The sequence below is a fragment of the Streptomyces macrolidinus genome, assembly GCF_023887685.1.
GTDB lineage: Bacteria > Actinomycetota > Actinomycetes > Streptomycetales > Streptomycetaceae > Streptomyces > Streptomyces macrolidinus.
On sequence record NZ_JAMWMR010000003.1, the window covers coordinates 284,957 to 342,627 of the forward strand.

Annotated in this window: 47 protein-coding genes, 1 pseudogene and 2 riboswitches (2 of these 50 running past the window's edge); of the genes and pseudogenes, 34 read left to right on the forward strand and 14 right to left on the reverse strand. The window is 71.1% G+C overall.

Going from position 1 to position 57,671, the window contains the following annotated elements; all coding sequences use genetic code 11:
* Positions 1–233, reverse strand: the start of a protein-coding gene (locus NGF19_RS05350; protein WP_252422521.1) for an NB-ARC domain-containing protein. It extends 2,197 nt beyond the left edge of the window; 233 of the gene's 2,430 nt are visible here — the first part of the coding sequence; it begins with the start codon at positions 231–233; its stop codon lies beyond the left edge, outside the window.
* Positions 234–472: 239 nt separating this feature from the next.
* Between NGF19_RS05350 and NGF19_RS05355 the strand changes: the two genes are divergently transcribed.
* Positions 473–1,030 (forward strand): glycoside hydrolase family 25 protein, encoded by a 558-nt coding sequence (locus tag NGF19_RS05355; protein ID WP_252422523.1) that lies wholly within the window; start codon positions 473–475, stop codon positions 1,028–1,030.
* Positions 1,031–1,041: 11 nt separating this feature from the next.
* Here the strand turns inward: NGF19_RS05355 and NGF19_RS05360 are convergent, their stop codons facing one another.
* Positions 1,042–2,739, reverse strand: a complete 1,698-nt coding sequence (locus NGF19_RS05360) for a hypothetical protein (protein WP_308288451.1) — start codon at positions 2,737–2,739, stop codon at positions 1,042–1,044.
* 235 nt (positions 2,740–2,974) lie between these two features.
* On the opposite strand from NGF19_RS05360, the gene NGF19_RS05365 reads away from it, so the two are divergent.
* Positions 2,975–5,494 carry a tetratricopeptide repeat protein gene (locus tag NGF19_RS05365; protein WP_252422527.1) on the forward strand — a complete coding sequence of 840 codons (2,520 nt, stop codon included), beginning with the start codon at positions 2,975–2,977 and terminating at the stop codon, positions 5,492–5,494.
* Here NGF19_RS05365 and NGF19_RS05370 read toward each other — a convergent pair.
* Positions 5,471–7,264, reverse strand: a complete 1,794-nt coding sequence (locus tag NGF19_RS05370; RefSeq protein WP_252422529.1) for a hypothetical protein — start codon at positions 7,262–7,264, stop codon at positions 5,471–5,473. The two genes, NGF19_RS05365 and NGF19_RS05370, sit on opposite strands and share 24 nt — an antisense overlap.
* 250 nt (positions 7,265–7,514) lie before the next feature.
* On the opposite strand from NGF19_RS05370, the gene NGF19_RS05375 reads away from it, so the two are divergent.
* Positions 7,515–9,530 carry an ATP-binding protein gene (locus NGF19_RS05375; protein WP_252422531.1) on the forward strand — a complete coding sequence of 672 codons (2,016 nt, stop codon included), beginning with the start codon at positions 7,515–7,517 and terminating at the stop codon, positions 9,528–9,530.
* Positions 9,531–9,558: 28 nt separating this feature from the next.
* Here NGF19_RS05375 and NGF19_RS05380 read toward each other — a convergent pair whose 3' ends face one another.
* Positions 9,559–11,193, reverse strand: a complete 1,635-nt coding sequence (locus tag NGF19_RS05380) for a CDP-glycerol glycerophosphotransferase family protein (RefSeq protein WP_252422532.1) — start codon at positions 11,191–11,193, stop codon at positions 9,559–9,561.
* A 291-nt stretch (positions 11,194–11,484) separates the two neighbouring features.
* Between NGF19_RS05380 and NGF19_RS05385 the strand changes: the two genes are divergently transcribed.
* Entirely contained in the window at positions 11,485–11,946 is a 462-nt protein-coding gene (locus NGF19_RS05385) for a hypothetical protein (protein WP_252422534.1), read from the forward strand.
* Positions 11,947–12,030: 84 nt separating this feature from the next.
* Here NGF19_RS05385 and NGF19_RS05390 read toward each other — a convergent pair whose 3' ends face one another.
* The 5 genes from NGF19_RS05390 to gcvT form a co-directional block, all read right to left on the reverse strand.
* Positions 12,031–12,264, reverse strand: coding sequence for a hypothetical protein (locus NGF19_RS05390; protein WP_252422535.1), 234 nt, complete (start codon positions 12,262–12,264; stop codon positions 12,031–12,033).
* Positions 12,265–12,636: 372 nt separating this feature from the next.
* Positions 12,637–14,004 (reverse strand): L-serine ammonia-lyase, encoded by a 1,368-nt coding sequence (locus tag NGF19_RS05395; RefSeq protein ID WP_252422536.1) that lies wholly within the window; start codon positions 14,002–14,004, stop codon positions 12,637–12,639.
* A gap of 110 nt (positions 14,005–14,114) precedes the next feature.
* Positions 14,115–15,377: a serine hydroxymethyltransferase gene (gene glyA / locus NGF19_RS05400; protein ID WP_252422537.1), complete on the reverse strand. Its 1,263-nt coding sequence runs from the start codon at positions 15,375–15,377 to the stop codon at positions 14,115–14,117.
* A gap of 15 nt (positions 15,378–15,392) precedes the next feature.
* Entirely contained in the window at positions 15,393–15,770 is a 378-nt protein-coding gene (gene gcvH, locus NGF19_RS05405; RefSeq protein WP_252422538.1) for a glycine cleavage system protein GcvH, read from the reverse strand.
* Positions 15,771–15,879: 109 nt separating this feature from the next.
* Positions 15,880–16,998, reverse strand: coding sequence for a glycine cleavage system aminomethyltransferase GcvT (gene gcvT / locus NGF19_RS05410; RefSeq protein WP_252422539.1), 1,119 nt, complete (start codon positions 16,996–16,998; stop codon positions 15,880–15,882).
* A gap of 68 nt (positions 16,999–17,066) precedes the next feature.
* A riboswitch (glycine riboswitch) is annotated at positions 17,067–17,204 on the reverse strand.
* Positions 17,205–17,305, reverse strand: a riboswitch (glycine riboswitch).
* 184 nt (positions 17,306–17,489) lie between these two features.
* Here gcvT and NGF19_RS05415 point away from each other — a divergent pair.
* The 9 genes from NGF19_RS05415 to NGF19_RS05455 all read left to right on the forward strand — a co-directional run bounded on the left by NGF19_RS05415 (position 17,490) and on the right by NGF19_RS05455 (position 28,027).
* On the forward strand, positions 17,490–18,257 hold the full coding sequence (locus NGF19_RS05415; protein ID WP_252422654.1) for an AAA family ATPase: 768 nt from the start codon (positions 17,490–17,492) through the stop codon (positions 18,255–18,257).
* Between the two features lie 42 nt (positions 18,258–18,299).
* A complete protein-coding gene (locus NGF19_RS05420) occupies positions 18,300–19,091 on the forward strand; it encodes an enhanced serine sensitivity protein SseB (RefSeq protein WP_252422540.1) in 792 nt (263 codons plus the stop codon).
* Positions 19,092–19,518: 427 nt separating this feature from the next.
* Entirely contained in the window at positions 19,519–20,319 is an 801-nt protein-coding gene (locus tag NGF19_RS05425) for an enhanced serine sensitivity protein SseB C-terminal domain-containing protein (RefSeq protein ID WP_252422541.1), read from the forward strand.
* A 357-nt stretch (positions 20,320–20,676) separates the two neighbouring features.
* Complete coding sequence (locus NGF19_RS05430; protein WP_252422542.1) at positions 20,677–21,684, forward strand: ABC transporter permease; 1,008 nt, start codon at positions 20,677–20,679, stop codon at positions 21,682–21,684.
* A gap of 70 nt (positions 21,685–21,754) precedes the next feature.
* Positions 21,755–23,545 (forward strand): ABC transporter substrate-binding protein, encoded by a 1,791-nt coding sequence (locus tag NGF19_RS05435; RefSeq protein ID WP_252422544.1) that lies wholly within the window; start codon positions 21,755–21,757, stop codon positions 23,543–23,545.
* Positions 23,546–23,655: 110 nt separating this feature from the next.
* Positions 23,656–24,654: an ABC transporter permease gene (locus NGF19_RS05440; protein ID WP_252422546.1), complete on the forward strand. Its 999-nt coding sequence runs from the start codon at positions 23,656–23,658 to the stop codon at positions 24,652–24,654.
* Complete coding sequence (locus NGF19_RS05445) at positions 24,651–25,748, forward strand: ABC transporter ATP-binding protein (protein WP_252422547.1); 1,098 nt, start codon at positions 24,651–24,653, stop codon at positions 25,746–25,748. The genes NGF19_RS05440 and NGF19_RS05445 overlap by 4 nt, the downstream gene beginning before the upstream one ends.
* 11 nt (positions 25,749–25,759) lie before the next feature.
* Positions 25,760–27,163: an ABC transporter ATP-binding protein gene (locus NGF19_RS05450; RefSeq protein WP_252422548.1), complete on the forward strand. Its 1,404-nt coding sequence runs from the start codon at positions 25,760–25,762 to the stop codon at positions 27,161–27,163.
* A gap of 177 nt (positions 27,164–27,340) precedes the next feature.
* Positions 27,341–28,027: a trimeric intracellular cation channel family protein gene (locus tag NGF19_RS05455; protein WP_252422549.1), complete on the forward strand. Its 687-nt coding sequence runs from the start codon at positions 27,341–27,343 to the stop codon at positions 28,025–28,027.
* Between the two features lie 268 nt (positions 28,028–28,295).
* Here the strand turns inward: NGF19_RS05455 and NGF19_RS05460 are convergent.
* Positions 28,296–29,168 (reverse strand): annotated as a pseudogene (locus tag NGF19_RS05460) (alpha/beta hydrolase); the annotation flags it as partial.
* 192 nt (positions 29,169–29,360) lie between these two features.
* Here NGF19_RS05460 and NGF19_RS05465 point away from each other — a divergent pair.
* Positions 29,361–30,218: a thioesterase family protein gene (locus NGF19_RS05465; RefSeq protein ID WP_252422550.1), complete on the forward strand. Its 858-nt coding sequence runs from the start codon at positions 29,361–29,363 to the stop codon at positions 30,216–30,218.
* A gap of 80 nt (positions 30,219–30,298) precedes the next feature.
* Here NGF19_RS05465 and NGF19_RS05470 read toward each other — a convergent pair whose 3' ends face one another.
* Positions 30,299–30,925 (reverse strand): TetR family transcriptional regulator, encoded by a 627-nt coding sequence (locus tag NGF19_RS05470; RefSeq protein ID WP_252422551.1) that lies wholly within the window; start codon positions 30,923–30,925, stop codon positions 30,299–30,301.
* 135 nt (positions 30,926–31,060) lie between these two features.
* Between NGF19_RS05470 and NGF19_RS05475 the strand changes: the two genes are divergently transcribed.
* The 5 genes from NGF19_RS05475 to NGF19_RS05500 all read left to right on the forward strand — a co-directional run bounded on the left by NGF19_RS05475 (position 31,061) and on the right by NGF19_RS05500 (position 36,696).
* Positions 31,061–31,228 carry a hypothetical protein gene (locus NGF19_RS05475; RefSeq protein WP_252422552.1) on the forward strand — a complete coding sequence of 56 codons (168 nt, stop codon included), beginning with the start codon at positions 31,061–31,063 and terminating at the stop codon, positions 31,226–31,228.
* A 160-nt stretch (positions 31,229–31,388) separates the two neighbouring features.
* On the forward strand, positions 31,389–31,676 hold the full coding sequence (locus NGF19_RS05480; RefSeq protein WP_372505579.1) for a DUF4190 domain-containing protein: 288 nt from the start codon (positions 31,389–31,391) through the stop codon (positions 31,674–31,676).
* A gap of 60 nt (positions 31,677–31,736) precedes the next feature.
* A complete protein-coding gene (locus NGF19_RS05485) occupies positions 31,737–32,900 on the forward strand; it encodes a cysteine desulfurase family protein (RefSeq protein ID WP_252422553.1) in 1,164 nt (387 codons plus the stop codon).
* Positions 32,901–32,955: 55 nt separating this feature from the next.
* Positions 32,956–34,083, forward strand: coding sequence for a tRNA 2-thiouridine(34) synthase MnmA (mnmA, locus tag NGF19_RS05490; protein WP_252422554.1), 1,128 nt, complete (start codon positions 32,956–32,958; stop codon positions 34,081–34,083).
* A gap of 1,215 nt (positions 34,084–35,298) precedes the next feature.
* Positions 35,299–36,696, forward strand: coding sequence for a globin domain-containing protein (locus tag NGF19_RS05500; RefSeq protein WP_252422555.1), 1,398 nt, complete (start codon positions 35,299–35,301; stop codon positions 36,694–36,696).
* A gap of 40 nt (positions 36,697–36,736) precedes the next feature.
* Here NGF19_RS05500 and NGF19_RS05505 read toward each other — a convergent pair whose 3' ends face one another.
* Positions 36,737–37,072 carry a DUF427 domain-containing protein gene (locus NGF19_RS05505; protein ID WP_252422557.1) on the reverse strand — a complete coding sequence of 112 codons (336 nt, stop codon included), beginning with the start codon at positions 37,070–37,072 and terminating at the stop codon, positions 36,737–36,739.
* Between the two features lie 51 nt (positions 37,073–37,123).
* Between NGF19_RS05505 and NGF19_RS05510 the strand changes: the two genes are divergently transcribed.
* The 14 genes from NGF19_RS05510 to NGF19_RS05575 all read left to right on the forward strand — a co-directional run bounded on the left by NGF19_RS05510 (position 37,124) and on the right by NGF19_RS05575 (position 55,213).
* Positions 37,124–37,663: an LOG family protein gene (locus NGF19_RS05510; RefSeq protein WP_252422559.1), complete on the forward strand. Its 540-nt coding sequence runs from the start codon at positions 37,124–37,126 to the stop codon at positions 37,661–37,663.
* Between the two features lie 15 nt (positions 37,664–37,678).
* A complete protein-coding gene (locus NGF19_RS05515; protein ID WP_252422561.1) occupies positions 37,679–38,377 on the forward strand; it encodes an SDR family oxidoreductase in 699 nt (232 codons plus the stop codon).
* A gap of 50 nt (positions 38,378–38,427) precedes the next feature.
* Positions 38,428–39,435, forward strand: a complete 1,008-nt coding sequence (locus NGF19_RS05520) for a methionine synthase (RefSeq protein ID WP_252422563.1) — start codon at positions 38,428–38,430, stop codon at positions 39,433–39,435.
* Positions 39,436–39,450: 15 nt separating this feature from the next.
* On the forward strand, positions 39,451–41,646 hold the full coding sequence (gene ligA / locus NGF19_RS05525; protein WP_252422565.1) for an NAD-dependent DNA ligase LigA: 2,196 nt from the start codon (positions 39,451–39,453) through the stop codon (positions 41,644–41,646).
* A 227-nt stretch (positions 41,647–41,873) separates the two neighbouring features.
* Entirely contained in the window at positions 41,874–44,186 is a 2,313-nt protein-coding gene (locus NGF19_RS05530; RefSeq protein ID WP_252422567.1) for a putative bifunctional diguanylate cyclase/phosphodiesterase, read from the forward strand.
* 158 nt (positions 44,187–44,344) lie between these two features.
* A complete protein-coding gene (gene gatC, locus NGF19_RS05535) occupies positions 44,345–44,641 on the forward strand; it encodes an Asp-tRNA(Asn)/Glu-tRNA(Gln) amidotransferase subunit GatC (protein WP_070023066.1) in 297 nt (98 codons plus the stop codon).
* 6 nt (positions 44,642–44,647) lie between these two features.
* A complete protein-coding gene (gene gatA / locus NGF19_RS05540; protein ID WP_252422569.1) occupies positions 44,648–46,150 on the forward strand; it encodes an Asp-tRNA(Asn)/Glu-tRNA(Gln) amidotransferase subunit GatA in 1,503 nt (500 codons plus the stop codon).
* The gene (locus NGF19_RS05545) at positions 46,147–46,389 is read left to right on the forward strand and encodes a hypothetical protein (RefSeq protein WP_252422571.1); all 243 of its coding nucleotides are present in this window, start codon (positions 46,147–46,149) and stop codon (positions 46,387–46,389) included. The genes gatA and NGF19_RS05545 overlap by 4 nt, the downstream gene beginning before the upstream one ends.
* Before the next feature lie 15 nt (positions 46,390–46,404).
* The gene (gene gatB / locus NGF19_RS05550) at positions 46,405–47,919 is read left to right on the forward strand and encodes an Asp-tRNA(Asn)/Glu-tRNA(Gln) amidotransferase subunit GatB (protein WP_252422573.1); all 1,515 of its coding nucleotides are present in this window, start codon (positions 46,405–46,407) and stop codon (positions 47,917–47,919) included.
* A 357-nt stretch (positions 47,920–48,276) separates the two neighbouring features.
* Complete coding sequence (locus NGF19_RS05555; RefSeq protein WP_252422575.1) at positions 48,277–50,517, forward strand: MMPL family transporter; 2,241 nt, start codon at positions 48,277–48,279, stop codon at positions 50,515–50,517.
* A complete protein-coding gene (locus tag NGF19_RS05560) occupies positions 50,495–51,061 on the forward strand; it encodes a GNAT family N-acetyltransferase (RefSeq protein WP_252422577.1) in 567 nt (188 codons plus the stop codon). Before NGF19_RS05555 ends, NGF19_RS05560 begins: the two co-directional genes overlap by 23 nt.
* Before the next feature lie 58 nt (positions 51,062–51,119).
* Positions 51,120–51,692 carry a hypothetical protein gene (locus NGF19_RS05565; protein WP_252422579.1) on the forward strand — a complete coding sequence of 191 codons (573 nt, stop codon included), beginning with the start codon at positions 51,120–51,122 and terminating at the stop codon, positions 51,690–51,692.
* Between the two features lie 166 nt (positions 51,693–51,858).
* Complete coding sequence (locus tag NGF19_RS05570) at positions 51,859–54,894, forward strand: helix-turn-helix transcriptional regulator (RefSeq protein WP_252422581.1); 3,036 nt, start codon at positions 51,859–51,861, stop codon at positions 54,892–54,894.
* Between the two features lie 64 nt (positions 54,895–54,958).
* Entirely contained in the window at positions 54,959–55,213 is a 255-nt protein-coding gene (locus tag NGF19_RS05575; RefSeq protein ID WP_252422583.1) for a DUF6191 domain-containing protein, read from the forward strand.
* Positions 55,214–55,221: 8 nt separating this feature from the next.
* Here NGF19_RS05575 and NGF19_RS05580 read toward each other — a convergent pair whose 3' ends face one another.
* Together NGF19_RS05580 and NGF19_RS05585 are read right to left on the reverse strand one after the other, a co-directional pair.
* Positions 55,222–56,379 (reverse strand): PQQ-dependent sugar dehydrogenase, encoded by a 1,158-nt coding sequence (locus NGF19_RS05580; protein WP_252422585.1) that lies wholly within the window; start codon positions 56,377–56,379, stop codon positions 55,222–55,224.
* 118 nt (positions 56,380–56,497) lie between these two features.
* Entirely contained in the window at positions 56,498–57,496 is a 999-nt protein-coding gene (locus tag NGF19_RS05585) for an aldo/keto reductase (RefSeq protein ID WP_252422586.1), read from the reverse strand.
* Between the two features lie 170 nt (positions 57,497–57,666).
* Between NGF19_RS05585 and NGF19_RS05590 the strand changes: the two genes are divergently transcribed.
* Positions 57,667–57,671, forward strand: partial view of a 2-hydroxyacid dehydrogenase gene (locus tag NGF19_RS05590; RefSeq protein ID WP_252422587.1) — the 5' portion only. It continues 937 nt past the right edge of the window; only the first 5 of its 942 coding nucleotides appear in the window; its start codon is at positions 57,667–57,669; its stop codon lies off the right edge, out of view.

The window sequence follows — 57,671 nt, forward strand, 5'->3', positions numbered from 1 at the left end:
TCCATCAGCCGTCGCGCGGCAGCCGTCTGCTCGGGCTCGGTGCCGGGCAGGGTGGGAGGGTGCCCGTCGGTCGCGCACCCAGCGCCCGCTTCCCCGTCCTCGCTTCGCGTTCGGCTCAGCAGTCCGTAGAGCCGCTCGGAGGTACGACGGCCCATCTCGCCGCCCGCTCCGGACATGGCGCTCGAAGCGACCGTACCGACAGCCGAGATGACCATGCTCAGCAACGGTTCCACCGTGTACTCCCCCAACTCGCCGCTCCCCGAAGCGTATCGGCGCGAGCGGAACGGCGGGAAGGAACGGCGGGAAGGAACAGCCGGTCACCGGGGCGGCGTGAAGTCGTCCTCGGTTCTCAGTTCGACGGCTGATGGAGGCTGCCGTTCGCCCGCACGGGGTATCACCCGGAGAAGGCGTTCACGCGCCGACCCCCACCCTCGACCCCCTACCCCCCACGAGTACTTCAGGGAGCACCGCCATGCTGCGAGGCATCGACGTCAGCGCGTACCAGTCGTCGGCCTACGACACGGACGGCCTCTCCTTCGTCTTCGTCAAGGCGACGGAGGGGAGTTCGTATGTGAATCCCAAACTCACCGCCCAGGTGAAGACCGCCCGGGACGCCGGCTGTGTGGTCGGCTTCTACCACTTCCTGTGGCCCGGCAACCTCACCGCCCAGGCCGAGCACTTCGTCTCCAAGGCCCCTGAGAAGGCAGGGGACTTGTTGGCAGTGGACTGGGAGACCACGGGCGACGGCACGCACGCGAGCAACGCGGAGAAGGACAGCTTCATCCGCGCGGTGAAGAAGCTCCGGCCGAGCTACCGGGTGATCCTCTACACCAACCGCAACTACTGGCTCACCGTCGACACCACCTCGTACGCCGGTGACGGCCTGTGGATCGCCGACTACGTCACCGCGGGCAAGCCCCGCATCAAGGCGAAGTGGAAGTTCCACCAGTACACCTCCGACCCGCTGGACAAGGACGTCGCCAACTTCTCCACCAAGGCGGCGCTACGGGAGTGGGCCACGGGTGGCTGAACGGGCCCCGGTCACAGGGCCAGGCGTTCGACGGCGACGCGGTGTGTCGTCGCGCCCGTGCGCACCGTGAGCGCCTCGGCCGGTGGCCTCCCGCTCGCCAGCCAGGCGTGGAGCGCGGAGGCGTAGACGGCGGGATCGCACAGGTCGGGCCGTCCGTCCGGGCCGGGCGCGGCGGACAACCGCAGCAGGCCCGCCTTGTGGGTGCGCACGACACAGCGGTCCGGCCCGTCGACGTACGCCACGAGCCCGCAGTACGGGTACCGCGTGAGCGCCTCGGACGTCCAGGCGGCGGGCGGACCGAGGCGCGGGTCGTCCCCGTCCGCGTGCCGTACGACGACGTCCGCGATCCGCAGTCGGCCGGTCTCCCGTGTCTCCTCGTCGATCGCGGTGTGGACGGAGTCCACCTGGTACGCGGGGCTCGGCGACGGGTCGGGTTCGTCGCCGGTCACGGTGTGCCGGACGACCTCGATGGTCGGCGGATCCGTGCCGAGGACCCCGGTGAGGACGCGGATCGGCGCGGTGGGGCGCGCGGGCTGGAAGGGCGGCAGCGGCAACGGGTCGAGCAGCGCCGGGTGTTCCTCGGGTTCGGCGATGTCCATGAGGCCGTAGAACAGGCGGCGCAGCAGGACGGCCGACTCGCCGGGGGTCGAACTGGTCTGCTCCGCCAGGTCCTTGTACCGGCCGGGCTCGTGGGAGGTGATCGCCCGCTCGATCTGGTCGCGCAGACCGCCCCCTCGGGACAGGTGGGGCGCCGTACGGCCGAGGGCGGCGACGGGGGAGAGCGGGTCGAGGTTCTCCTGCGGGAACGCCCCGAGGAGGACCGGGACGCCGATGGACGCAGCGTAGTAGGTGACACTGGAGTGGTCACCCAGGACGCAGTCGGCGGCGATGAGGGCCTGCCGCCACCCTTCGAGCGGGTGGATCGCGTCGAGCCCGGCTCGGCGGGCGTGGTCCAGCCAGGCGCGTACCTGGCCGGGGCCATGGCCGTACCAGATGTTCGGGTGCAGGACGGCGACGGTGCGGTACTCGTCGGCGGGCAGGTCGGCGGCCAGTCGGGACAGCAGCCAGGGCAGCAGATCATCCGCCTCTGCCGCGTCGCCCCCGAAGAGGGAACGCGACGACCAGGTCGAGCTGACGACGATCAGCCGCCGGCCCGGCGCCACCCCCAGGGCCCGGCGGAAGCGGTCACGCTCGGGGAGAGCGGCGAGGATGCGGTCGTAGCAGGGGTCTCCGGCGAGCACCGCGGTGGGCGCGGCCTCCGGACAGGCGGCACGGAGCCTGTCCAACTGCTCGGGATGGGAGAGCACGGTGGCACTGGCGAGAGGCCGCCCGCCCTCCAGAAGCCAGTCCGGCGCCATCCCGAAGACCGGGGCCTGGTGTCTGGTGTCCGGTGTCCGGTGTCCGGTGTCCGGTGTCCGGTGTCCGGTGTCCGGTGTCGCCAACCGTTTATTGTAGCCAACCCCGTGCGACAATACGGCCAATTTGCCTTGTATTGACCCGAGTTCACCACCGTAGCTGGCCGACACCACCAGATCGAAGGCCGTGTCCTTCGCCTGCTCCCAGGGCAGCACCGGCAGCCCCGCCCGCGCCAGCAACTCCGGTACCCCGGCGAGGAACGGGGACGACCCCGTGCAGGTGGCGAAGAGCTGTAGCCGCATGTCGCCGTCGAACAGCGGGAGTACGTCCAGGAGTCGGGTCGCGGACGTCACGTTGTGCACGACGAACAACACTCGCCGACACCCCGCACGCGTGACCCACCGCCCAGCATCCGCCCCCACCGGCACCCGCAACCGCACACCCTCACCCGCCACCGCTACGCCGTTCCCTGCCTGACTTGACCGACCGTCATCTCATCCCGCTGACCGCCCAGATGCTACCGAGCCCCCTGCCCGGACAGCCGATACGGTGGGGCGAGCCGGACGAGCCGGAGTTCAAGGGGGTTGCGTGGAAGCGGAGTTGATGCGGCTGGCCGCGTCCGTTGCGACGACGGTGGTGGGAGCGTTCGCGACCGACGCCTATACCGCGCTCAAGGACCGGTTGGGTGCTCTGCTCAGGCGGGGCGGGCAGGAACCCGAGGAGTCCGTCCTGCGCGAACTCGACGAACTCGACGGTGATGTGAGCCTGGCGCGTGCCCGGGGCGACGACGTGCGAGCGAGGGACCTCGCGGCCGACGCCGAGAGGCTCGTACGGGACCGAGTGCGCCGACTCCTGACCGAACAGCCGTACTTGGCCGACGATCTGCGGGATCTGCTCACCGGGACGGGTAACACCGTCACCAACGGCACCATGGCGGTGGGCCGCCAGGTGTATGTGTCGAACACCTACCACCACTATCACGGTGAGGAACCGGCGGTCCCGCGGCAGCCGGTTCCGGCCTCCGCGCTGCCGGTGCCGCTGCCGTACCTCACGCCGGGTCCGGTCCCTCACTATCAGAACAACGAGGCGCTGCTGCTGCGGATGGACACCGTCCGGGAGCGCTGCCGCGCCGCCAACGCGCCCACCAGGATGTATCTTCACGGTCTGCCCGGCATGGGAACGTCCGCCACCGTGCGCGAGTGGCTGCACAGACACCGGGACGAGCTGGCGGGCCGCCCTCACCTCACCGCCTCCCTCGGCAGGGACACCTGGGGCAACCTGCCGGAACCGGCAGCCGTCCTGGAACGCTGGTTCGGGGAACTGGGCGTCCCGGTACAGGACGTTCCCGCCGACCCGGGCGCCCGGTCGGCGTACTTCCGTCGCCTGGCCGCCCGGACCCCCGTCGTCCTGCTGCTCGAGGACGTCGTCCTCGCCTCCCAGATCGAACCGCTGCTCCCGAACACTGCGGACAGCGTCGCCCTCATCACCAGCACCTCCCGCCTGCCCAGCCTCGTACGCACCCTGAACGCCGAACCCTTCGAGATGGGCCCCCTCGGTGTGGAGCACAGCCGCAGGCTGCTGGTCGATGTCGGCAGGATCGGCGGCGACGAGGCCCGGTACGAGAAGGAACTGGACCTGATCACCGACGCGTGCGGGGGACACCCCCTCGCGCTGTGCATCGCCGGGGCCCAGCTCGCGGTCGGGCCCGCCGGCCGGGTGCGGGAGCTGGCCGTCGAACTGTCCGATCACCGCACCAGGTTGGGAGCACTCGACATGGAAGAAGAACTGTCCTCGGCCCTGGACCCCGGCTACCGCGCTCTGGCCCCCGACGCCGCCGCCCTGTATCGCTGCATCGGCCTCCACCCCGCCGAGGAGTTCGAGGTGGATCTCGTACGGGCCATGCTCCCCGACCTGGACGCCGCGGCCCGGAGCAGGGCTCTCCAGCAGCTCACCACCGCGAACCTGATCGAACCCGTCCCTGACGGAGACGGCGGCTACCGGGTGCGGCACCGGCTGATCCACGATCACGCCCTCGCCTGCGCGCGTGCCGATGAGCCGGTGCCGGTCCAAGAGGCGATCCAGGACCGGATCATCGGGCATCGTCTGGAGTTCGCCGAACGCACGGAGGCGGCCCTCTCCTCCCGCCACCGGCACGATCCCGCGGGGGTGTACCCGGCCTACGGGCCGACCGGCACCGTCGACGCACCGGCGCTGATCGCGAGTCTGGAGCGGCGCCGGGAGAGCCTGGAGAACGTGGTGCGCCTGGCCCATGAGACCGGCAGGCATCAGCAGACCTGGCGGCTGGCCCAGGGGCTGCACACGTTCTGCCTCAAGTGCGGCCTGCACAGTACGTGGATCACGACGCACGAACTGGCGGTCAGGTCGGCCGAGGAGTGCCGCGACCGGATGGCCCTCGCGCGGATGTACTTCGAGCTGGGCTTCGCTCACCTGGACCGGTGGAGCACCCTTCAGGGAGACCCGGAGGCCGCCCGTGGGTACTTCGAGCGCGCGCTGGAACTCGTACGGCCGAAGGACGGCAACGCGACCGAGGCGCAGCGGCGTACGGAGTCCAGCGTGCTGGAGGCCCTCGGTCTGGTGGAACGCAAGGCGGGAGACCCGGCCGGAGCCCTGCGGCACTACGCTCAGGGGCTGGCAGCCCTGGAGGGCATCGACCACCCGCGCGGGCGGGCCCTGTTCGCACTCCACCGGGGGACGGCCTGCACGGACCTGCGCCGCCATGACGAGGCGAAGCGTGAACTGCTCTCCGCCCGCGATCAGTTCGCGGCCCTGCCGGTGCCGGATGCGTACAACCAGGCCCGCGCCCTGACCCGTTACGCGGAGGATCGCCGGGCCGCGGGGCTGCCGGACGAGGCGGTGCGGGCGCTCGATGACGCGATCGAGATCATGGCCGAGAGCGGTCCGCCCTATCAGCGCGCCTCGATCCATCTGCTCCGGGGCGATCTGCTGGGCGAGTCGGGGGAGCGGCACGCGGCGCGGCGGGACTGGACCGCGGCGCGCGACCTGTTCCTCGAAGCGAACAGCCTTCGCGCGCGGGAGGCGGACCAGCGGCTCGTGGACAGCGCGTCAGCAGGGGGCGATGTCGAGTAGGCCGGTCTCGGCGTCCGGTCCGATCGTCACCTGAAGCCGTACGGGTCCAGGGCGGTCGGCCGTGGGCGGCGCGTGGTCGTGGACCACCGATGCCGCGATGGCGGCCGACGCCCACGGGGGACGCTTGCCGTGCCAGTGGGCGCGCAGCCGTACGCCGCCGCGCAGCAACGCCAGGCAGCCGCCCTCCGGTTCTTCCCTGGCGAGCAGGCCGCATCCCGGGTAGCGGGCGGCGATGTCTGCCCAGTTCGCCGTGGACTCCTCGCGGGGCGGTCGGCCGAGCGGCATCAGCAGGACGTCCGCCGAGCGGGGCCATCGGGCGTCCGGGTCGTCGATGTCGGCCACCAGATGGGTGCCGGCCAGATGTCCTTCCACGGTACGGCGCTGCACGGGTGCGGCGTACCGGCGCACGGTGATCCGACCGTCGTCCGAGGCGGCTGACACGTATACAGGCCGCAGGACGGGGGACGCGCTGGTGACCGGTACGGCGGAGGGGAGCGGGACCAGCCGTGGGCGGGCGGGGGTTGCGGGCTCGGGCAGTTCGAGCCATGCGTAGAACAGGCGCCGCAGCAGCGTTGCCGATTCCCCCGGTCGTGAGGTCACGGTCGCGCGCAGGGCGTGAAGTTCGGTGCTGTGCCGCTGCGCCGCGGTCGCCGCTTCGAGCTGCGGCAGGAGAGGGCGGCGAAGGGACAAGCGGGGCAGCAGCGCGCCCAGTCGCGCCATGGGCGAGCCAGGGGCGACCTTCGCGTCGCGGAAGGACCCCAGCACCGTGGGAATCCCCAAGGCGACTCCGTACATCGTCAAGGAGCCGTGATCGCCCAGGACGCTGTCCGCTGCCAGCAGCGCGGACTTCCAGGTCTCCGTGTCCGGTATCGGGAGGAGCAGTCCGTGTTCCGTGAGCGGTGCCAGCCAGTTCTGCAGTTGCCAAGCGCCGTGGCCGTACCAGGAGTTCGGGTGAATCGCCGCCAGGATGCGATATTCGTCCGCCGGCAGTTCCGCGAGAGCGCGTCGAAGAGCGTCCGTATCGTTCTCGTTCGAGGAGATGATCGATCCGCGCCCCCAAGTGGAGGAGACCACAAGGAGCTTCTGGTCCGGGCGGACGCCCAGAGCGCGTCGGTATTCCGCACGGAACGGAGCGCTCATCCGCAGTTGATCGAAGCAGGGATCCCCTGCCACCACGCTCACCGGGAGTGCTTCGGGGCAACCGAGGGCCAGCCGCTCGCGCTGCTCGTCATGAGAGAGGACGATCGCCGAGGGGACGAGCCGCCCCTCATGCATCAACCACTCAGAAGTCAGGCCGAAGGCTCCCGGCTCCCGGCTCCCGGCTCCCGGCTCCCGGCTCCCGGCTCCCGGCTCCCGGCTCCCGGCTCCCGGCTCCCGGCTCCCGGCTCCCGGCTCCCGGCTCAATCGCTTATTGTATCCCGCCCCATGCGGCGCACCGATCAGCGGTGCTTGCAGATCGTGCAGGTCACCACCGCGGTTGGTGGCGATCGCCAGATCGAACTTGCGCGCCGTCGCTTCCCGCCAGGGTATGTGCACCATTCCCCGGGAAGTGAAGAACTCGAGCGTTCCCCCGTCCAAGGCCGAGGACTCCGTGCAGGTGAAGACGGTCTGGATACGCCGGTCGCCCTCGAACACCGCGAGCAGGTCGAGCAGTCGAGTCGCGGAGGTGATGTTGTGGACCACGCCGAGAACCGTCCGCTCCGCCGCCACGCTCACCCAGCGCTCACTGTCCGCCGCCATCGGCAACGGCAGCCGCCCTTCACCGCGCACGCCTCGCTCCTTGCTGTACCCCGCCGTCACCTCGCCAGACGATAGCGCGCCGGTCGTGTGCGCCGACGAACACGTGTCCATCGACTGCCGGAGCCCGGAGAGGCAGCCACAGATCCAGACGTCGAGCGCCAACTGCGCGGCTAGAGTGGATCGTTGTGTGATCCATGAGTTCGGCGAGGCACGGGAGGCCTTGTCCGCTCTAGCCGTTCGGACTGCTGGAACTGCGATGGGAAAGGCTGAACCGGGATACATGAGGGTGGAACTTCCGCCGGAACCGGCGTACTTCGTGGATCGCCACGAGCAGCGGGACCGCGTGCTGCGGGCCGTGGGGGAGTGGACAGGGCGCTCCAGGCCCCTGATCGTGACCTTGAGCGGGCCGCAGGGCATGGGGAAGACGGAACTGGCTCGCTTGCTCGCCCGCGTTCTGCGTGACCGTTTCCCCGACGGGGTCCTGTGCGTGGACCTCGACGACTTCCGGCTGGGCGGCGGGATGGACCCAGGTGACGTCCTCGCGCAGTTGCTCGAATCCCTCGACGTGGAACCGGACTTCGTCGCCTCGTCCTTCAAGGCGCGATGCACGCAGTACTGGAGCAGGACCTCCGATGCGCGAGTGATCCTGATCGTGGACAACGCCCACTACGCCTCGGAGATCGTCCCGCTGCTTCCGGCGTCGGGGGAGAGCCTGGTGATCATTACCAGCCATGCTCCGCTACGGGAGTTCGAGGACGGAGCCGCCCTGGACGTCGGCCTGCCTCCGCTGGAGGAGTGGGCGGCCACCGAACTCCTGGAACTGATCGTCCGGGACCCCCGGCTGGCGGCTGATCCCGACTCCGTACGGGCGTTGGTGCGGCTGTGCGAAGGCATGCCAGCGGCCCTCCATGTCGCGGGCGGTTGGGTACGCGCGCATCGGCTGCGTCCGCTGTCCCGCCTCGTCCGGCAACTGCGGGACGACTGGGAGGAGAACGGGATCGCCGGCGTGGAGGGGTTCTGGGACACGGTGTACGAGGGCCTGTCCCCGACCGCGGCCCTGCTCTACCGCCTGCTGCCCCACCACCCTGGCGCGACGTTCACCACGGAATCCGCGACCGCCCTGTTGGGGCTCGGTTCCGAGCCGTGCGAAGACGCTCTTGAGGAGCTGGACCGGGCCGGGTTACTGGATCTCAGCGAGATGCTGGAATCGGGAGACGGCCGGATGCGGCTGCCCGGCCCCTTGCGTGCCCATGCCGTGCGCCGGTCACGCCGGGACGCGCAGGAGGGCGTGGTGGAGGAGAGCCTGACCAGGCTGCTGCGCTGGCTGGTCAGGCAGTTCCAGCGGGCGGACAGGTTCGCCGCCGGTCGCCGGCTGCTCGTCGCCGATGTGTTCGGTGCCGTCGACGGGGCACCGGATGTTCCCCTGGAGGACCCCGAGAAGGCGACGGACGAGGCGGCGAAGGCCGAACGCTGCGACCGCGCGTCCAGTTGGCTGTACGAAGAACGTCATGTGCTCTTCGCGTCCGTACGGCTGGCCCATGAGCGGGGGATGGACGCCGAAGCCGTGGCGCTGTCGGAGCCGGTGTGGACCTATGCGTTGGACCACCCCCGTCAGTCCGATGTGATCGGCGCGCTGAGTCTCGCCGTCGACTCCGCGGTCCGTCATGGCGCCCGGCCCGAGTGGCTGGTGCGTACGCGATGCCAACTCGCGCGGCATCTCTGGGAGACGGGTCGATGCGACGAGGCACGGCAGCAGTTGGACGAAGCCAGGGGCGCGCTGGCGCTGCTGGGGGACGGCGAACGGGACAGGAAGCTCGCCGCATCGCTGGTCGAGTTCTGCGGCATGCTCGACGGCGCCCGTGGTGAATGGGACGCCGCCGCAGCCGAGTTCACGCGCTCGCGCGAGATGCACCGTGCGCTTCCCAACCCCTATGGCGTCATGCTCCTGACCTACCGATTGGGCGAGGCGCGGGCGAGACTCGGCGACCTGGAGACGGCCTACGAGCTGCTTGCCGGGGCACATGACGAGGCCGTGGCCCAGCATCGCGAGAGGATGACGCGTCGCACGGGCTTCGCGCTCGCCTCCGTGCTGTGCCGCCTCGGCCGTACGACGGAGGCGCGAGCGCTGTACGAACGGTCGCTGAGTGCCGCCCGCCGACGACGGTCCGGTTTCGACGAGGCTCGTGTCCTCGACGCGATGGCCGAGCTGGCTCAGTCCGAGGAGCGGAGCGCCGAAGCCGCGGAACATCGCACGGCCGCCCGTGACATCCGCCGACGAAACGGCTTGGACGACTAGGAGCGGTCGCAACGGGCCCTGGGGCCGGTCAGAAGGGCTCTGCGGCTTCGTCGAGCGTGGCCGGGCGGAGGGTGACGCCGAACGTGCGTCGGCCGATGACGCAGTTCAGACGGGTCGGTGCGGCCGGTGTCGTGGAGCGGGCCGGCAGCCAGGCGTGGACGGCCGCGGCCACGGCGGCCGGGTCCGTGCGTACGATCCGGCCGCCCTCGCTCCGGGGCTCGGCCTGGACGGCGTAGGTGTCCGTACCCCCGCGCGTCCTGAACAGGACCAGGCCCGAGGGCAGGATCGCCGCCGCGGAACGGCACCCTGGATACTCCGACAGCGCATGCCGGAGCCATGCCTCCGCGGTCCACGACAGGGCAGGCTCACCGGCTGGTGCCGGGAGCGGGCGCCGGTACAAGAGCCCCGCCGAGCGGGCGAGTCGCTCGCTCGCGGAGCCGTGTTCCACCGCCAGATGATGCCCTGGCGTACCGATGCCCGCGGGACGCCGGACGACGCGGATACGGTGCTCGGCCACGTCGGTGTCCACGTCGAACGCCGTGGGGACGCGGCCGGCGGGGCGGGGTGTGGGCAGCAGGCGCGGCGGGCTGCCGAGAGCCGGAGGGGTGAGGCCGAGGAGGGCGTACAGCTCGGAGCGCAGCAGGTTCAGGGCCCTGCCCTGCTGGGCGAAGGCCGTCCGCGCCACCTCGCGTCCGGTTCCCGGGCGGTAGGCGTCGAGCGCCTCTTCCACCAGGTCGGCGGAGCCCAACCGGGGTATCCGGCGCAAGAGCGCGTCCATGGGACTGCCCGGGATCAGCTCGCCCCCGCCTTGGTAGGCGCTGACCACGGGACGGTCCTCGGCGGCGCAGTAGTACAGAGCGGTGGAACCGTGGTCGGTCACCAGCGCGTCGGCCGCGATCAGCAGGGATGCCCACTCCTCATGGGGGCTTGCGAGGAGCATGCCCGCTTCGAGCGCGGGCGCGAGTCTCTCCGTCAACTCGTAGGTGCCGAGGAGGCTTTGCTCATTGGGGTGCACGATCAAGGCCAGTTGGTACTCGTCGTGCGAGAGCCGGGCGGCCAACCGGGCGGGAAGATCAGGGCTTTGCCGAAGAAGGGACTCGGGCCCCCACGTCGACACCAGCGCGAGGAGCTTCCGTGGCCCGGTGCCGAGGGCGGCGCGGTAGCGGTCGCGCAAGGAGCGCGAGACGAGGAGGCGCTCCAGCGTGGGGTCTCCGATGACCTTGGCCGGGGCGGCTGCTCGCTGGTCCACCGCGGCGATGCGGGTCACGTGCTCAGGGTGCGCGACGGCGTGAAGTGCCAGGGGGTCGGCGGCGTCGTCACGGATCAGGAACGCGGGATCGAGCCCGGACGCGGGCTGCGAACCCTCCCCCGGGATCGACTTGTTGTAGCCGGCGCCGTGCGGCAGCAGCACGTGTGTGCCACGCAGCAGACGCAGGTCGCCCTTCGGGCTCGCCGCGAGAACCAGGTCGTACGAGCGGGAGCACGCTTCGCTCCAGGGCACCAGCCTGCCGCCGACGCTCTCGATGGCGGACAGGACGTCGATGCCGAAGTCGGAGCCGGGAACCAGGGTGAACAGCCGGGTGATCCGGTCGTCACCGGAGAGGGCCGGAGCCGCGTCCAGCAGCCGGTACAGAGCCACCGCCGACCGCGCGGCCAGAAGCACCGTCGCCCGTCGCCCGTCGCCCGTCGCCCGTCGCCCGTCGCCCGTCGCCCGTCGCCCGTCGCCCGTCGCCCGTCGCCCGTCGCCCGTCGCCCGTCGCCCCAATTTTCCCTACTTTAGCAGGATTTGAGCGACGGGAAGTGCTGTTTTCGCAGGTCAGGGCTGGTGTGGTGGCGTCGTCCGGCGACATGATCCGATCGTACCGTTCACGATGCTCGAGGCCGCGAGTGATGAGGGAGGTCCAGGTGGGCACGATCGGGGCCATGGGGCTGCGGGGACCGGAGGGACGGACGTATGAGTGAGTGGGGTGTCGCGTTGATTGCCGCGGGGGCGGCGATCGCGGGCAGTGTGGTCACGGGCTGGTTCGGTCGGAGCGCCGGTGTCCGGCAGGCCGAGGCGGCACGCTGTGCCGGTGACCGACAGGCGGACGCGCTGCTGGAATCCGTCCGGATGACCCTCCGGGGTGAGGATCGGCGGCGCGCTCTTGCGCTTCGGCGTCAGATCTACGCGGAGTTCCTCGCCGCGGTGGAGGCCAGGGTTGTGGCCGAGCGTACGAACCGGCGGACGGGCGATGAGGAACTCGCCCTGCGGCGCGCTCACAGCGCGGTCGTTCTCGAAGGGCCGACCGAGGTGGCCGACGCGGCGGGCCGCGTCGTGGACGGCCTGCGGCGTCACCAGTCGGCGGATGATGTGCACCGCGTGAAGCTGGAGTTCATCGCGGTAGCTCAGCAGGAGGTGAACCCACCGGCACGGTGACCGCTCCCTGAAGCTCCCGCCGCGCGTGCCGACGGCGCCCGGTCACTGGTTCGGCCGAGCGCCGTCGACGGGATGGCGGGAACTTCAGGGAGTGGTCACCGCGCAGTTGACGAAGGCCTGGACGGTTCCGACGGTGGTGCCGTGAATGAAGGCGCGTACCGCCCACGCGGTCAGGTCTTCGGAGCCAGGGCCGCCCAGGCTCGTCACCACGGTGATGTTGGCCACCGGGAGTACCTCGTATCCACCGGAGACCGCGGTCTCCCCCGCAGGGCACGTCGCCACCGAAGTGGCGGTCAGGCCGGGCCCGATCTCTTCCACCGGGCCGGCCACCCTGTGCAATCCGAACAGTCCCGGTGCACCCTGAACCCCCCCTGCGAGCCCTGAATCCCCTGCGAGCCCTGAATCCCCTGCGGGCCCTGCGGCCCGGTAGGCCCGGTCGTACCCTGCGGTCCCTGCGGGCCTTGCGGCCCCTGGGGGCCGACCTTGCACTCGTCACCCCTGCCGTGCCCCTTGTGGCCGGTGGTGCAGTGGTCCCCACCCGACGGGCTTGCAGATGCTCATGTCGGCAGTCGGCTGGACATGCTGCGCCGCGGCGACGGCGGGGCTCGCGAGCACGGATCTCAAAGGGAAGGCCCGGTCAGCGCCGCAAGACACGAACGCGCAGGTCAGGGCAGGGAAGGGCCTCTTTCCTCAGCACTCGATGATGTTCACCGCGAGCCCGCCCCGCGCCGTCTCCTTGTACTTCACGGACATGTCCGCGCCGGTCTCCTTCATGGTCTTGATGACCTTGTCGAGGGACACCATGTGCGAACCGTCGCCGCGCATCGCCATGCGGGCCGCCGTGACCGCCTTCACCGCTGCCATGCCGTTGCGTTCGATGCACGGGATCTGGACCAGGCCGCCGACCGGGTCGCAGGTCAGGCCGAGGTTGTGTTCCATGCCGATCTCGGCCGCGTTCTCCACCTGCTCGGGGGTGCCGCCCAGGACCTCCGCGAGTGCGCCCGCCGCCATCGAGCAGGCCGAGCCCACCTCGCCCTGGCAGCCGACCTCCGCGCCGGAGATGGACGCGTTCTCCTTGAAGAGCATGCCGATCGCGCCCGCGGCGAGCAGGAAGCGGACCACGCCGTCCTCGTCCGCGCCGGGCACGAAGTTGATGTAGTAGTGCAGGACCGCCGGGATGATGCCCGCGGCGCCGTTGGTCGGGGCCGTGACCACGCGCCCGCCCGCCGCGTTCTCCTCGTTCACGGCCATCGCGTAGAGCGTGATCCACTCCATCGCGCGGGCCGCCGGATCGCCCTCGGCGCGCAACTGCCGCGCGGTGACGGCCGCCCGGCGGCGCACCTTCAGGCCGCCGGGCAGGATGCCCTCCCGGGACATGCCCCGCGTCACACAGGCCCGCATGACCTGCCAGATCTCCAGCAGCCCGGCCCGGATCTCGTCCTCCGTGCGCCAGGCCAGCTCGTTCTCCAGCATCAGCGAGGAGATCGACAGACCCGTCTCCTTCGTCCGGCGCAGCAGCTCGTCGCCCGTGCGGAAGGGGTACTTCAGGACCGTGTCGTCCAGCTTGATGCGGTCCGCGCCCACCGCCTCCTCGTCGACGACGAAGCCGCCGCCCACCGAGTAGTACGTCTTCGTGAGGACCTCGGCGCCGTCCGCGTCGTAGGCCCACAGCGTCATGCCGTTGGCGTGGTACGGGAGCGCCTTGCGGCGGTGCAGGACCAGGTCCGCGTCGAAGTCGAACGCGATCTCGTGCGTGCCGAGCAGCCGGAGCCGCCCCGTCTCCTTGATCGCCTCGACCTGGCTGTCCGCCCGCTCCACGTCCACCGTCCGCGGCGAGGCGCCCTCCAGGCCGAGCAGTACGGCCTTCGGTGTGCCATGGCCGTGCCCGGTCGCGCCCAGCGAGCCGTACAGCTCGACGCGCAGGGAGGCGACGGAGTCCAGCAGCTCCTCGTTGCGCAGTCGGCGGGCGAACATCCGGGCCGCGCGCATCGGGCCGACCGTGTGGGAGCTGGACGGGCCGATGCCGATCGAGAACAGGTCGAAGACCGAGACGGCCACGGTGACTCCTCAGGACGGGGTGTGCGGGGGCACCGCTCACTACGAAGGTGGTGCGGGGGTGCCGCGCGTACGTACGGACGGGACTTACGTACGCGCGGCGCCCCGGGGAACTACTTGGTCGCGCCCGGGTACAGCGGGTGCTTGTCGGCCAGGGCCTTGACCCGGGCCTTCAGCGCCTCGGCGTCGTACGACGGCTTCAGCGCCTCGGCGATGACGTCCGCGACCTCGGTGAAGTCCTCGGCCGTGAAACCGCGGGTCGCGAGGGCGGGCGTACCGATCCGCAGGCCCGACGTCACCATCGGCGGACGCGGGTCGTTCGGGACCGCGTTGCGGTTGACGGTGATGCCGACCTCGTGGAGACGGTCCTCGGCCTGCTGCCCGTCCAGCTCGGAGTCGCGCAGGTCGACCAGGACGAGATGCACGTCCGTGCCGCCGGAGAGGACGTTCACCCCGGCCTCGCGGGCGTCCGGTGCCGTCAGCCGCTCGGCGAGGATCTTCGCGCCTTCGAGGGTACGCCGCTGGCGCTCCTTGAACGCCTCCGAGGCGGCGACCTTGAAGGACACCGCCTTGGCCGCGATCACATGCTCCAGGGGGCCGCCCTGGAAGCCCGGGAAGACGGACGAGTTGAGCTTCTTGGCGAAGTCCTTGCGCGCCAGGATGATGCCACCGCGCGGACCGCCCAGCGTCTTGTGGGTGGTGGAGGTCACCACGTCCGCGTACGGCACCGGGTTCGGGTGGAGACCGGCCGCGACCAGGCCCGCGAAGTGCGCCATGTCGACCCACAGGGCGGCCTCGACCTCGTCCGCGATCCGGCGGAACGCGGCGAAGTCGAGCTGCCGCGGGTACGCCGACCAGCCCGCGATGATCACCTTCGGGCGGTGCTCCTTGGCCAGGCGCTCGACCTCGGCCATGTCGACCAGACCGGCCTCGTCCACGTGGTACGCGACCACGTTGAACTGCTTGCCGGAGAAGTTGAGCCGCATCCCGTGCGTCAGATGGCCGCCGTGCGCCAGGTCCAGGCCGAGGATCGTGTCGCCGGGCTTGGCCAGGGCGAACAGCGCGGCCTGGTTGGCGGAGGCGCCCGAGTGGGGCTGCACATTGGCGTACTCGGCGCCGAACAGCTCCTTGACCCGGTCGATCGCGATCTGCTCGGTGACGTCGACGTGCTCACAGCCGCCGTAGTAGCGGCGGCCCGGGTAGCCCTCGGCGTACTTGTTGGTGAGGACCGAGCCCTGGGCCTCCATGACCGCGACCGGAGCGAAGTTCTCCGAGGCGATCATCTCGAGGGTGGACTGCTGACGGCTCAGCTCGGCGTCGATGGCGGCGGCGACGTCCGGGTCGAGCTCGTGCAGGGGCGTGTTCAGAGACGACATAGGTCCTGCGACTCCTCAGCCGGCGATGTGGGCGTCGTACTCGTCGGCGGAGAGCAGATCGGCCGGCTCCTCGGCGACACGGACCTTGAACAGCCAACCGCCCTCGAACGGGGCGGAGTTCACCAGGGCCGGGTCGTCCACCACGTCCTGGTTGATCTCGGTGACCTCGCCGGTGACCGGGCAGTACAGGTCGCTGACCGACTTGGTCGACTCCAGTTCGCCGCAGGTCTCGCCCGCGGTGACCGTGTCACCGACCTCCGGGAGCTGCACGAAGACGACATCGCCGAGCGCGTTGGCCGCGTGCTCCGTGATGCCGACCGTCGAGACGCCGTCCACGGCGGCCGACAGCCACTCGTGCTCCTTGCTGTAACGAAGCTGCTGGGGGTTGCTCATAGCCTGAATTCTCCTGTACGCGGGGGAGTGCTGGTGAACGGGGACCACAGGTGGCGCCGGGTGAGGGGGCAGGCCCTGCGCCCGCCCGCCTGTCCGACCGAAGGCGTCGCTACTTCTGACGCCGGTAGAACGGCAGCGCCACGACCTCGTACGGCTCGTCGTTGCCGCGGATGTCCACGCCGACCCCCGGCGTGCCCGGCGCCGCGTGCGCGGCGTCGACGTAGGCCATCGCGATCGGCTTGCCCAGCGTGGGGGAGGGGGCGCCGGAGGTGACCTCGCCGACCGCCTCGCCACCGGCGACGACCGCGTACCCGGCCCGCGGCACGCGCCGGCCCTGCGCGACCAGACCGACCAGGACGCGCGGCGGGTTCTGCTCCGCCCGGGACGCGGCCTCGCGCAGCGCCTCCCGGCCCACGAAGTCGCCCTCCTTGGCGAACTTCACGACCCGGCCGAGCCCGGCGTCGAACGGCGTCAGCGACGTGGTCAGCTCATGCCCGTACAGCGGCATGCCCGCCTCCAGACGCAGCGTGTCCCGGCAGGACAGCCCGCAGGGGACGAGGCCCGCGGACGCGCCCGCCTCGGTCAGCGCCTGCCACAGCTTCTCGGCGTCGGACGGCGCCACGAACAGCTCGAAGCCGTCCTCGCCGGTGTACCCGGTGCGCGCGATGAGTGCGGGGACGCCCGCGACCGTGCCCGGCAGACCCGCGTAGTACTTCAGACCGTCCAGGTCGGCGTCCGTGAGGGACGTGAGGATGCCGGAGGACTCGGGGCCCTGGATCGCGAGCAGCGCGTACGCGTCCCGGTCGTCGCGCACCTCGGCGTCGAACCCGGCGGACCGCTCCACCAGCGCGTCCAGCACCACCTGGGCGTTGGAGGCGTTGGCGACGACCATGTACTCCTGCTCCCGCAGCCGGTACACGATCAGGTCGTCGAGGATGCCGCCGTCCTCCCGGCAGATCATCGTGTAGCGGGCCCGGCCGATCCCCACCGAGGAGAGGTCGCCGACCAGGGCGTAGTCGAGAAGGCGCCCCGCCTGGGGGCCGGTCACGGTGATCTCGCCCATGTGGGAGAGGTCGAAGAGGCCCGCCTTGGTACGGACGGCGACGTGCTCGTCGCGCTCGGAGCCGTACCGCAGCGGCATGTCCCAGCCTGCGAAGTCGGTCATGGTCGCGCCGAGCGAACGATGCAGGGCATCGAGCGCGGTACGGCGCAGCGGGCTACTGCTCATCGGTGCTGCTCCCAGGGATGTGGGCCCCCGCGCGAGCGCATGCCGTGCGTGGGGGAGGGCGAGGTCGTTCCTCCCCATCTGTCATCGGGACCTGAGAGGTTCGCCATGACGGTCGTGCGTCACGCGGCGTCCCGGAGGACGTCGCGTACGTCATGGCTTGCACCTTGGGTGGAGCCCCTGGCCGGCGGCTCGCTTTTCAGATGTGCCTCGCCCGCGCGGTATCGGGGCCTGAGAGATTCAAGGGAGGGACTTGCTCCTTCGGCGTCCGGACGCGGATGCGTACCCGGAACTCTCCCGCGCGGATTCAAGCGGCCGGTATGCAGTTGGCGCGCACATCATCGCACGCGCCGCACGATCATGGCAGGGCCGCATCTGTAACCGGGTCGTGGCCGTACGTGCACGAAATCGCGAGGCATCGTGCATTACCTTCTCTTTACGCTCGGCGGGGACGTTCCTGACCCCAGGGGAGGACGATCACGGTGAAGACCGTCATGTCGTACGCGACGACCACGGGTGTCACGGCGCCCGCGCAGCCAGGAGCCGCCCGCGATGCCCGCGATGCCCACGAGCCGCTGCGGGCGGCCCCGGTCCGGGACCTGCGCGCGCGGGCGGGCCGCAGCCCGCGCGGGCTGACCTTCGCCGCCCGCGACGTCGTCGTGGTCACCGGACTGCCCGGCAGCGGCAAGTCCACGCTCATGCGGCGCGCCGTACGACCGGACGCGCGCGTCGACTCCCAGGACACCCGCGACCGTTGGGACGCGCGCCTGGCCCGCTTCCTGCCGTACGCGCTCTACCGCCCGCTCGTCCGCCTCGCCCACTACGCCGGGCTGCGCCGCGCGTTACGCACCGGCGCCGCGGTCGTCGTGCACGACTGCGGGACCCAGGCCTGGGTGCGCGGCTGGCTGGCCCGCGAGGCCCGCCGCCGGGGCGGCACGCTCCGGCTGCTCCTGCTCGACGTCACCCCGGACACGGCCCTGGCGGGCCAGCACGCGCGCGGACGCGGCGTCTCCCGGTACGCGTTCCTGCGCCACCGCCGCGCCAACCGCCGTCTGCTGCACGCCGTCGAGCGCGGCGACCTCCCGCGCGACTGCGGTTCGGCGGTCCTGCTCGACCGGGCGGCGGCGGACGTCCTGCGCCGCATCGACTTCGCTCCTGATGCTTCGGACGCTCCAGGCACTGCAGGCACTGCAGGCACTACAGCGACCCCTGATGTTTCCGATGCTCCCGACGACGGTGGGGCGCCGGGCCGCAGCGGTTAGCCTCTTTCACCGGAAACAGTGGTTTACGGCAGGCGGTAGCAGATGGACTTCCCGGCGGACCTTCCCGCGGACTTCCCGGCACAGGCGCACCCCCATCCGCACGGCGGATGGCCGGGCAACGAGGTGGAGGAGGTGCTCTCCGCCTCCCTCGGCGTCCCCTCGGCCGGTGGCCGGATCGTGGAGGTCCTCGGCCGCGGCTTCGTCTGGGTGCCCCTGCCGAACGGCGGCGGACCCGACAGTGGCCCCCTCGACCTGCCCACGCTGGAGATCGAGGGCCAGGCCTACGTCCCCGTCTTCAGCTCCGAGGAGCAGTTCCGCCAAGTCGTCGGCAGCCACGTTTCGTTCACTGTCGCGCCCGCCGTCGAGTTCGCCCGCGGACTGCCCCCGCAGGTGGGGATCGTGCTCAACCCCGACGGCGTGATCGGGGTGCCGCTGCCGCCCGAGGCGGTGGCCGAGTTGTGCCGCTCCGGGCAGGGCCCGCTGGACGGGCCCGTGACCGGCGGCCGGGTCCGCCTCTTCGAACCCGACTGGCAGGACGACCCGGTGGACTTCCTCGCCGCCGCCTCGGCCGAGTTCGCCGCGACCGGCGTGGTACGCACCGCGCGCCGCTGCCTGGCCGCGATCGAGACCGACGACCCCGTGATGTTCATCGGCGTCGAACTCACCTCCGCCGAGGCCGAGACGCACAGCCTCCCGCTGGACGCGCTCGGCCGCGCGCTGGGCAAGGTGCCCGTGCCGATGGCCGTGAACGTGGTCTTCCTCGACGTGGCCCAGGACCCGGTGGGGGAGTGGCTGCGCGAGCGGGTGCGGCCGTTCTACCAGCACGGCTACTGACGTCCGCCCGCACCCGGCGCGAGCCGGGGCGCGTGGTTGACGCGTGTCAAGTCACTGTCAGACAACGGCCGTAACCTGGTTACATGGGCCGGGGGGAGACGTACGTCCCCGACGAGGCTAGGGTCTTTCGTTTGGGTCAGGCCGGATCAGGGAGCGGGGTCTGGTGCCGTGCATCGCAAGGCGGAGGAGGGCGGCAGGGCGGAGTCCTGCCAACCGACGACAACGCGGCGAGGTGCGGTGCCAGGGCCCGCGAGCCCGGCCTGACCCAAACGAGAGGCCCTAGGGCCCACGGCGGCACCGCGATGGGGCGCATCGCCTCCCGGCAAGGGAGAATGGCCCGGTCGGGGCGGTTCGGCCACAGTCCGTGCGCCTCGCGCCGGAGAGATGTGCCGGGGTTGTCAGGTTCGTCATGAAGAGGTGGTAGCGGGTGAGCGCGTCGGGCACGGCCGCGGCCGGTCAGGTCGAGCACATGCTGCGCCAGGTGACACCCGGGCGCTACGACGCCTACGAGGCGCTCCTTCGCGCGCTCGCGACCCCGTCGTCCGGCCAGATCTGGATGCTGCTCTGGCACGGCCAGGCGGGCTCGCCCGACGCCCAGTACGGCACGATGGAGGTCGGCGGCCACTCCTACGCGCCCTGTGTCACCTCCGCCCAGGAACTCTCCGCCAGCGGCTGGAACCGCTCGTACGAGGTCGTCGATGGCCTCGACGTGGCGCGCACGCTCTACCCCGACCACTACGGCCTGTGGCTGAACCCGCATGCGCCGGGCGGCGGCGTCGGCATCCCCTGGCTGGATCTGCGCCGTATCGCCACGGGCCTGGAGCGCCAGCCCGCCGGACCCCTGCGGCTCACCGAACCGGCCATCGAGATCCCGCAGTTCTACGCCCTCCTCACGCAGAACGCGCACCGGACGCACGCCGTGCGCTCGCTGCGCCGCGCCTGGGTGCAGCCCACGCTCGGCACCCCGTATCTCGCCATCGGCCTGGACGTGTACGACGCGTCGCCGCCCGCCGTCGACTCGGTGCGCGCGATGATGCAGCAGTCCATCGGCGCCGCCCCCGAGGGGCTGCCCGTCTCGACGGTCGTCATGTCCGACGCGTACGACCCGATCGCGATGTGGCTGCGCGCCCACGCCCGCCCCTTCTACGACCGCGAGGCCCACGCCGCCCCGACACCGGCCCCGGCGGCGGGCGGCTACGGCTATCCGCCGGTACGCGGCGCGTACTGACCTGCCGACCGCAGCTCACTGACTGTCTCCCGCTGACGCGGCGCCAACTCCCCTTCTGTGAAGGCGGATCACCCATCCGCCTTCTGCGCGCGTAGATAGCGCCCAAAGGTCCATGACTCGCCGGGTGTGCCCCAATTGGCGTGCGTCCGACCCGCGTTACCCCGTGTCCGGATAACGGAACCCCTCAACCTGCATCACGTTTAGGCATCCATTCACGGTCAAGCCTGGCCGTTCGTCGCCACCCCGTTGAAGACTCCCCCTTCATAGGGGCTCGCCCCTGTGTACGACGGATCGATTCATGCCGCTACGAGCGGCAAGTGCGTGCCGGTCACCGCCGGTTGAGAGGGGCCCTGCCAGATGACGGCACCATTGCACGAACCGGCTGCGGAAGCGGCCCCTAGTGCTGCCGAGGAAGCGGCCGAAGCCGGTACCGCGGCGAAGGCCGTCCAGGGACGTTCCCTGGGACGGATCGCCTGGGAGCGCCTCAAGCGGGACAAGCTCGCCCTCACCGGTGGCGTGCTCGTGCTCGTCCTCATCCTGGTCGCGCTGCTCGCGCCGGTGATCACGAGCCTCGTCGGGCAGGACCCGGACGCCTACCACGAGAACCTGATCGACCCGCTGTTCGGTACGCCCAAGGGCTCGATGGGCGGCATCAGCGGTGAGCACCTGCTGGGCGTCGAGCCGGTCAACGGCCGCGACATCTTCGCCCGCATCGTCTACGGCGCGCAGATCTCCCTGCTCGTGGGCTTCCTGTCCGCCGTGGTCGCCATCGTCCTGGGCACGATCCTCGGCATCCTCGCCGGCTTCTTCGGCGGCTGGGTGGACGCGGTCATCAGCCGCGTCATGGACGGCCTGCTCGCCTTCCCCCAGCTGCTGTTCATCATCGCGCTGGTCACCGTCATGCCGAACCAACTGCTCGGCCTGCAGGGCACGGGCGTACGCGTCTTCGTGATGATCCTGGTCATCGGCTTCTTCGGCTGGCCCTACATCGGGCGCGTGGTGCGCGGCCAGACGCTCTCGCTGCGGGAACGCGAGTACGTCGAGGCCGCCCGCTCGCTCGGCGCCGGGCGGTTCTACATCCTCTTCAAGGAACTGCTGCCCAACCTCGTGGCGCCCATCATCGTGTACACGACGATGATGATCCCCACCAACATCCTCACCGAGGCCGCGCTCAGCTTCCTGGGCGTGGGCGTCAAGCCGCCGACGTCCTCCTGGGGACAGATGCTTTCGACCGCGATGGATTACTACGAGGCGGACCCCATGTACATGGTGGTCCCGGGCGTAGCGATCTTCGTCACCGTGCTTGCCTTCAACCTCTTCGGTGATGGCGTGCGCGACGCGCTGGACCCCAAGGGCTCCCGCTGAACTGCTGTATTTCCAGCGACCCGTGGCACATGTGCACGGGGTCTCTCATCAATCCGGAGGATCCGAGATCGTGACTACCCAACGCACCTCAGGGCGGCGTAAGCAGGCTGCGGCCGCTGCCGCAGTGGTCGCCGCGCTGCTGACCACCGCGGCGTGCGGCGGAGGCGACGACAGCGACGGCGGCGGTTCGAAGAGCGGCGCGGCCGGCTTCGACGCAGCCAACAACAAGGTCGCCCAGGCCTCGCTGGCCAAGAAGGGCGGCGAGCTGAAGTTCGCGACGGCGCAGGACGCCGACTCGTGGGACACCACGCGTGGTTACTACGGCATGGCGTGGAACTTCATGCGCTACTACAGCCGTCAGCTCGTGACCTACAAGACGGTGCCGGGCCAGGAGGGCGCCACCCTCCAGCCCGACCTCGCCACCGACATGGGCAAGGTCTCGGCCGACAAGAAGACGTACACGTTCACCCTGCGTGACGGGATCACCTGGGAGGACGGCAAGCCGATCACCTCCAAGGACGTCAAGTACGGCATCGAGCGCCAGTGGGCCCAGGACGTCCTCTCCGGCGGTCCGGTCTACCTCCGGGACGTGCTCGACCCCAAGGGCAAGTACAAGGGCCCGTACAAGGACTCCGACAAGGAGCACCTGGGCCTCGACGCGATCGAGACGCCCGACGACAAGACGGTCGTCTTCCACCTGCCCGAGGCCAACTCGGACTTCCTGCAGATGATCGGGCTCCCCTCGGCGTCCCCGGTCCGCCAGGACATGGACACCAAGTCGAAGTACGGCCTGCACCCGTTCTCCTCGGGTCCGTACAAGTTCCAGACGTACGAGCCGGGCAAGTCGCTCGTCCTGGTCCGGAACAACAACTGGAAGGTGTCCTCGGACCCCGTCCGCAAGGCGTACCCGGACAAGATCAGCGTCAAGTACTTCACCAACGCCAACGACATGGACCAGCGCCTGATCGCGGGCGACTACGACCTGGACCTCAACCAGACCGGTCTGTCGCCGCAGGGCCGCACCGTGGCCCTCAAGCAGCACAAGGCCAACCTGGACAACCCGGTCTCCGGCTACATCCGCTACGCGGTCTTCCCGCAGAGCGTGAAGCCGTTCGACAACATCCACTGCCGTAAGGCCGCCATCTACGGCGCGGACCACGTGTCCCTCCAGACCGCGCGCGGTGGCCCGGTCGCCGGTGGTGACATCGGAACCAACATGCTGCCGCCGTCCGTTCCGGGCTCCGAGGGCCAGAAGTACGACCCGTACAAGCTCGCCACCGAGAACAAGAACGGCAACGTCGCCAAGGCCAAGGAAGAGCTGAAGGCCTGCGGCAAGCCGGACGGGTTCGAGACCACCATCGCGGTCCGTAACAACAAGCCGGTCGAGGTGGCCACCGCCCAGTCGCTCCAGGCGTCGCTGAAGAAGGTCGGCATCAAGGCCCAGATCGACCAGTACGACGGCTCGCAGACCCCCGGCACCATCGGCAGCCCCTCCAACGTGAAGAAGAAGGGCTACGGCATCATCATCATGGGCTGGGGCCCGGACTTCCCGTCCGTCCAGGGCTACGGTCTGCCGCTGTGGAACAGCAAGTACATCCTCGACAGCGGTAACAACAACTACGCTCTGATCAAGGACAAGTCGATCGACAAGCTGTTCGACGACTACACCAAGGCCACGAGCGAGGCGCAGCAGGCCGAGGTCGCCCAGCAGATCAACCACAAGGTCACGGAGGGCGGTTACTACCTGCCCTTCGTCTTCGAACGCTTCGTTCAGTGGCGCTCGAGTCGGCTGGCGAACGTGTACTCGACCAACGCGTACAACGCTATGTACGACTTCGTCAACCTGGGTCTGAAGAAGTAACCCCGGCACACCCGCCGTACGGCACGAAAGGCAGGTGAAGGCCGGCGCGGCGTGACCGCGGACCGCCGGAAGATCTCCGGCGGTCCGCGGTCCGCAGCGGGCCGTAAGCTGTGCTCGCTTATCTCATCAGGCGGCTGTTCGCCGCCGCAGTGATGCTCGTGGTCATCATCCTGGTGGTCTTCGGCATCTTCTTCCTCATCCCCAAGTGGGCGGGCGTCGACATCGCCACGAGCTTCGTGGGCAAGCAGGCCGACCCGGCCTCCGTCGAGGCGGTGCGACAGAAGCTCGGCCTGGCCGACCCGGTCTACTCCCAGGCCTGGGAGTTCTTCAAGGGCATCTTCGTCGGCCGCACCTACTCGGGCGGTGGCGATGTCACGCACTGCGCCGCGCCGTGCTTCGGCTACTCCTTCCGCAGCGAGCAGGCCGTCTGGCCGGTGCTGACCGACCGCTTCCCGGTGACCCTGGGTCTCGCGCTCGGCGCGGCCGTCCTGTGGCTGGTCTTCGGTGTCGCGGCGGGTGTGCTCTCCGCCCTCAAGCGGGGCAGCCTGTGGGACCGCGGTGCGATGCTCGTCGCCCTCAGCGGTGTCTCGCTCCCCATCTACTTCACCGGCATGCTCGCGCTGACGGTCGTCAGCTTCAAACTGGACTTGCTCGACGGCCAGTTCGTGCCGATCAGCCACAGCTTCAGCGGCTGGCTCGGCGGCATGATCCTGCCCTGGATCACCCTGGCCTTCCTCTACGCGGCGATGTACGCGCGGATCACCCGCGCCACCATGATGGAGATCCTCGGCGAGGACTACATCCGCACCGCCCGCGCCAAGGGCCTGCGCGAGCAGGTCGTCATCCGCAAGCACGCCATGCGCTCCACGATGACGCCCATCCTCACGATGCTCGGCATGGACCTCGGTGCGCTGATCGGTGGCGCGATCCTGACCGAGACCACCTTCAACCTGCCCGGCCTGGGCCAGAAGGTGCTCGACGCCATCAAGAACCAGGATCTCCCCTTCATCCTGGGTGTCACCCTGATCACGTCCCTCGCCGTGCTCATCGCCAACCTCGTGGTGGACATCCTGTACGCCGTGATCGACCCCCGAGTGAGGCTCGCATGACCGAACCCAGCAAGAGCGAGGCCGCCATGGGCGAGCCCACCGCCGCCTCGCCCGCTTCCACCAGCTTCCTCGAAGTACGCGACCTGAAGGTGCACTTCCCGACCGACGACGGCCTGGTCAAGTCCGTCGACGGGCTCAGCTTCCAGCTCGAGAAGGGCAAGACCCTCGGCATCGTGGGCGAGTCGGGCTCCGGCAAGTCGGTCACCTCGCTCGGCATCATGGGTCTGCACACCGCCGGTCAGTACGGCAAGCGCAAGGCGCGGATCTCGGGCGAGATCTGGCTGAAGGGCACGGAGCTGCTCTCGGCCGACCCCGAGCAGGTCCGCAAGATGCGTGGCCGCGAGATGGCGATGATCTTCCAGGATCCGCTGTCCGCGCTGCACCCGTACTACACGATCGGCGCCCAGATCGTGGAGGCGTACCGCATCCACCACGACGTCGACAAGAAGACCGCGCGCAAGCGGGCGGTCGAGATGCTCGACCGGGTGGGCATCCCGCAGCCGGACAAGCGGGTGGACAGCTACCCGCACGAGTTCTCCGGCGGCATGCGCCAGCGCGCGATGATCGCGATGTCGCTCGTCAACAACCCCGAACTGCTGATCGCGGACGAGCCGACCACCGCCCTCGACGTCACCGTCCAGGCGCAGATCCTCGACCTGATCCGGGATCTGCAGAAGGAGTTCGGCTCCGCGGTCATCGTCATCACCCACGACCTGGGCGTCGTTGCCGAACTGGCCGACGACATCCTGGTGATGTACGGCGGACGCTGTGTGGAGCGGGGTCCGGCCGAGAAGGTGTTCTACGAGCCCCGCCACCCCTACACCTGGGGTCTGCTCGGCTCGATGCCGCGGCTGGACCGCGACCAGCAGGAACGGCTGATCCCGGTCAAGGGGTCGCCGCCCTCGCTGATCAACATCCCGTCCGGCTGCGCCTTCAACCCGCGCTGCCCGTACGCCGACATCCCCAAGGACAACATCACCCGGACGGTCCGCCCCGAGCTGACCGAGGTCGGCGGCCGGCACTGGGCCGCCTGCCACATGTCGCAGGAGGAGCGGCAGCGGATCTGGGCCGAAGAGATTGCGCCGAAGCTGTGAGCGAGGACAACGTGACCATTCCCGCGCAGAGCGACGGTGCCACCGGCACCGGAGACACCGCCCCGGGCGAGGTCCTGCTGAAGGTGACCGGCCTCCAGAAGCACTTCCCGATCAAGAAGGGGATGCTGCAGCGGCAGGTCGGCGCGGTGCGCGCCGTCGACGGCATCGACTTCGAGGTCAGGGCCGGTGAGACCCTCGGCGTCGTCGGTGAGTCCGGCTGCGGCAAGTCGACCATGGGCCGGCTGATCACCCGGCTGCTCGAACCGACCGCCGGCACGGTGGAGTTCGAGGGCAAGGACATCACGCACCTCGGTGTCGGCGGCATGCGTCCGCTGCGCCGCGATGTGCAGATGATCTTCCAGGACCCGTACTCGTCGCTGAACCCGCGCCACACCATCGGCACGATCATCGGCGCCCCCTTCCGGCTCCAGGGCGTCACGCCCGAGGGCGGGATCAAGAAGGAGGTCCAGCGGCTGCTGTCGGTCGTGGGCCTCAACCCCGAGCACTACAACCGCTATCCGCACGAGTTCTCCGGCGGCCAGCGTCAGCGCATCGGCATCGCCCGCGCGCTCGCGCTCAAGCCGAAGCTGGTCGTGGCCGACGAGCCGGTCTCCGCGCTCGACGTGTCGATCCAGGCGCAGGTCGTCAACCTCCTGGACGACCTCCAGGACGAGCTGGGCCTGACGTACGTGATCATCGCGCACGACCTCTCGGTCGTCCGGCACGTCTCGGACCGGATCGCGGTGATGTACCTCGGCAAGATCATGGAGCTGGCCGACCGCGACGCCCTGTACAAGACGCCGATGCACCCGTACACCAAGGCGTTGATGTCGGCGGTGCCGATCCCGGACCCGAAGCGGAAGAACGCCAAGAGCGAGCGCATCCTGCTCAAGGGCGACGTCCCCTCGCCGATCGCCCCGCCGAGCGGCTGCCGCTTCCACACCCGGTGCTGGAAGGCGACGGAGATCTGCCGGACGACCGAGCCGCAGCTCAAGGAGCTGAAGCCGGGCCAGCGGGTCGCCTGTCACCACCCGGAGAACTTCGAGGACCAGGCGCCGCAGGACACGGTGCTGCTGTCGGCCGCGAAGGAAGCGGCCGAGCTCGTGGCGGACGAGGTCCTGGCGCAGTCGGCGGAGACGTCGGCGGCGGTCGCGGCCCAGGTCGAGGCGGAGGCGGAGGCGTCGGCGGAAGCCGCGCCCGAGGCGGACGCCACGGGCGAGAAGCCTGCCGCGTCCGAGGCGAAGCCTGCCGCGGCCGAGAAGTCCGAGAAGTCCGAGGGGTCTGCGAAGTCTGCGAAGTCCGAGAAGAAGTCGGCCGCGTCGGAGGAGACCACCGAGTCGTCCGAGACTGCTGAGTCCTCCGAGTCCTCCGAGGCCTCTGAGCCTTCCGGCTCGACCGACTCTTCCGAGTCCTGAACCGGCGTTCCGACTCCCGAAAGAGGCCGTCGCTGACCGCGGCGGCCTCCTTCGTTTGCTCCCCACGGGAATCCCCACTGGTATCCCTACGGGAATCCCCACTGTGTAATCCCGGGCATTCGATCACCTCGCCTTGCTTTGCAAGGTGCACACCCTGTGGTAGGTGAGAATGTAAGGGTGCTCCAGCAATTGTTCAGTCCCTCCGTCCAGCACACGCTCGACATCGTCGGCATCTTCGTCTTCGCGATATCCGGCGCGCTGCTGGCCGTGCGCAAGAACTTCGACGTCTTCGGCATAGCCGTGCTCGCCGAAGTCACCGCGCTGGGCGGCGGACTGTTCCGCGATCTGGTCATCGGCGCCACCCCGGCCGCCTTCGCGGACCTCGGCTACTTCCTGGCCCCGCTGCTCGCCACCGTCCTGGTCTTCTTCCTCCACCCCGAGGTGGAGCGCACCCAGGGCGCCGTCAACGCCTTCGACGCCGCCGGTCTCGGTCTGTTCTGCGTCACCGGTACGACCAAGGCGTACGACTACGGGCTGGGCCTCACCGCGTCCGCCGTCCTGGGCATGGCGACCGCCGTCGGTGGCGGTGTGCTGCGCGACATACTCGCCAACGAGGTGCCCTCGCTGCTGCGCTGGGACCGCGACCTGTACGCGGTGCCCGCGATCGTCGGCGCCGCGATGGTCGCGCTCTGCATCCGCTACGAGGTGCTGACCCCGCTCACCTCCGGGCTCGCGGCCGTCACGGCCTTCGTACTGCGCCTGCTCGCGATGCACTACCACTGGCGAGCGCCGCGGGCCTGGAACCGGCGTTCCCGGGTGGCGGAGGAGGACCTGCTGTCGCCCGACCCGTCATCTGCCGGGTGAGCCAGCCGAAGGCCGTGGGGATCTGCGGTCGCCACACGGCCATGGTGTGGCCGCCCGCGCTGCGCGGGATCAGCACCGCGCGCACCACCGTCGGCGGCTTGGCGATCCGCGCCAGCGCCGCGCCCGCCCGGTAGCCGTCGTCGTACGCGCCGGAGGCGTAGAGCGAGATCCGGGGCGGGGTGCGGTAGCCCTTCAGTAGGACGTAGGGGTTGTTCTGCCGCCGCAGCCCGAGGTCGCGCGCGGCGAGTGAACCGGGTTCGCCGATCGGGTCGTTGTAGCCGGACAGGCTGATCGCGGCCCGGTAGCGGTCGGGGTGGGCGACCACGAGCTTCGCCGCGCAGTGCGCCCCCGCCGAGTAGCCCGCGACCGCCCAGCCGTCCGGCGCGGACCGGGCGCGGAAGTTGTCCGTCACCATCCTCGGCACATCGATGCTGAGCCAACTGTCGGCGTTCACGGTGCCCGGGATGTTCGCGCACCCCGTGTCGACCTTGGCGATGAGGTTGGTGCGCGGCGCCACCAGGATGAACGGCGCCACCTGCCCGCTGCGCATCAGCGGCAGCAGCTGCTGATGCACCTTGAGGGACCCGAACCACGCCTTCGCCGAGCCCGGATAGCCCGACAGCAGCTCCACGACCGGGAACTTGGTGGCCCGGTAGGCGGGGTCGTCGTACTGCGGCGGCAGCCAGACGTAGACCTCCGCGTCGACGCCCGAGACCCGGCCGTCGAGCTGGGTGACGCGCACCCCACCCGCCGCGTGCATGCTCGGCCCGTCGGCGCGGGTGAAGGTCTGGCGCACCTTCGGCAGGGCCTGGGTGGGGATCCCACCGGTGCCGTCCTTGCCGAGGTCGGCGGCCTGCTGCACATGGTTGCCCGTGCCCAGCAGATCGGCCCAGTTGTCGTAGAGGTCGTTGGCGTCGTTCACCAGCACGAAGACCAGGGTCACCGCGGTGAGCTGGGCGAACAGCAGCATCAGGACGCGGACGGCATGGCGTACGAGCACCGGGCCGCGCACCCGGGACCACAGCAACAGCGGCAGGACCAGGGCGACGGTCGTGAGGGCGATCGAGGTGAAGAGGAAGGGTGTCCCGGTGAGGCTCATCGGCGTGAGCGCTTCCTGTGCACGGACGGATCGAGCGGTCATCTGCTGAGAGGGGATCCCGGGGCTCTCGGTCGCGGTCGTATACGGACACTTACCGAGACATTGCCGAATGCGCACCCGAGGCACCGGGAATCCGGGTGCGCGGCGGGCCGGAGGATGGGCGGGGCCGGGTGGAGAAGGGGCGCTGTCCGGCCAAAGCTACTGCTTGGTAATTTCCTGTTGTACTGTTCGGGCATGTTCGAAGAGACCGCACAGGCCGCGCGCGCCACGATCGGCGACAGCGAGTTCGACCGCGACACCGCGGTCACCCTCCGCGAACCCGGCGTCTACGGCATCGATCTCTCGGCCGGGTGGACGATCATCAACGCGGTGAACGGCGGCTATCTGCTGGCCGTGCTGGGCCGTGCGCTCGGGGAGGCGCTGCCGCACTCCGACCCGTTCACGATCTCCGCGCACTACCTCACCGCGTCCCAGCCGGGCCCCGCGGTGATCCGTACGGACGTCGTACGCACCGGCCGTACGCTCTCCACCGGCCAGGCGTCCCTCTTCCAGTACGACGAGGAGGGCCGCGAGGTCGAGCGCATCCGCGTGCTCGCCTCCTACGGTGAGCTGGACTCCCTGCCCGACGACGTCCGGACGAGCGCGAAGCCGCCCGTCCTCCCGCCCCTGGAGCAGTGCTTCGGCCCCGGGGACGCGCCGACGCCGATCCCCGGCAGCTCGGCCATCACCGACCGGCTGATGCTCAAGCTCGACCCCGCCACGCTGGGCTGGGTGCTCGGGAAGCCGTCCGGGAAGGGCGAGATGAGGGCCTGGTTCGGGCTCGCCGACGGCCGTGACGCGGACCCGCTCTCGCTGCTGCTCGCGGTGGACGCGCTGCCGCCCACCGCCTTCGAACTCGGGCTGTCCGGCTGGGTGCCCACGGTCGAGCTGACCGTGCATGTGCGCTGCCGTCCGGCGCCGGGCCCGCTGCGGGTGTCGATCACCACGCGCAACCTCGCCCATGGCTTCCTGGAGGAGGACGCCGAGGTCTGGGACAGCGCAGACCGCCTGGTCGCCCAGTCCCGCCAGTTGGCGCGGGCCAGGCTGGCCTGACCGTCACGCACGGATGATCTGTGGGCGGTGTGCTCGGTGAACGAGCGTGCCGCCCACGGGTGTTGGGGCGTCGGTGTCCGTCAGTCGTTCCAGTGGTCGCGGCCGATGTCGATCAGCAGGAGCCGCTGGGTCGTCACCCGGACCACCCGGTCCCGCTCCTCGGGGGAGGACTCCAGGGCCACCAGGAACTGGGAGGCCGTCATCAGCATCTGGTCGACGTAGAGACCGGCCAGCATCAGCAGATCCTCGTCGCTCCACCCCTCGGACTCGGGGTGCTGGGCCAGCGCGACCTTCACCTCCTCGGCGAACCGGGCCAGTTGGCGCCGGATCGCCTCCCGTACGGGCTGGACGCCGCCGTGCCACTCGCGCGCGATGAACCGTACGTGCGCGGGGTACGCCTCCACATGGCCGGCGATCAAGTCGACGGCGCGCGCGCAGCGTTCGGCCCGGTCGCCTTCCGCGGAGGCCGTGGAGCCGATCAGCGGGTGGAGGCTGTCGAGGGCCTCCTTGACCAGTTCGACGCCGAGGTCGGCGATCGAGGGGAAGTGCCGGTAGAAGGCGGTCGGGGCGACGCCGACCGCACGGGTGACCTCCCGCAGACCCAGGCTGCTCAGGCTCTGCTCCTCCAGCAGGACCAAGGCGGCGTCCAGGAACGCCTGCCGGGTCTTCTGCTTCTGGGCCTGCCGGACGCCGAGGGGGTGACTCATGCCTGCAGTTAACAACCGTTCTCCGAAATTGGAAAGCGACGGCATGCGGCGTTAGACTCAGGAGTCAGTGAACAACTGTAACCACAGGCGTTCACCGAACCGTCATGACGGGCATCTCGGAGGGGGATTTCGTCCATGCTGTTCCTTGTCGCCGCACTCCTGCTCCTGGGCACCGTGCTCGGCACCGTGGCCCAGGCGCCACCCACCATCTCCCTCGCGGTCGCGGCGGTCATCGGCGTATGGCTCGTGGCCTTCGCGGTCCGCGAACGCCACGGACGCCGGACCGTTCGATCCGATTCGTGACCACCGGTCCTTCGTGGTCACCGGTCCTTCGTGGCCACGGTCTTTCGTGATCATCGCCCTCGACCACCGGTCCTTCGTGATCATCGACCTTCGTGACCATCGACCTTCGTGACCATTGATCTGTCGTACGCCCCACGCATCGTCGGGAGTTGACCACGTCATGCATCTCACCCTCACACCTGCCAAGGACACCGCCGCGCCGATCCGCCGGACGAAGGCGGCCGATGCCGACGGTATGGCCGTCGCTTCCTTCGTGCTGGGGCTGCTCGGGCTGCTCGTCATGAACCTCTTCCTGGGGCCCTTCGCCATCGTCCTGGCCGCCGTCGCGCTGTGGCGCGGTACCACGCGTCGGGGGCGGGCCCTGCTGGGGCTGGGGCTGGGCGTCGCGGATCTGGTCGTCCTGGTGACCCTCATGCAGGTCAACCACACGGTGTCCTGGAGCTTCTAGGCCAACGTCCCGCAGTCGGGCTGAGGCCGCCGAGGCAGGGCCCGTAGAATCGGCCTCACCATGGCATACCTCGACCACGCAGCGACCACCCCGATGCTTCCCGAGGCGGCGCAGGTGCTCACCGCGCAACTCGGCGTCACCGGCAACGCCTCCTCGCTGCACGCGTCGGGCCGCCGTGCCCGACGTACGGTCGAGGAGGCCCGCGAGGCCCTCGCCGAAGCGCTCGGCGCGCGGCCCAGCGAGGTCGTCTTCACCTCCGGCGGCACCGAGGCCGACAACCTCGCCGTGAAGGGCCTGTACTGGTCGCGCCGCGCCGCCGACCCCGCCCGTACCCGCGTCCTCGCCAGCCCCGTCGAACACCACGCGGTCCTCGACGCCGTCGACTGGCTCGGCGAACACGAGGGCGCCACGGTCGAGTACCTGCCCGTCGACGCCTACGGCCGCGTCCGCCCCGAGGCGCTGCGCGAGGCCATCGCCCGCAACCCCGACGACGTCGCCCTCGCCACGGTGATGTGGGCCAACAACGAGATCGGTACGGTCATGCCGATCCGTGAACTGGCCGACGTGGCAGCCGAGTTCGGCATCCCGCTGCACGCCGACGCGGTGCAGGCCGTCGGTCAGGTCCCGGTCGCCTTCGAGGCCTCGGGGCTCGCCGCGATGACGGTCTCCGGGCACAAGATCGGCGGCCCGTACGGCATCGGCGCGCTGCTGCTCGGCCGCGCGTACAGCCCCGTCCCGGTGCTGCACGGCGGCGGCCAGGAACGGCATGTGCGCTCCGGCACCCTCGACGTTCCGGCCATCGCCTCCTTCGCGGTCGCCGGACGGCTCGCCACCGAGCAGCGCGCGTGGTTCGCCCGCGAGATCGGCGCCCTGCGCGACGAACTGATCGACGCGGTCCGTACCGCCGTACCGGACGCGATCCTCGGCGGCGATCCGCGGGACCGGCTCCCGGCCAACGCCCACTTCACCTTCCCCGGCTGCGAGGGCGACTCCCTGCTCCTGCTGCTGGACGCGCAGGGCATCGAGTGCTCCACGGGCTCCGCCTGCACCGCAGGGGTGGCCCAGCCGAGCCATGTCCTCCTCGCCACCGGCGCCGCCCCCGACCTCGCCCGCGGCACCCTCCGCTTCTCCCTCGGCCACACCTCCACGCGGGCCGACGTCGAAGCGGTCGCCAAGGCCATCGGCCCCGCCGTGGAGCGGGCGCGGAGCGCGGGACTGACCTGAGGCCTGTCGCGACCGGTCCCGGCCCCGCGGCGGCTCCCCGTACCCTGGAAGGGCTATGACTGACACCCCGCAGCGCCCCCTTCGCGTCCTCGCCGCCATGTCCGGCGGGGTCGACTCCGCCGTCGCCGCCGCCCGTGCCGCCGAAGCCGGTCACGACGTCACCGGAGTCCATCTCGCGCTCTCCGCGAATCCGCAGTCCTTCCGTACGGGCGCGCGCGGCTGTTGCACCATCGAGGACTCGCGCGACGCCCGCCGCGCCGCGGACGTCATCGGCATCCCCTTCTACGTGTGGGATCTCGCCGAGCGGTTCCGCGAGGACGTGGTGGAGGACTTCATCGCCGAGTACGAGGCCGGGCGCACCCCGAACCCCTGCCTGCGCTGCAACGAGAAGATCAAGTTCGCGGCGCTGCTCGACAAGGCCCTCGCCCTCGGCTTCGACGCGGTCTGCACCGGCCACTACGCCAAGATCGTCACGCTCGCCGACGGCACCCGCGAGCTGCACCGCGCCTCCGACATGGCCAAGGACCAGTCGTACGTCCTCGGTGTACTGGACGAGAAGCAGCTCGCGCACGCGCTGTTCCCGCTCGGCGACACGCTCACCACCAAGGACGAGATCCGCGCGGAGGCCGAGCGCCGGGGCCTCGCGGTCGCCAAGAAGCCCGACTCGCACGACATCTGCTTCATCGCCGACGGCGACACCCAGGGCTTCCTCGCCCAGCGGCTCGGCAAGGCGGAGGGCGACATCGTCGACGAGTCGGGTGCCCGCCTCGGCACGCACGAGGGGGCGTACGGCTACACGATCGGCCAGCGCAAGGGCCTCCGGATCGGCACGCCCGCGCCCGACGGCAAGCCGCGCTACGTCCTCGACATCTCCCCGGTCGACAACACGGTGACGGTCGGCCCGGCGTCCTCCCTGGACGTCAGCGCGCTGACCGCGATCAAGCCCCGCTGGTGCGGGGCGCCCCCGACCGGCCCCGGCACCTACACGGCCCAACTCCGCGCCCACGGCGGCGAGACGGAGGTGACCGCGGAGGTGGTCGACGGCGAACTCCACGTGCGCTTCACCGCACCGGTCCGCGGCGTGGCCCCCGGCCAGGCGATCGTCCTGTACGACGACACGCGGGTGGTCGGCTCGGCGACGATCGCGACCACGGTCCGCACGAAGGACTCCACTTCGGCCTGACCCCCAGCCAAGTCGGCACCTGACACGGCACCAGTCGGCCGTGTCCGACCGCCGCCGCACTCGCCGACGCCTTCCGGGAGGTCGAGGCGGACGCGTCGGCGCGGGTGGCGGTGCGGGGCTGCGCGGGCGCAGCCCCGAAGGCGGCGGGCGCCGAGCGCGGCAAGCGGGCGACCGAGGACGACGACGGCCCGATCGGACCGCCCAGGCTGCGGACGCGCCCCACGCCCGCTCGCCCCGGTCCGCAGGCTCGTCCCCGGTACGCACTGGTCGGCACCGCTCGTCCCCGGACGTACCAGCCCTCACCGGCCTGTCTGGTCCGAACGGGTCCTCCCCGGCCCGCACCGAGTCCTTCTCTGGTACGGACCGGCAGGGCCACAGGACTCCCGCGACAGCCACCTCGGCCTGACAGGCGGACGGACGCGGCCCGCGCCCGCTTGCCCCGGTCCGCCCGCACTGCTCGGCCCTGGTCCTTACCGGTCTCCACCAGTCCGTCCCGTCCTCTCCGGGCCGAACCGGCCTTCTCCTGCACCTCATCGGTCCTCTCCGGGCCGAACCGGCCTTCTCCGAACCTCACCGGTCCGCACCGGTCCTTCTCCGGTCCCCACCGGCTCCGCAGCAGTCTGCGGCGCTGTCGCGCTCCCCTTGCGTCCGTCGCCAGGCGGGACGCCGACGCGCCCGCCTTCGTCGTCCCGGCGCGTTCCGAATGTTCACCTCCCGGTAACTCGCCGGTCCCGCTCGGGTCTTGCCCTTGGTCGGGAACTGTGCGATCTTCGGGCATCCAGGCGCGGGGCGGAGCGGCCCGGACATCTCCGGTGGCCCCCGCGAAGGACGCTTCCGTCAGTGACGAGCGCGCGCGCCGACGCGTCGGCGTAGCCCTGGCTAGCCCAGAAGATCATCTGGCGCCAGGGCCGAAAGTCCTTGATCATCAGGACCTTTTGCCTGGTGAAAGGGCTCTTCGGCCGGGTCCTCAAGATCCATCTCGGGGATGTAATAGCAGCGCGCCCCTCGGCTGCCCGCCGGGGGATGCCGCCGCCTCTGCCCACCACTCACCGTCGTCGCCGCCCGCCAGCGGCGGTTCGGCGTGGGCGCGGGCGGTGCCTATACCCGCAGATAGGAAAGTCGCGTCATGCCCCGCCCAGCCTCTCCCGCCCGCGCCACGGCCACGGCCTTCCGGGACGGCGACGTGTGCGGCGTGTCCGCGAGGAAGAACCGCTGATGACTGCCGCGGACGAGATCCCGGGGCGGTGCGGCCGTGAGGAGAGCACGATCATGGACAACGGCAACTCCAGGACGAGGGACAGCAGGAAGGGCGACGAGTACCACGCCCTGCTCGCGCGTCGGGACGCGATGCGCCTGCGTGACCAGATGCTCGCCCCGTCCCGCGCCGTGGAGAAGACGAAGTCTCCTACCTACGACGCCTACGACGGCGCCGCCGACCAGGAACTCATCGTCCAGAACCTGGCCGCGGTCACCCCGTTCAGTGAACTCATCGCCCACCTCTACGACGCCATGTTCGAACGGCACCCGTATCTGCGGCAGTTGTTCCCGGAATCGATGGAGTTCCAGAAGGCGCACCTGGAGCGGGCGTTCTGGTTCCTGATCGAGCATCTGCACAAGCCCGAGGAAATCACCACGTTCTGCACGCAGTTGGGCCGCGACCACCGCAAACTCGGCGTCCAGCCCGTGCACTTCCAGGTGTTCGAGGTCGCGCTCTCCGAGGCGATGTACCGCATGTCCGGCGGTCGTGTCGACCAGGAGGTGGAGCAGGCCTGGCTGCGCATGGTGCGGTTCGCCGCCGCGGGCATGGTCGCGGGCTCGAAGCGCGCACTGGCCGAACCCCCCGCCTGGCACGGCACGGTGACGTCCCATCAGCTCCGCCGCCCCGACCTCGCGGTGATCCGCGTCCGCACCGCCGAGCCCTACCCGTACCAGCCCGGCCAGTACGCGACCATCGAGTCCCCGCTGCTGCCGCACACCTGGCGCCCGTACACGTTCGCCACCGTCCCCGCACCGGACGGCGAGCTGGAGTTCCACATCCGCCGCACCGGTCCGGGCGGCGTGAGCGACGCCATGACCCTGCACACCCGCGTCGGTGACACCCTGCGCCTCGGTCCGCCGCAGGGCACGGCGACCCTGGACGACGACCAGGGGCGGGACGTGCTCATCGTGGCGGGCGGCACCGGCTGGGCCACCGGCCGGGCGCTCCTTGAGGACCTGTCCCAGCGGCGCGCGCCGGGCCGCAGGGCCCATCTCTTCCTCGGCGCCCGTACCTCCGAGGACCTGTACGACGCACAGGCCCTGTCCCGGCTGGAGAACCGCTGCCCCTGGCTGCGGGTCGTCCCGGTGATCAGCGACGGCCCGGGGGCGTCCCCGGACGGCTCGGTGGCCGAGGCGATCGCCCGGCACGGGGACTTCTCCCAGCACATCGCCTACGTCAGCGGCCCGCCCGCGATGGTCACCGCGGCCGTGTGGCGACTGGCCGGTCTCGGCCTGCCCGCCGACCGCATCCGCCACGACCCGGTCGCCGGTATGGTCCCGCTGCCCTCGCACGCGCAGCGGACCCGGCCGACGGGACCGGCGGTGGGTCACATGGCCGAAGGCGCCCAGGTCTGACGCTCCGGCCCGGCCTGCCGCGGCAGGCCGGGCCGACCGGTCACCCGTCCGCTGACGACACCTCCGCCTCGTAGAAGCAGAAGTGGTCCTTGATCGGGGCGACATCGGGCTTCGGAGACGGATACGCCCAGACGATGTCGGCCGCGTCCGGCAGGGACCAGTACGACGCGGTGCCCTTGAAGGGGCACACGGTGTGCGTGTCGGACGGGGTCAGCAGATCGAGGCGTACGTCCTCGGCCGGGATGTAGTACCGCGGAGGGCACCCGGTCTCGCGCAGGACGACGGGCCGGTCGGTCTCCGCGAGGACCTGTCCGCCGTGCACCACGCGCACGTGCTGGTCGCCCCGCTCGATGGTGATGGTGTGTCCTTCGGTCATACCGGTGAAGCGCCCGCGGGCCCCGGCTTCTTCCCGCGTACGGTGTCCCTCGTGAATATCTGTGTCTTTCTCTCCGCCGCCGACCTCGCCGACCGCTACACCCGCCCCGCCCGTGAATTCGCCGAACTGCTCGGCAAGGGCGGGCACGCTCTTGTGTGGGGCGGATCCGACACCGGTCTGATGAAGGTGGTCGCCGACGGCGTGCAGGAGGCGGGCGGCAAGCTGCTGGGCGTGTCCGTCGAGTTCCTGGCCGACAAGGCCCGCAAGGGCGCCGACGAGATGGTGATCACCAAGGACCTCGCCGAGCGCAAGCGGCTGCTCCTGGCCAAGGCCGACGCGGTGGTGGTCATGGTCGGCGGGACCGGGACGCTCGACGAGGCGACCGAGATCCTGGAGCTGAAGAAGCACGGGCACACCGACAAGCCGGTGGTCCTGCTGAACACCGCGGGCTTCTACGACGGCCTGAAGGAGCAGTTCCGGCGGATGGAGGAGGAAGGCTTCCTGACGCGCCCGCTGTCCGAGCTGGCGCACTTCGCCAAGGACCCGGCGGGGGCGCTCGCGTATCTGGAGGAGTCGCTCGGAGCGCGGTAGCCCCCAGGTGCGAGCATGGCGGGCATGGCTACACATGTGATCACCGGAGCGGGCTCCGGCATCGGCGCGGCCGTGGCCCGCCGTCTGCACGCGCGCGGGGACGAGCTCGTCCTGCACGCGCGTGACGCGGGGCGGGCCAAGGAGCTGGCGGCCGAGTTCCCCGGGGCGCGGACCCTGGTCGGCGACCTCGCGGAGCCGGACCGGCTGTCCTGGGCGTTCTCGCACCAGACCCTGCCGGACCGGGTGGACTCGCTCCTGCACATCGCGGGCGTGGTCGACCTCGGCCAGGTCGGCGAGCTGACCCCGAAGGCCTGGCGCCACCAGCTCGACGTCAACCTGATCGCCCCCGCCGAGCTGACCCGCCACTTCCTGCCCCAGCTCCGCACCGCACGCGGCCAGGTGCTGTTCGTCAACTCGGGCGCCGGTCTGAACGCCCACGCGTCCTGGTCCGCGTACGCCGCCTCCAAGCACGGGCTGAAGGCCCTCGCGGACTCCCTGCGCGCCGAGGAGCGCGGCAACGGCGTGCGGGTCACCTCGGTCTACCCGGGCCGTACGGCGAGCCCGATGCAGGTCAAGGTGCACCAGCAGGAGGGCAAGCCGTACGACCCCGCGCAGTGGATCGACCCCGAGTCGGTGGCGACGACGATCGTGATGTGCCTGGACCTGCCGAGGGACGCGGAGGTCAACGATCTGACGGTACGACCGGGCGGCTGACGGTCTCGGGGCCGGTACGGAGTCGCCGCGGGATTCCGTAGGCTGCCGGGGTGAGTGAAGACAGCCAGATCAGGTTCGGTGCGGCAACCGGCGTCGGGTCCATGCCCGGCGGGGACGCGCGCGAGGCGGCCAGGACCGTCACCGGAAGCTTCGAGGACTTCCCCTTCCTCGCCGAGTTGCCGGCCCGCGGGCCCGGCGCGGACATGATCGGGCGGACCGCCGGGATGCTGGTCGATCTGTACGCGCGCGTGGAGCCCAGCGGCTGGCGGTTCGGGGACCGGCCGGGGCGGGACACCAAGCGGGCCCGCTCCTGGCTCGGCGAGGACCTCGACGCGCTGGAGGAGTTCACCCAGGGCTACGAAGGCCCGCTGAAGGTCCAGGCCGTCGGGCCCTGGACGCTGGCCGCCGCGCTGGAGCTGAAGAACGGCGAGTCGGCCCTCTCCGACCCCGGCGCCTGCCGCGACCTCGCCGGATCGCTCGTCGAGGGGCTGCGTCTGCACCTGGACGAGATGCGGCGGCGCGTGCCCGGCGCCCGTCTCGTCCTGCAGCTCGACGAGCCGTCGCTCACCTCCGTCCTGCGCGGGCAGGTGCGGACCGCGAGCGGCTACCGCACCCACCGGGCCGTCGACCGGCAGATCGTAGAGGCCACGCTCCGGGACGTCGTCGGGGTGCACGCCGACGGTCCGGTCGTGGTCCATTCCTGCGCTCCTGACGTGCCGTTCGCCCTGTTGCGCAGGGCGGGGGCCGCCGGGGTCTCCTTCGACTTCTCGCTCCTCACCGAACGTGACGACGATGCGATCGGCGAGGCCGTGGAGGGCGGCACCCGGCTCTTCGCGGGCGTCGTGGCGAGCACGGACGGCCCGTTGTCAGACCCTGCCGGTAGCGTCATGGGTGTCAGGACGCTGTGGCGCAGGCTGGGGCTGCGTCCGGGGGCTCTCGCGGACGCGGTCACGCTCACGCCGACATGCGGGCTCGCGGGCGCTTCCCCGGACTACGCACGCCGGGCGCTCGCCCACTGCGTCCGGGCGGCGAGATCCCTCGCGGACAACCCTGAGTAACGGGAGGACCACACGGTGGCCGGCGACAAGCAAGCGGAGACGACGGTGCCCGCCGAGGCACGGGAGCAGCACGCGCAACTCGCTGAGCAGATCGAGGAGCACCGCTTCCGGTACTACGTGAAGGACGCTCCCGTCGTCAGCGATGCGGAGTTCGACCGACTGCTGCGCGCCCTGGAGGCGCTGGAGGAGCAGTACTCCGAGCTGCGTACGCCGGACTCGCCGACCCAGAAGGTCGCGGGGGCCTACGAGACGGAGTTCACGGCCGTCGAGCACCGCGCGCGCATGCTCTCCCTCGACAACGCCTTCGACGACGCGGAACTGGCCGCCTGGGCCGACCGCGTCGCCAAGGAGGTCGGCACGTCCGCGTACCACTTCCTGTGCGAGCTGAAGGTCGACGGCCTCGCGGTCAATCTGACGTACGAGCACGGCCGTCTCACGCGCGCGGCGACCCGCGGCGACGGGCGCACGGGAGAGGACATCACCCCCAACGTCCGTACGATCGCGGGCATCCCGGACCGTCTCAAGGGCGAGCGCGTCCCCGACCTCGTGGAGATCCGCGGCGAGGTCTACTTCCCGATGGAGAAGTTCACGGCGCTGAACGAACGCCTGGTGGCAGGCGGCGACAAGCCCTTCGCCAACCCCCGCAACGCCGCCGCCGGTTCGCTGCGCCAGAAGGACCCGCGCATCACGGCCACCCGCCCGCTGTACATGGTGGTGCACGGCATCGGCGCCCTGGAGGGCTTCGAGGACGGCCTCACGCGCCTGTCCGAGGCGTACGACCTGCTGCACTCCTGGGGCCTGCCCACCGCCCGGCACAACAAGGTGGTCGGCGACCTCGACGGCGTACGCCGGTTCATCGCCCACTTCGGCGAGAACCGCCACTCCGTGGAGCACGAGATCGACGGCGTCGTGGTCAAGGTGGACGAGATCCGCCTCCAGGGCCGTCTCGGCTCCACGGCGCGCGCGCCCCGCTGGGCCATCGCCTACAAGTACGCGCCCGAAGAGGTCAACACCAAGCTGCTCGACATCAAGGTGGGCGTCGGGCGCACCGGCCGCGTCACCCCGTACGCGCAGGTCGAGCCGGTCACGGTGGCCGGTTCCGAGGTCGAGTTCGCCACGCTGCACAACCAGGACGTGGTCAAGGCCAAGGGCGTGCTCATCGGGGACACGGTGGTGCTCCGCAAGGCCGGGGACGTGATCCCGGAGATCCTCGGACCGGTCGTGGACCTACGGGACGGCAGCGAGCGCGCGTTCGTGATGCCGGCCGAGTGTCCGGAGTGCGGGACGCCGCTGCGGGCCATGAAGGAAGGCGACATCGACCTGCGCTGTCCCAACGGCCGTTCCTGCCCTGCCCAGTTGAGGGAGCGAGTCTCCTATCTCGCGGGCCGGGAGTGTCTGGACATCGAGCACTTCGGCGGGGTCGCGGCAGCCGCCCTCACCCGCCCCCTGGAACCGGCCGATCCGCCGCTCGTGGACGAGGGCGACCTGTTCGACCTCACCGTGGAGAAGCTGCTGCCCATCAAGGCCTATGTCCTCGACCCGGACAGCGGTCTGCCCAAGCACGACCCCAAGACGGGCGAGGCGAAGATCGCCACGGTCTTCGCCAACCAGAAGGGCGAACCGAAGAAGAACACGCTGGCCCTGCTCAAGAACATCGAGGAGGCCAAGTCCCGTCCCCTCGCCCGCTTCCTCAACGGCCTGTCCATCCGGCATGTCGGGCCGGTGGCCGCGCAGGCCCTCGCCCGTGAGTTCCGCTCCATCGACCGGATCGAGCAGGCCACGGAGGAGGAGTTGGCGAGCACGGACGGGGTCGGCCCGATCATCGCCGCCTCCCTCAAGCAGTGGTTCACCGAGGAGTGGCACCGCGAGATCGTCCGCAAGTGGAAGGCCGCCGGGGTCCGGCTGGAGGACGAGGGCTCCGGCGAGGGGGAGGGCCCGCGTCCGCTGGAGGGTCTGACGGTCGTGGTCACGGGCACGCTCGAACACTTCACCCGCGACGCGGCGAAGGAGGCGCTCCAGAGCCGTGGCGCGAAAGTGACCGGTTCTGTTTCGAAGAAGACATCCTTCGTCGTCGTGGGCGAGAATCCTGGTTCCAAGTACGACAAGGCCGTGCAGGCGAAGGTTCCGGTGCTCGACGAGGACGGTTTCACCGTCCTGTTGGAGCGAGGACCGGAAGCGGCTGCCGAAGTGGCGCTTGCGACAGGGGAGTAGCGGACGAAGGCTCCCGGTTCCTCGGATACGCGATGTATCCGGATGGGCGGGGCGCATTGGGGCAACCGCCGACGACCGCTGCCCCGGAACGCTTGCTGCGGCCTACTGTTGAGGTGTACGCCTGCCATGCCCGGACGCGTGGCGGGCGGTCGGGCGCGATGTTGCTGACGGTTCGTCAGGCATCGGGCCGTATGACGTCGGCACCGCCGGCTGTGAGAGGGACGGGAATGGAACGGACCGAGAGCGCCGCCCCGGACTCATGGCTGCGCCTGCGCCGGATGTCGGACGCCTGGCGCGCGGGGCGCTGGACGGCGTGGCTGTCGGGGTACCGGGGCGCGGACGGCCGAAGTGCCTTGCCGGGGCGTGTTCCTGGCGAGTCGCTCGCGGCGGACAGGACGCCGCGGCCCGTCGCGACCGGTCCTGCCGGACCTGCCGGTCCGTTCGCCGCCGGACAGCGCGCCGGGCGGCCCGGCCCGGACGGCGGCGGGCGCCCGTCCCGGTCCGTGCTGCTCTGGGCGGTCCTCGCGGCGGCCGGGCTCGCCCTCGGCGCCGCCTTCTTCCGCGCCTTCGGCGGACACCACGCGCTCTTCCCGCCCGGCACGGTCGGCTGGTCCCTGGCCCTGCTGACCGGCGTCATCGTCGGCCATCTGGTCGCCCTCGGCCGCGCCCGCTGGTGGGGCGGTACGGGCTCGGGCGCCGCCCTGACCCTCGCCGTCCTGCTGCTGTACGGCTGGGTGCCCGCCGCGATGGTGAGCCTCACGGTCGTCGTCCTGGTCGGCCTCGTGCGGCCGGGCTGCTGGCGGCAGGGCCTGCTGCACGGCGCGGTCGACATCCTCGGCGTCGGCGCCTCGACGCTCGCGCTGGCCGCCTTCGGGCACGTCCCGAGTGTCGAGTCCCCCTGGGAGCCGCGGAGTTGGACGATCGCCGCCGCGCCCGCGATCGTCCTCGCCGCCCTCGCCTACCTCGCGGTGACCCGGCTGCTGGTGTGGTGTCTCACCGCGCCGCGCATGGGCGGACTGCCCACCATCGCCCGTACCGCCCTGGTCCGGCAGGGCCTCGTCGCCGTCGCGCTGCTCGGCATAGCGCCACTGGTCTGCGTGGTCGCGAGGACGCTGCCCGTGCTGCTGCCGCTGTTCGCCATCCCGCTCATCGCCCTCGACTCCACCCTGTGGATCGCCCGCGCCCGCGCCGAGGAGCAGCTCCGCGACCCGCTCACCGGCCTGCCCAACCGGCAGTGGCTGCTGGAGCGCACATGGGCGGCGCTGGACGACGCCGAGCGCATCGGGGCGCGTTCCGCCCTGATGTTGATCGACCTCGACCGCTTCCGGTCGGTGAACGACACGCTCGGGCATCTCGCCGGTGACCGGCTGCTCCTCCAGATAGCGGAGCGGCTGCGGCTGGCGCTGCCCCGCGGGGCGGAGGCCGCGCGGCTCGGCGGCGACGAGTTCGCCGTGTTACTGCCCGTCGCGGACTCCACGACGTCCGCGTCCCGGGCGGCCCGCAATCTGGTCGCCGCGCTCGGCTCCCCGCTCGACCTGGACGGGCTCACGCTCGTCCTGGAGGCCAGCGCCGGTGTCGCCGTCTTCCCTGACCACGCGCTGGACGCGGAGGGGCTGCTGCGCCGGGCCGACGTCGCCATGTACCAGGCGAAGCGGGACCGTACGGGGGTGGAGGTGTACGAGTCCAAGCGGGACTCCAACACCCCGGACCGGCTAGGGCTGCTGGGCGATCTGCGGCGCGCGCTGGACGCGCACGAGGTGGAGCTGCACTACCAGCCGAAGGTCCGCTTCGACGGACAGGTCGCCGGTCTCGAGGCGCTCGTGCGCTGGGTGCACCCCGAGCGCGGGAAGGTGCCGCCGGACGAGTTCATCGCCATCGCCGAGTCCTCCGGGCTGATGCCGCATCTGACGGAGTACGTCCTGGAGACCGCGCTCGGACAGGTGGCCCGGTGGCGGGCGCAGGGCCTGCGGGTCCCGGTGGCCGTGAACGTCTCCCCGCGCGACGTCCACACGCCGGGCTTCGCGGGCGCGGTGGCCGCGCGCCTGGCACGGCACGGCGTCCCGGCGGGCGCGCTGCAGTTGGAGATCACCGAGCATGTACTCCTGGAGGACCCGCAGCGGGCCGCGGACACCCTGGCCGGGCTGGCCGGGCACGGCGTGAAGATGTCGCTGGACGACTTCGGCACGGGGTATTCGTCGCTGGTGCATCTGCGGCGGCTGCCGGTGAGCGAACTGAAGATCGACCGTTCGTTCGTGGCCCGGCTGGCCGTGGACGCCCAGGACGCGGAGATCGTGCGCTGCACGGTGGACCTCGCGCATTCGCTGGGCCTGCTCGTCGTCGCGGAGGGCGTCGAGGACGACGAGACCTGGGAGCGGCTGCGGGACCTGGGCTGCGACGCGGTCCAGGGCTGGCTGGTCGCCGCCGCGATGCCGCCGGAGGAGACCACGGCCTGGCTGCGGGCCCGGGGATCGAGGGGCTGGCAGCGCCCGAAGGCCGCGCTCCCGGCGGCTGCCGCGGACGACCAGGGGCGGATCGGTTAGGGGCCAGGGCGACCCCGTACGAACCCTGGGGCCGGGGTCCTCGCCCCGCGCCCTGGCACCGGGTGCGACCCGTCCCGGGGAATCCGTTTCACGGGCACAGGGCCCCGCGCCATAGGATTGAGCCCAAACCACACACTCTCACCCCAGAGGATCGCTGCATGCCTGGCATCACGCGCGAGGAGGTCGCCCACCTCGCCCGGCTGGCGCGTCTGGAGCTGAAGCCCGAAGAGCTAGAGCACTTCGCAGGCCAGCTCGACGACATCATCGGCGCGGTCGCCCGCGTCAGCGAGGTCGCCGACCAAGACGTCCCGCCGACCTCTCACCCGCTGCCGCTGACGAACGTCATGCGCGCGGACGAGGTCCGTCCCTCGCTCACCCCCGAGCAGGCGCTGTCCGGCGCCCCGGCCCAGGAGCAGCAGCGTTTCAAGGTGCCGCAGATCCTGGGGGAGGAGTAGCCCGTCATGACGGACAAGAACAGCATCATCCGGCTCACGGCCGCCGAGACCGCCGAGAAGATCGCCTCCGGCGAACTCACCGCCGTCGAGGTCACCGAGGCCCACCTCGCCCGTATCGAGGCCGTCGACGAGAAGGTGCACGCCTTCCTGCACGTCGACCGCGAGGGCGCCCTGGCGCAGGCCCGTGCCGTCGACGCGAAGCGCGAGCGCGGCGAGAAGCTCGGCCCGCTGGCCGGTGTGCCGCTGGCGCTCAAGGACATCTTCACCACCGAGGGCATCCCGACCACGGTCGGTTCGAAGATCCTCGAGGGCTGGATCCCGCCGTACGACGCCACGCTCACCAAGCGACTGAAGGCCGCCGACGTCGTCATCCTCGGCAAGACCAACATGGACGAGTTCGCCATGGGGTCCTCCACCGAGAACAGCGCCTACGGGCCGACGGGCAACCCCTGGGACCTCACCCGGATCCCCGGTGGCTCCGGCGGCGGGTCGAGCGCCGCGCTCGCCTCCTTCCAGGCCCCCCTCGCGATCGGCACCGACACCGGCGGCTCCATCCGGCAGCCCGCCTCCGTCACCGGCACGGTCGGCGTCAAGCCGACGTACGGCGCCGTCTCCCGCTACGGCATGGTCGCCTTCAGCAGCAGCCTCGACCAGGGCGGCCCCTGCGCCCGTACGGTCCTGGACGCGGCGCTCCTGCACGAGGTCATCGCCGGGCACGACCCGCTCGACTCCACCTCCATCGACGCCCCGGTCCCGCCGGTCGTCGAGGCCGCCCGCAACGGCTCCGTCCAGGGCATGCGCATCGGTGTCGTCAAGCAGTTCCGCGGCGAGGGCTACCAGGCCGGTGTCGTGCAGCGCTTCGACGAGTCCGTCGAGCTGCTGAAGAAGCTGGGCGCCGAGATCGTCGAGCTGGACTGCCCGTCCTTCGACCTGGCGCTGGCCGCGTACTACCTGATCGCGCCGAGCGAGTGTTCGAGCAACCTCGCCCGGTTCGACGGTCTGCGCTACGGCCTGCGGGTCGCCGACGACGGGTCGCACTCGGCGGAGGAGGTCACCTCCCTCACCCGTGAGGCGGGCTTCGGCCCCGAGGTCAAGCGCCGCATCATGCTCGGCACGTACGCCCTCAGCTCCGGCTACTACGACGCGTACTACGGCTCCGCGCAGAAGGTCCGTACGCTCATCACCCGCGACTTCGAGAAGTCGTTCGAGCAGGTGGACGTGATCGTGTCGCCCACGACGCCCACCACGGCCTTCCCGATCGGCGAGCGCGCCGACGACCCGATGGCGATGTACCTCGCGGACCTGTGCACCATTCCGGTCAACATGGCGGGCAACGCCGCCATGTCCCTGCCGTGCGGACTCGCCCCGGAGGACAACCTCCCGGTGGGTCTGCAGATCATCGCCCCGGCGATGCAGGACGACCGGCTGTACAAGGTCGGCGCCGCCGTCGAGGCCGCCTTCGTGGAACAGTGGGGACACCCGCTTCTCGAGGAGGCTCCGTCGCTATGAGCAAGGCACTGTCCAAGGCCAAGGGCTTCAAGCAGTCCAAGTCCGGTACGTACCTGTCCATGGCCACCACCGCGTACGGCGCCTTCGGCGTCGCCAAGCAGGTCAAGAAGGCCCGCAGCGAGCACGACACGCTGCGCCTGATCGACGCCGCCGTGTCCGCCGCCGCCATCGTCACCGGTCTCGCCCTGCTCGTCCGTGAGCTGAAGCGCCTGGGCGACGACGACGTCCTGCTGGGCTGAGAGGGAAGTTTCACCGTGACCACCCTGACCGACCTGGAGTCGTACGAGGACGCGCTGGCGTCGTACGACCCCGTCATGGGCCTCGAGGTCCATGTCGAACTCGGCACCAAGACCAAGATGTTCTGCGGTTGTTCGACGGCGCTCGGCGCCGAGCCGAACGCGCAGACCTGCCCCACCTGCCTCGGCATGCCCGGCTCGCTCCCGGTCGTCAACGCGATCGGCGTCGAGTCCGCGATCCGCATCGGTCTCGCGCTCAACTGCGAGATCGCCGAGTGGTGCCGCTTCGCCCGGAAGAACTACTTCTATCCGGACATGCCGAAGAACTTCCAGACCTCCCAGTACGACGAGCCGATCGCCTTCAACGGCTACCTCGACGTGCAGTTGGAGGACGGCGAGACCTTCCGCGTGGAGATCGAGCGCGCCCACATGGAGGAGGACACCGGCAAGTCGACCCACGTCGGCGGCGCCACCGGCCGTATCCACGGCGCGTCCCACTCCTTGCTGGACTACAACCGCGCCGGCATCCCGCTCATCGAGATCGTCACCAAGCCGATCGTCGGTGCCGGCGAGCGCGCGCCCGAGGTGGCGAAGGCGTACGTGCGTGAGCTGCGCGAGCTGATCCGCGCGCTCGGCGTCTCCGAGGCCCGTATGGAGATGGGCCAGATGCGCTGCGACGTGAACCTGTCGCTGATGCCCAAGGGCGCCGAGAAGTTCGGCACGCGCAGCGAGACGAAGAACGTCAACTCGCTGCGCTCCGTCGAGCGCGCCTGCCGCTTCGAGATCCAGCGCCACGCCGCCGTGCTGAACAGCGGCGGCACGGTGATCCAGGAGACCCGGCACTTCCACGAGGACACGGGCTCGACGACCTCGGGCCGCGTGAAGGAAGAGGCCGAGGACTACCGGTACTTCCCGGAGCCGGACCTGGTCCCCGTCGCGCCCCCGCGCGCGTGGGTCGAGGAGCTGCGCGCCGCGCTGCCGGAGCTGCCCCTGGTGCGCCGTAACCGGCTGCGCGAGGAGTGGGGTGTCTCCGCGACCGACATGCAGGCGATCCTCAACGCTGGTGCGCTGGACCTGATCGTCGCGACGATCGAGGCGGGCGCCGACTCCGCCGCCGCGCGCAAGTGGTGGATGGGCGAGCTGGCCCGCCAGGCCAACGAGACCGGCAAGGCCCTGGACGAGCTGCCCATCACCGCGCAGCAGGTGGCCCGGGTCACCCGGCTCGTGGCCGACGGCGACCTCAACGACAAGCTGGCCCGCCAGGTCATCGAAGGCGTTCTCGCGGGCGAGGGCACCCCGGACGAGGTCGTCGACAAGCGCGGTCTCAAGGTCGTCTCCGACGAGGGCGCCCTGACCGCCGCCGTCGACGAGGCGATCGCCGGCAACCCGGCCATCGCGGACAAGATCCGCGGCGGCAAGGTGGCCGCGGCCGGTGCCCTGGTCGGCGCGGTCATGAAGGCCACCCGCGGCCAGGCGGACGCCGCCCGCGTCAAGGAGCTGATCCTGGAGAAGCTGGGTGTCAGCGAGGGCTGAGACAAGCGGCGGACGCCGCTGAACGACCGCCCGGGGGCGGTGCACCGAACGCCGGTGCACCGCCCCCGGCGCGTTGACGAGAGTCATCTACGAGAGCCACGTACGGGGGTCATGTACGAGAGCCACGTACGGGAGTCATGTACGCGCGCTGACAAGAACCTTATGCGGCGGGGGAGTTGCCCGCGGTGGCTGTGAAGTGGGTCGCAATCCTGTGAGGAACCCCACGAATGCGACAAACGATCACTTCTGGCTGCAACAGTGGACACAGACGTTCATTCGTTCTTTGCGAGCCGTTCAGTTCCCTCAGCGTCTGTTCCCGGGCAAAGATCGTCCAACCGTTCCCAGGGAGCGCGTCCCGTGGCAGCCCTCGCACGCTGGTGTATCCGCCACCGCCTCGCGGCGGTCCTGCTCTGGCTGCTCGCCTTCGGCGGAGTCGCCGTCGGCGCGGCGGCCACGGGGACCGCGTACACCAATCACTACGACGTCCCCGGCACCGAGACGGGCCGCGCCGCCGAGCTGCTCCAGAGGGGCTTCCCCGGACACGGCGGCGACAGCGACACCCTCGTCTGGCACACCGCCACCGGCAGCGTGCGCGCGTCCGGCGTCGAGCAGACGATGACCCGCACCCTGGACAGGATCGAGGACCTGCCCGGCATCGCCTCCGTCACCAACCCCTACGCCGGCGACCACGGCGCCCAGATCAGCCGCGACGGCCGCACCGCGTACGCCACGATCACCTTCGACGAGCAGAGCGAGAACATCAGCAAGGGCGAGGCCCAGGCCGTCGTCGACACCGCCCAGGCCGCCGAGAGCGACGAACTGCGGGTCGAACTGGGTGGCAGCGCGATCGCCCTCACCGAGGCGCGCAGCGGGCATCTCGCCGAGGCCGTCGGTGTGGTCGTCGCCGCCGTCGTCCTCTTCCTCGCCTTCGGCTCGCTCGCCGCCTCCCTGCTGCCCATCGCGACCGCGCTGATCGGCGTCGGCACCGCGTACGCCGGTATCGCCCTGCTCGGGCACGCCATGACCGTCGCCGACTTCGCGCCCATGCTGGGCCTGCTGATCGGGCTCGGCGTCGGCATCGACTACGCCCTGTTCATCGTGACCCGGCACCGCCGCAGCCTGAAGCGGGGCGTCCCGGTGACGGAGGCCGCCGTGGGCGCCGTCGCCACCACCGGCCGGGCCGTCGTCTTCGCGGGCGCCACGGTGTGCATCGCGCTCCTCGGCATGCTGATCCTCCGGCTCGGCTTCCTCAACGGTGTCGCGATCGCCGCCTGTCTCACCGTCCTGCTCACCGTCGCGGCCTCCGTGACCCTGCTGCCCGCCCTCCTGTCCTTCATCGGACCCCGCGCCCTCAGCAGGCGCGAGCGGCGCAGACTGGCCGAGAACGGGCCCGAACCGGAGCTGCCGGGAGGGTTCGCCGCCCGCTGGTCCGCGTTCGTCGAGCGCCACCCCAAGAAGCTCGGCGTCCTCGCCATGGCCGTCATGGCCGTCCTCGCGCTGCCCACGCTCTCCCTCCACCTGGGCACCGCCGACCAGGGCAACGGCCCGAAGTCGGCGACCACCCGGCAGGCGTACGACCTCATCGCCGACGGGTTCGGGCCCGGCGTCAACGGCCCGCTCACCCTCGTCACCCGCGTCGGCGGCGCCGAGGACAGGCTCGCGCTCGACCACCTCGACAGCACGCTCGCGGCCACGCGGGGCGTCGCGAGCGTGAGCCCGGTGACCTACAACAGCGGCGGCGACATGGCGCTCCTCACCGTCGTCCCCGACTCCGCCCCGCAGTCCCGGGACACCAGCGAACTCGTGGACCGGCTGCGCACCGAGGTGCTGCCGCGCGCCGAGCAGGGCACCACGCTCGACCTCGCGGTGGGCGGCAGGACCGCGGCCTACGACGACTTCGCGAGCGTGATCGTCGGCAAGCTGCCGCTGTTCGTCGGGGTGGTGATCAGCCTCGGCTGTGTGCTGCTCCTGTTCGCCTTCCGCTCGATCGGCATCCCGCTGAAGGCCGCCGTGATGAACGTCGCGGCCGTCGCCTCCGCCTTCGGCGTGGTCGTCGCGATCTTCCAATGGGGCTGGGGAAGCGAACTGCTGGGCCTCGGCCGGGCCGGGCCCATCGAACCCTTCCTCCCCGTGATCATGGTCTCGGTGCTCTTCGGGCTCTCCATGGACTACCAGGTGTTCCTGGTCAGCCGCATGTACGAGGAGTGGCGGGAGACCGGCGACAACCGGCGCGCCGTACGCGTCGGCCTGGCCGAGACCGGCCGGGTCATCAACTCCGCGGCGGTCATCATGATCTCCGTCTTCCTCGCCTTCGTCCTCAGCGGCGACCGGGTGATCGCCATGTTCGGCATCGCGCTCGCCGCGGCCGTCGCCCTGGACGCCTTCGTCCTGCGGACCCTTCTCGTCCCCGCGCTGATGCATCTGCTCGGCGGCGCCAACTGGTGGCTGCCGTCCTGGCTGGAGCGCCGCCTTCCGCACATCAGCATCGAACCGCCGGAACACCGTGCGACCATGCCCCGGAAGACGGCGCACGAGGACGCGCTCATGGACGCACTGGTGAAGGAGCAGCAGCAGGATGTACGCGATATCCCTGGGTGACGACGGAGCCGAACTGCGTCCCCTGGAGCCCTGGCACGCCGAGGAGTTCCTCGCCCATCTCGACCGCGGGCGCGAGTTCATCAACCAGTACGTCCCGTTCGGGTCCAAGGCCACGGACGTGGCCGGCGCGCGCACCATCCTGCAGTCGTTCGCCGACCGGCGCGCCGCGGACACCGGCTTCCTGCACGGGCTGTGGCTGGACGACAAGCTGGTCGGCGGCGTGCTCTTCCCCCTCTTCGACGCCGAGCACGGCACTTGCGAGATGGGCGTCTGGCTGGAGCCCGCGGCGGCCGGGCGGGGCCTGGTCACGCGCGGCGCGCGGGCGCTCATCGACTGGGCGTTTGACGAGCGCGGCATGCACCGTGTGGAGTGGCAGGCGTCGCCCGCCAACGAACCGAGTGTCAACGTGGCGCGGCGGCTGGGCATGACACGCGAGGGTGTGCTCCGCGAGAGCTTCCCGCATCGTGGCGTACGCCACGACATGGAGGTCTGGTCGGTGCTCGCCCCCGAGTGGCGCGAGGCACGCGCGCGTGCCCGGAAGTGACCGGTAGGTCGGTAGGTCGTTAAGAGACCTCTCAGACAGCGTCCATACGGTGCGAGGCATGGGAACGAAGACAGTAGACGAGGCCGACGCCGCGACCGGCGCCGAGGCGACGACGAACGACGAGAAGACGGCCGAGGCGACGACGAACGACGAGAAGACGGCCGAGGTGACCGAGACCGAGGTGACCGAGACCGAGGACACCGCTGCGAAGGTGGCCGAGGAGACGCCCGACGAGGGGCCGTCCGGGGTCGGCCAGGGAGCCGGGGCGGTCGTCTCCGCCGGGCTCGGCGTGGTCTCCCTCACCGGGAGCTGGGTCTCCACCGTGGCCTCCGCGCGCGAGACGCTGCTGGGCCAGTTGAAGACCTCGACGTCGGCGAGCGTCGGCCAGCAGATCAAGGCGGTGTACGGCGAGGCATGGCACGCCACCGCGCTGTGGGGCGGCGTGTTCGCGCTGGCCGCGCTGATCGTGGGCGTCGTGGTCCTGGCCCGCCCGGCCTTCGGAGCCCCCGGGAAGCCACAGGCCGCCTGGATCAAGTCGGTCGCCTGGGGCGGCGTCTCCCTGGGCGTCATCGGGCTGCTGCTGGCGGTCCTGAAGTACACGGACGTCCTGCTGGGACTACCGTCCGCCTGACCCGAAGCCGAGCCCGAGGGACCCGACGACCCTGAGGGGCCTCAGGACGTTCGTACGACGTACGGAAGCCCTGAGGTCCCTCACGCGTGTCCGAGGCCCCCGCGCGGGCGCGGGCGCGGGTGGCGGGCGGCGCCGTCGTGTCGGACCCTCGTGCGATGCTCGGGGCGTGGCGATCCATACCTTCGTGGGCAAGGTCTGCCCCGTCTTCGTCGGTCGGGCCGAGGAGGCGGGGGCGTTACGCGACGCGCTCGCGCGTGCCGCCGCGGGTACGCCGCAGACCGTGCTCGTCGGGGGTGAGGCCGGGGTCGGCAAGTCCCGGCTGATCGAGGAGTTCACCGCCACGGCCACCCAGGCGGACGCGGTCGTCGCGGTCGGCGGCTGCGTCGAGATCGGCGCCGAGGGCCTGCCCTTCGCCCCGTTCTCCGCCGCCCTGCGTGCCCTGCGCCGCGAACTGCCCGCGGAGACGGCCGAGGCGGCCACCGGCCAGGAGGAGGAACTGGCCCGGCTGCTCCCGGAGTTGGGCGAGCCGCGCCACGCCCCGTGGGACGACGAGGCGGCCCTGGCCCGTCTCTTCGAGCTGACCGCCCGCCTGCTGGAGCGCGTCGCCGCCCACCGCACCGTCGTCCTCGTCCTGGAGGACCTCCACTGGGCCGACGCCTCCACCCGCCATCTCCTCGCCCACCTCGTCCGTACGCTGCGCACCGGCCGCCTGCTCCTTGTCGCCTCGTACCGCACCGACGACCTCCACCGCCGCCACCCCCTGCGCCCCCTCCTCGCCGAACTCGACCGCCTTCGCACGGTCCGCCGTATCGCCCTCGGCCGCTTCGACCGCACCGAGGTCGCGCGCCAGCTCACCGGCATCCTCGCCACCGAACCCGACCCCGCCCGGGTCGAGGAGATCTTCGAACGCTCCGACGGCAACGCCTTCTTCGTGGAGGAGCTGGCGGTCGCCTCGCGCGAGGACCGCCGCGCGGGCCTGCCCGACTCCCTGCGCGACCTCCTCCTCGTCCGCGTCGACCGACTGCCGGAGACCGCCCGCCGCGTCGCCCGGACCGTCGCCGAGGGCGGCTCCACCGTCGAGCACCGCCTCCTCGCGGCCGTCGCCGGGCTCGCCGAGGACGACCTCATCGAGGCCCTGCGCGCCGCCGTCGACGCCCACATCCTGCGCGCCACCCCCGACGGCGACAGCTACCGCTTCCGCCACTCCCTCGTACGCGAGGCGGTCGGCGACGACCTGCTCCCCGGCGAACGCATCCGCCTCGAACGGCGGTACGCGACGGCCCTGGAGGCCGACCCCACGCTGGTACCGGCCGACCAGTACGCCCCCCGGCTGGCCGGATACTGGTACCACGCGCGCGATGCGGCCAAGGCCCTGCCCGCCGTCCTCGACGCCGCCGCGGCGGCCCGCCACCGGCACGCGCACAGTGAGCGACTGCGGCTGCTGGAGCGCGCGATGGAGCTGTGGGACCTCGCGCCCGCGTCCGTACGGGCCGGCCTGCGCCCGTACGGACACGCGCGCGAGACGTATCCGCGCGCCGCGCACGATCCGGCGAGCGAGCGCCTGCGCTACGTCGATCTGCTGGCGGAAGCCGCCGTCGCGGGACGGCTGTGCGGGGAGGCCGAGCACGCGCTGGAGATCACCGGGCGCGCCCTGCGGCTCCTGGACAAGGACTCCGACAGTGAGGACGACCCCCTGCGGGCCGCCTGGTTCTGGGCGCAGCGCGCGCGGCTGATGCGGCACACCGCCCGCGGTGACGGCTGGGCGGAACTCACCACCGCCCAGCGGCTGGTACGCGGACTGCCGCCCTCGACGGTGCACGCCGAGGTCCTCGCCCTCGTCGCCACCTGGTCCACGCGGCACGTCCCCGGCCCCGAGGCATTCTCGGCCGCCGAGCGCGCCGTGGAGTACGCGCGCCTGGTGGGTGCCCGTGACATCGAGCTGAACGCGCGCCTGACCCTGGGCGGGCTGCTCGTGGAGGCGGGCGACATCGGCACCGGGCTCGCGGAGATGTACGCGGTCCAGGAGCGGGCCGAGGCTCTCGGCCATACGCAGGTGACGGGCCGCCTCCATGTGGACCTGCCGGCCCGCCTGGAGGACATCGGCCGCTCCCGGGAAGCCGTCGAGGTGCTCCGCCGGGGCCTCGAACTCGCCCGTGGACTGGGCCTGCTGGACACCGAGGCCCGAGTGCGGGCGCACCTCGGCGTCTCTCTCTTCTCCCTGGGCCGCTGGGACGAGGCCGCCGCTGCCTTCGAGTGTGTCGAGCGTGTCGGGCGGCAGGGTCCGGCCGCGACAGGGCACGCCCGACTCGCCCTCGCGCGAGGCGATGTGACCGAGGCGGAACGACAACTCACCGCCGCGCGCGCGTCGTTCGGTACACGAGCCACCTCGGCGCGGCACCGGCTGCCGCTGGCGCACCTCGCTCTGGGGATCGCGGCCGAGGAGGGCCGCCTCGCCGACGCCCGCGCCGCCCTCCACGACGTACTCGACGAACTCGACGTACCCGGCGAGGGGTTCCCGCCGGGCAGCCGAGCCCACGCCTGGCCACTGCTGCTCGCCGCCGCCACCGCCGAGGCCGACGCCTTCGGGCTGCCCGCCGCCGAGCCGGGCCGCGCCGAGACGCTCGCGCGGATCCGTAAGGCCGCCAAGACCCTCACCACGCACGCACCGGTGTGGCACGCGTACGAGCGCTGGGTCCGCGCCGAGGTGCTCCGCGCCGAGGGCCGTGACGAGCCGCTCGACTGGTCCGAGGTCGTGGCCGCCTTCGAGACCCTGGAGCGCCCGTACGACCTGGCCCGCGCCCGCCACCGCCTCGCCGCGTCCCTGCTGGCGGCGGGCGGCGAGGAGGACGGGTGCGAACGGGCCACGGAGCTGCTGCGGCTGGCCGGTGCGGTGGCCGGACACCTCGGCGCCCGGCCGCTCGCCGACTCGGTCGCCCTGCTCGCGCGCCGGGCCCGCCTTCCGCTGTCGCCCACCGCGCGCCGGGACCCGGCCGAGTCCCTGGGGCTCACCAGCCGCGAACGGGACGTGCTCCGCTTGGTCGCGGCGGGGCACAGCAACAGACAGATAGCCGGGGAGCTGTTCATCTCACCGAAGACGGCCAGCGTCCACGTCTCGAACATCCTGGCCAAGCTGGGCGTCTCGGGCCGAGGAGAGGCGGCGGCACTGGCTCACCGGCTCCAACTCTTCGCCGCCGAGGCGTAGTTACTCACTGTCCCGGCGCAGGGGTGAGGTCTAGGCTGTCAGGATCCGGGCCGAGGGAGGCACCGTGTTCAACCTGTTCGAGGAACTCTTCGCACAGGGCCGCAAACACACCCACGACGAGAAGAGACGCCTGGAGCTGTCCCGGGTGGACGTGACGGACGGCGATCCCGGCCGCGGCCCGATCGACCTGGCCTCGGGCAAGGTACTCGTCCGCCCACCGAAGCCGGATCAGCCGGATCAGCCGGACCGGTCGGACCGGTCGGACCGGACAGATCGGTCGGATCAGGCCGCGGCCGACCCCGAGGCAAGCCCGGACTGAAGCACGCCCTACGACACCTCCACCTCCAGGATCCGGTCGTCCGTCTTCGTCGGATGCCCCCTGCCGTCCGTGTTGCTCGTCGTCAGCCACAGCTTGTCGCCGCCCGCCGGGACCACCGTGCGCAGGCGGCCGTACTTGCCCTTCAGGAACGCTTGCGGCGGCGCGTAGGTCTCGGTGCCCTTCAGGGGGATGCGCCACAGTCGTTCACCGCGCAGGGCCGCCATCCAGATCGAGCCCTCGGCGTAGGCGATACCGCTGGGGGAGGCCTCGGCGGGATGCCACTCGGCGATCGGGTTGTGGTACTTCGGGTCCGACGACTTCCCCTCGGCCTTCGGCCAGCCGTAGTTGTCCCCCGGCTTGATCGCGTTCAGCTCGTCCCAGGTGTCCTCGCCGAACTCCGAGGCGAACAGCCGCTGTTTGTCGTCCCAGGCCAGCCCCTGCACATCGCGGTGGCCGTAGGAGAGGACGGTCGAGTCGGGGAAGGGGTTGCCGGGGGCCGGTTCGCCCTGCGGGGTCATGCGCAGGATCTTGCCGCCGAGCGAGTTCTTGTCCTGGGCCAGATCGCGGTTGCCGGTTTCGCCCGTACCCGCATACAGCATCCCGTCCGGGCCGAACGCGATCCGGCCGCCGTTGTGGATGGCGCCCTTCGGGATGCCTCTGAACACCGTGTTGGGGGCGCCGAGTTGGTCGCCCGGGTCCCGCTTCGGGTCGTACAGCATGCTCACGATGCGGTTGTCGGAGTCCGTCGTCATGTACGCGTAGATCAGATGGTCCGAGCCGTAGTCGGGGGAGAGGGCGAGACCGAGCAGACCGCCCTCGCCCGCGGCGGCGACCCCGGGCACCTCGCCCAGCTCCGTCTTCTTCCCGGACTTCTCGTCGATCCGCGTGATCGTCCCGTCGTCCCGCGAGGAGACCAGCAACCCGCCGCCGGGCAGCGGCGCGAGACCCCACGGCGTGGTGAGATGCTCGGCGACCGTACGCACCACACGGACCGATCCCTTGGCGGGCGGCGTCGCCTCGGGCGGTGTGACGAAGGGCGACCCCGGTGTCGTACCGTGCGGCGTGACACTCGCGCCGCCGCCCGGCCCGCCCTCGCCGCCCGAGCAGCCGACCGCCAGCAGCAGTACGGCGGCGGCCACCACGGCCGCCCCGGCTCGTTGTCGCACGCTCCACGTCCTTTCGCCACGGGGCTTCTTCCCCTGAGTCCACCGCCCGAGTCCCCAGCATCCCCGATCGGGCGGGGGTGATGCGGTACTTGAGCCCCGTGCGGCCGGGGCGGGCTCCTCAGTCCCAGGAACCCTGCGCCGCCGGGAGCCGCGCCAGTTCCGTCAGATCCCGCGGTGTCAGCCGCAGCCCGGCCGCGCCCGCGTTCTCCGTCACCCAGCGCTCCCGCTTGGCACCCGGTATCGGGACCACCTGCGGCCCCTGGGCGAGCACCCAGGCCAGCGCCACCTGGGCCGGGGTGACCTCCTCGCCGTGGCGGCGGGCCACCCGGCGCAGCCCGGCCACGATCGGCTGGTTCGCCGCCATCATCTCGGCCGTGAAGCGGGGATGCCGGGCCCGCAGATCGTCCCGCTCGAAGCCGCCGCCCGGGGTCAGCGTGCCGGTCAGGAACCCGTTGCCGAGCGGCATCGCCGCCAGGAAGCCGACCCCGCGCGCCGCGCACCACGGCAGCAGCGCGTCCAGCGCCTCCGCCGACCACAGCGACAGCTCGGCCTCCACCGCGCTCACCGGGAACACCTGCTGCACCCGCTGCAGTTGCCGCAGCGTGCCGTCGTACAACCGGGCCCCGGTCCGTCGCCCGCCCCGTACGCCCACCGCGCACAGCCCCAGCGCCCGTACCTTGCCCGCCCGCACCAGCTCCGCCATCGCGCCCCAGGTCTCCTCGACCGGGACCTCCGGGTCCGGGCGGTGCAACTGGTAGAGATCGATGACGTCCGTCTGCAGGCGCCGCAGCGAGGCGTCGCAGGCCCGTCTCACATAGCCGGGGCGGCCGTTGGCCACGATGTGCTGGTCACCGACCAGCAGCCCGACCTTGGTCGACACGAACGCCTCGGCGCGCCGCTGCCTCAACACCCGGCCCACCAGCAGCTCGTTGGTGAACGGCCCGTACATGTCGGCCGTGTCGAGCAGCGTCGCCCCCAGATCGAGCGCTCTGTGCACCGTCCGCAGCGACTCCTCGCCCCGTTGCCGGGAACCGGAGTACGCCCAGTTCATCGGCATGCATCCGAGTCCGACGGCCCCCACTTCGAGCGTTGCCGCGCCGATCGTCCTGCGCTCCACCTGGCCGTGCCCTCCCTTTCCTGGCACCCCAAACTAACCAATGCGGCAGCGGAGGACGCCCGGCGCCCCTGCGTGCCCGTCACGCCTCGCGCGAGGGCCGTGAGCAGGCATGTCACAGAGGCCGAAGGCCCCCACGCGGGACATCGGGCACACGCCTTAGCCTCCAGGGCATGAG

Bases quoted from the DNA above. Each gene is read 5' to 3' on its own strand.
- NGF19_RS05500 (WP_252422555.1), top strand. From the start codon at position 35,299: ATGACTGCCGCGGACGAGATCCCGGGGCGGTGCGGCCGTGAGGAGAGC.
- NGF19_RS05420 (WP_252422540.1), top strand. From the start codon at position 18,300: ATGGACTTCCCGGCGGACCTTCCCGCGGACTTCCCGGCACAGGCGCAC.
- NGF19_RS05470 (WP_252422551.1), bottom strand. From the start codon at position 30,925: ATGAGTCACCCCCTCGGCGTCCGGCAGGCCCAGAAGCAGAAGACCCGG.
- NGF19_RS05430 (WP_252422542.1), top strand. From the start codon at position 20,677: ATGACGGCACCATTGCACGAACCGGCTGCGGAAGCGGCCCCTAGTGCT.
- NGF19_RS05475 (WP_252422552.1), top strand. From the start codon at position 31,061: ATGCTGTTCCTTGTCGCCGCACTCCTGCTCCTGGGCACCGTGCTCGGC.
- NGF19_RS05560 (WP_252422577.1), top strand. From the start codon at position 50,495: ATGTACGCGATATCCCTGGGTGACGACGGAGCCGAACTGCGTCCCCTG.
- gcvH (WP_252422538.1), bottom strand. From the start codon at position 15,770: ATGAGCAACCCCCAGCAGCTTCGTTACAGCAAGGAGCACGAGTGGCTG.
- gatA (WP_252422569.1), top strand. From the start codon at position 44,648: ATGACGGACAAGAACAGCATCATCCGGCTCACGGCCGCCGAGACCGCC.
- NGF19_RS05415 (WP_252422654.1), top strand. From the start codon at position 17,490: ATGTCGTACGCGACGACCACGGGTGTCACGGCGCCCGCGCAGCCAGGA.
- NGF19_RS05355 (WP_252422523.1), top strand. From the start codon at position 473: ATGCTGCGAGGCATCGACGTCAGCGCGTACCAGTCGTCGGCCTACGAC.
- NGF19_RS05445 (WP_252422547.1), top strand. From the start codon at position 24,651: ATGACCGAACCCAGCAAGAGCGAGGCCGCCATGGGCGAGCCCACCGCC.
- NGF19_RS05385 (WP_252422534.1), top strand. From the start codon at position 11,485: ATGAGTGAGTGGGGTGTCGCGTTGATTGCCGCGGGGGCGGCGATCGCG.
- gatC (WP_070023066.1), top strand. From the start codon at position 44,345: ATGCCTGGCATCACGCGCGAGGAGGTCGCCCACCTCGCCCGGCTGGCG.
- NGF19_RS05545 (WP_252422571.1), top strand. From the start codon at position 46,147: ATGAGCAAGGCACTGTCCAAGGCCAAGGGCTTCAAGCAGTCCAAGTCC.
- NGF19_RS05565 (WP_252422579.1), top strand. From the start codon at position 51,120: ATGGGAACGAAGACAGTAGACGAGGCCGACGCCGCGACCGGCGCCGAG.
- NGF19_RS05515 (WP_252422561.1), top strand. From the start codon at position 37,679: ATGGCGGGCATGGCTACACATGTGATCACCGGAGCGGGCTCCGGCATC.
- gcvT (WP_252422539.1), bottom strand. From the start codon at position 16,998: ATGAGCAGTAGCCCGCTGCGCCGTACCGCGCTCGATGCCCTGCATCGT.
- NGF19_RS05480 (WP_372505579.1), top strand. From the start codon at position 31,389: ATGCATCTCACCCTCACACCTGCCAAGGACACCGCCGCGCCGATCCGC.
- glyA (WP_252422537.1), bottom strand. From the start codon at position 15,377: ATGTCGTCTCTGAACACGCCCCTGCACGAGCTCGACCCGGACGTCGCC.
- NGF19_RS05375 (WP_252422531.1), top strand. From the start codon at position 7,515: ATGAGGGTGGAACTTCCGCCGGAACCGGCGTACTTCGTGGATCGCCAC.
- NGF19_RS05485 (WP_252422553.1), top strand. From the start codon at position 31,737: ATGGCATACCTCGACCACGCAGCGACCACCCCGATGCTTCCCGAGGCG.
- NGF19_RS05505 (WP_252422557.1), bottom strand. From the start codon at position 37,072: ATGACCGAAGGACACACCATCACCATCGAGCGGGGCGACCAGCACGTG.
- mnmA (WP_252422554.1), top strand. From the start codon at position 32,956: ATGACTGACACCCCGCAGCGCCCCCTTCGCGTCCTCGCCGCCATGTCC.
- NGF19_RS05465 (WP_252422550.1), top strand. From the start codon at position 29,361: ATGTTCGAAGAGACCGCACAGGCCGCGCGCGCCACGATCGGCGACAGC.
- NGF19_RS05530 (WP_252422567.1), top strand. From the start codon at position 41,874: ATGGAACGGACCGAGAGCGCCGCCCCGGACTCATGGCTGCGCCTGCGC.